We start from the raw sequence: 57,671 nt of genomic DNA, 5'->3' as shown, positions 1-57,671 counted from the left end.
ATTTTGCGCAATACCCGCACTTCCAGATGTCAGACTATGCACGCCTGTACCATAGGCCATATGATGCCATTGAACGAAGATGATTTGTCCCTTGCTACGTGCATCGGCCAATTGACGCTCTGCCCAGCGCCATTGCTCTGAACCAGGGTTAAAATCTGGCACCTGTGCATCATGACCATTGAGGCTTAAGTTTGTATCTTTGCTCGGATCTGTATCATCTCCATTTGAAGAATCGAGATGAATAAAGCTCACAGGACCATAGTCCACCCGATAATAACGTTCTTGATGGCGTGCATCACTGGCAGCATTGTCAGGCAACTCAAAATAGGTTTGCCATTTGTCATAAGCACGGCGTGCCGCAGCAGCACTATAACCGCTTTCACTTGGATGCCAATAATTTTCATGATTGCCTAACACCGGTAAAATTGGCGTGGTCGACGCCATGTGTCCCCATTCACCGGCCGCATGTCGCCAAAATTCATCCCAATCGAGCTGACGACCACCTTTTTCAACCAAGTCACCGGCAATTAACCATAACCGTGGCGCTAAACTGGCCGCATATTTTAAGTTATGTTGATAGCCTTGTGTTTGATCCACAATGTACTGGCGTTGATAGGTGCTTGGATCACTGGCCAGCTTCCATCCTCCTAGTGCCGTCGCATTGGCAGCCCAAGCCACAGTTTTTTGTGTGGATTCAGGTTCTGTTTCCATATCAGCCATAACCACAAAATTCACCGCAGTCGAGGTATTCGCTTGTGGGGCTGTGGTGAAATGGGACGTAAATGGCTGTTGCGGATCATGCGCCACACGATATTGATATTTAGTATTGGCCTTTAAGCCAGTAACACGTACACGATGTTGATAAGGCACTGCAGGTGCTTGATCTGCTGCTAAATCGCTAAAAATTTTTCCAAAGTTTTTTTCACCATGAATATAAGCCACTTCGCTGTCACTATAGTTCAGATGCGAAGCGAGCGTAGCCTCACTCTTAAATACGCCTACCCCCTCTACCGTCACGCTCACCGGACGATCATCCTCACTCAACCATAAAATGGTCATCGCATCACTGCTTGGATTTTGTAAATAAGGATAAACGCGATAGGGTGTCGCTGGCGCAATCTCGGCCGAAGGGGGCGTCACCGTCTTAGACTGCTCCTGATCATTACATCCCACTAAGCCACTCATGATGATCAATGTGACACTGCTCGACAAAATATTTTTCATCTTAAGCATGTTGCTGTTATTCCTTATTTATCAATGCCGCACACCCTAGCGTCGTGCAATGTCGATAGCATGACAAAACCATGACACTTTTATGAAGATTGCATCAAAATTTGGCATTCTTGGGCGGCTTCTGGAATCAGAGCCGATATTATTATTTAACAGCACTACACAAATTAAAATAAAGCTTAGATATATCCCCGGGGATATATCTAAGAAACAGCTCAAAAACCAAAAAGTTGATTAGATTTTCTAAACAATGAGTACTTAAATGCTAAAACTTAAAACTGCCACGTGGTCGCAACTTTTAAGGTTCGTGGTTGGCCTAAGAACAAATAATCATCGCCCATATAATCACCCACATCACGCCAATATTTTTCATTCAGTACATTATCAACTTGCATCCTCAACATCACAGGATAACGCTGCCACTTAAATACATAAGCTGCACTAAGATCTAACACTGTATACTCTGGCACCTTAACGGTGGCCGCTTTATTGGCAAATTTGCTGGCGCTATAACGCAAATCCGCTGCCAAGCTTAAGCCATAAATTTGCTCAACTTGATAGTTAGCTTGTACCACCGCAGCAAACTTTGGCACATTTTGCATCTGCTGACCAAAGCCCGTTACGCCTTTAACCTTACTTTGTAGCCATGTGGTGTTAGCAGTTAATTTTAAGGCTGGTGTGACTTGTGCCAACAGTGCTAATTCTAGACCCTGACTGTGTTGTTGACCTTCATTGACAAAACGAAAGCCGTCTAGGAGAGGCTTGGCATATTGATAGTCTTGACGCAGATCAAATACTGCAACATTCCAAGACCAATCTGGTAATTCTTGTTTAAAGCCAATTTCATATTGCCGAGATGCACGCGGTGCTAAACTGACCAAGGCATTTTCGGCATACCACGGCGCTACAGCCCCATCACTTAAACCTTCACGATAAGATACATAGGCTTGTGCATCTGGCAAGAGTTGGTACATCAGCGCCAATTGTGGCAAAAAATGCTGCGTTTGAGTATCACGCTGGCGTTGTCCATCGCTGCTATATGCTTGTTCATCTAAATGTAACCACTTGACTCCCAACAGTGCCGACCATTGTGGATGCCAACGGAGGTGATCTTGCAGATTAAGACTATGTTGCTGACTCTTTAAAGCAGTATAACGTGGCCCCAATTGTGCATCTGCCTGAGGGAATGGTACATTCGGTTGCGTGGCATTGCCTACCCCAACCCACGCATTGATAGCTTCGTGTTGCTGCTGACGTTTCTGTGTACTCTGCCAAGCCATATGGAGTTGATGCTCAACTTGATCCGTCTGTAATTGCCCAGATAAACTGGCGCCAAATTGCACAGTCCGCCGTGTATCATTTGGACTTTGAAAATCATATAAGTCGTAATTACCGTTTTGGTCAAACTGATTGCCTAAACCTTCAATTTGGCAAATCTCACTATAACAGCCCCATGGGAAGCTACTATAATCATCAATCACCACCTGACTAAAACTTGCAGTTAAAGCTGTTTGCCAATTGTGGGCAAGCTGCTGCTGATATTGAATTTGCGTACTCAGGCTGTCATTTTTGACCGGTTTAGACCAGGCTTGATGACCAAGTGCATGATCCCAATCAATGCCTTGAGGTAACGCGCCATTAAAGAGTTGATAGCCTGCAACAGAATACTGGCTTTGTCGTTGCCACTCCGTATCAAACTCGATACGTTGTTTGGGACTCAAATGATAATCTAAGGCCAGTGCCGCTAAATAACGCTCGCCCTCAGCCGATTGAATATACGGTTTTAATTTTTCGGTCACCAAATTGACCCGATAACCAAGATCTTGAGTTGCATTAAAGCCACCGACATCAAGATGTGCAGCTATTTGTCCATATTGATTGGCATTGAACGACAGTGCACGCACCTCTTCTGGGCGTTTACTGACATAGTTCAGTACACCACCCGGTGTTGCCATAGGACTATATAAAGCGGCCACACCTTTGAGCACTTCCACCTGTTGTTTATTTTCGAGCGCGATATTTTGTTCACCACGCACGGTTTGCCCATTGATTAAATAACTATTGCTACTGTCTAAAGCAAAACCGCGTGAGATCAGATTGCCATAATAACCAATCGGAATATACCCCTCGCCAAGGCTGGCATCCTGCGCAGCAATATCTGCTAAGCCGGTTAAACCTTGGCTCTCAATGTGCTCAGCATCAATTAAGCTCAGACTATAGGGTGTCTCAAGTGCATTTGCTGATAATGGATCAAGCTGGAGATGAGATGGAGTTTGGGCTTGGATCACCAAGGTATCGAGTTGTTGTACTTGCGCTGTGGCATAGCCGCTACAGATCAAAAGCATCGCCGTGGCCAATGGGGTATGTACTAGATGTGGAGAGAGCGTCATCAAAATACTATGCAGTCAATTGCGTTGACGGCATCATAGTCGGAAGTGTTTGAAAAGTTAATGACTTTTTTGGCTTTTCTTTAGTGCATTAAAAAGCCCAGCATATACTGGGCCCTTTTTTATTTAAGCTTAACCTTGTTGATCGCGGTTAGGCTGTTTTTGCTGCACATTTTGCTGATTGTTTTGACCGTTTTGTTGTTGCGGCTGTTGCTGCTGCTGGTCATGTTGATTTTGCTGCTGTTTCCACTGATCTTGCTGTTGTGGTTGCTGCTGTTGTTGATCTTGTTGCGGTAAGCGCGGATTATGTTGCTGATCACGCTGTTGCTGTTGTTGCTGTTGGTCATTTTGATGCTGTTGACCATTTTGTTGCTGCTGTTGCAGACGTTGATTCTGGTTCTGGCTGTTTTGATTGTGATTCATGATTGATTCCATCCATATTAAAATTGCATTAAATTTGAGACAAATCATTCAATGCTCAAATCATCGACACACTTACATCATGCCGGTGAAGATTACTTTACGCGCTTTTTTCCATTCTCCAATTGAGAACGTGTATCATTTTAATGCAACGTGAACAAAACCCACTTAAGCGACTGATATTCGATTTTTTCACTTACCTTTTTTACCTGATGGTCTATTTTTTTCACATAAGCCAACATAAGCTGCACAAAGCAGCTAAGGTCTTGTAGCTAAAAAACCGTTCTAATTAAAGTCCTTATAGCAATGATAAACAATAGGAATAACATATGTCAGAGATCCAAACGGTTAACCATTTTGATTTAACTCGCTATTTAGGCACGTGGTACGAAATTGCTCGCTTACCCATGAAGCATCAGCCCGAAGACAGTACCGATATTTCTGCCGTTTATTCACTTAATGATGATGGCAAAGTCCGTGTGCAAAACCGCTGTCTAGATGGCAAAGGTGAATTGGATGAATCTATTGGTGAAGCCACCATCATAGATGCTGAGCACGGCAAACTTGAAGTGAGTTTTTTACCTGAAGGTTTACGTTGGATTCCGTTTACCAAAGGCGATTATTGGGTATTAAAAATTGATGAGCACTATAGTACAGCTTTGGTGGGTGAGCCCGGTCAAAAATACTTATGGCTGTTACATCGTGATGTCGATTTAGATCCCAATGTAAAACAACAATATTTAGCGTATGCAGAAAGTCTCGGCTATGATCTGACTGATCTTATTCATACTGTACATACCGGACGCAAAACGCCACAGCTTTAAACCTCTAAAGCCCTCTCTAATAGAGGGCTTTTTTTATGGGAGCATTAAGACATGAGTCAACACTACCCAGCTTCACCTCCTGCTCAACATCAGGAACATCAACCAGGACAGCAACATCACATGCACCCTGAACCTGAGATCATTAAGCCGCAGCATCGAGGTAGTCAACAATTACAAAATAAAGTGGCGATCATTAGTGGAGGCGATAGTGGCATTGGCCGCTCAATTGCCGTGTTATTTGCGCGTGAAGGCGCAGATATTGCTATTGTTTATTTAGATGAAGATCAAGACGCGCAAGACACACAGAAATTCGTTGCCGCAGAAGGTCGAACCTGTCTGACGTTAAAAGCAAATCTTGCTGATCCACAGCAAGCACATTCTGTGGTGAGCCAAACTCTGCAAAAATTTGGCAAAGTTAACATTTTAATTAACAATGCAGCGGTGCAATATCCTCAAGCCAACTTAGAAGACATTAGCCCTGAGCAATTACAGCATACTTTCCAAAGCAATTTATTTTCAATGTATTACTTAACGCAAAGTGTATTACCACATTTGCACACAGGTGACAGTATTATCAATACCAGTAGTATCACCAGTTATCGTGGCCATGAGCAGTTAATCGATTACGCCAGCAGCAAAGGCGCAATTACCAGTTTTACTCGCAGTTTAGCCAGTCATTTGCTGAAACAAAGTCGAGGTATTCGTGTCAATGCGGTTGCACCTGGTCCTATTTGGACCCCCTTAATTCCGAGTAGCTTTGATGCTCAAACCGTGGCAGATTTTGGTAAAGACAGCCCAATGGGCAGAATGGGACAACCCAGTGAAGTTGCCCCTGCTTATCTGTTTTTGGCCTCAGATGCAGCAAGTTATATTGCAGGACAAGTGATCCATGTAAATGGTGGTGAGATTTTAAATACTTAAAGGCGATTGAGTCGTGTTCACCTTTTACTGAATACTATACCCACCATCAATGACATACTGCGCACCTGTCACAAACTGCGACTGCTTAGAGAGTAAAAAATAGACCAAATTGGCCACCTCTTCACTGGTGCCTAAACGCCCAGCTGGATGCTTGGCTACGAGTGACTGTAGATCTAAATGCGCAATGAGTGGGGTTTCAATATAGCCTGGATGAATGGAATTGACCCGAATCTGATGTTCAGCGCCATCTAAAGCAGCCGCTTTAGTTAAACCTGTCACGGCGTGTTTGGTCGCAACATAAGCTGCTCGATGTTTGGTTGCAATTAAACCTAACATGGAAGATGTATTCACAATGGAGCCCCCACATCCATGCTGTTTCATGAGTTGCATCTGATATTTTAGGCAGTAAAACACACTGTTTAAATTAACATTCATCATCTGCTGCCAAACATCGAGTTCTAATGCATCAATACTGGCCGCCGCTGATGTGATCCCCGCGTTATTGAATGCGCAATCGAGGCCTTGTCCATAATCGCCAATTTTTGCTAGCACGTCGGCAATAAATATCGCATCACTCACATCACCAACATACAGATAGACTTGAGTCTGCGTACTTAATTCAAGCTGTAACTGCTGTAGCGCCTCAGCGTTTACATCAAGTAAATGTAAAATATAGCCTTGTGTGGCCAGTTGCCTTGCCACAGCTTGACCAATGCCTGAGGCAGCGCCCGTGATCATTGCCACCTGTATTTTTTCGTTCATATTGTTCTCTGATTTAGTGACGATATAGCCCACCATTGACATGAAGAGTTTCCCCAGTCATGAAAGAAGCACCTTGACTACATAAAAATAAAACCACATCAGCGATCTCGCGAGGTTCACCTAAGCGTTTTAACGGGGTGGTTTCGGTCATGGCGCGGCGTTTTTCTTCAGTCATGCCTTGCATCATTGGGGTATTAATCAGTCCAGGGGAGATACAATTGACACGGGTTTTAGGTGCCAATTCAATCGCTAAACTTTTACTTAATGCAATCACTCCCCCTTTAGCTGTGGCATAAGCTGTATGTGCAATACTACCTTGATGCCCGGCAATCGAGGCGATATTCACAATGGCACTTTGTTCACTCAAAAGATCTTTAAAGCTTTTGACCAAATAATAATTGGCATTTAAGTTCAGCTGAATCTGCTGATTCCATGTCTCAACATCTAAATCATCTAAGTCAATATGTTGATAAACACCTGCCGCATGAATCAGAAAATCAATCTGACTAAATTGGCTGGCAATGTCCTGACGCAGCTGATTGAGGGTTGCGGTAATGGCAAGATCCACTTGAAAATACACCGCAGTACTTTTTAACTGATCTAAAAAGGCCTGATCTTTGGCTACTACATCAATTAAAATAAAGTGCACATCGTATGCATCAAAGGCTTGAATGGTGGCTCGACCAATTCCGCCCAATGCGCCCGTCAGTAAGACCGTTTTATGTTGTAATCCTTTCATGCCGACCTATTCTTATAGTTAATGTTGTCCTAGGGTCAAGTGATTGCGCACTTGACCCTAGTGTTGCTTTAAGCATGTTTTTGTTGATCTTCATGATCAACATCACGTAACGAACGACCACCGGTTTCTTTCAGTAAAATAATCGAGATCACCGAGATCGCAATCACAAATAAAATATAAAAGGTAATGGGTAACGTACTATCAAATTTTTTCCATAATAAGGTGGCAATCATTGGCGCAATTGAGCCAGCCAAGATAGAGGAAATTTGATAACAAAATGAGGATCCTGAGTAGCGCATCCGGGTTGGAAAAATTTCTGCCAATACCGCACCTTGTCCGGCATAGCACATACCTTGGAACAATAGACCCGTACACATTGCCAATAATACCCAAGCAAATTCACCGGTATTTAAACCAGCAAAGTAAAATGGAATCCAGGCAACCAAACCTGCATAGCCAATATACATGGTCAGTTTACGGCCAATTTTGTCGGATAGAGCCCCACAAGAAATCATTGAGAAAAACTGAAACGCATTGGCACACAGCAATAAGCTTAAAATCGTCGGATAGCTAAATTGCATTTGAATAGATAAATAGGCGATCGAAAACACCACAATAATGTAATAGGCTGAGTTTTCGCCAACACGCATGAGCATGCCGCAAATCGCTTGTTTTGGATAATGTTTGAGGACTTCTTTTAAACCTGCAGAGGCTTTTTGTTGTTGTTCTTGGCGCTCAATTGATTCCTTAAACACATCGGATTCTTCGACATTTTTACGAATATAATAACCAATAAATACAATCACGGCAGATAGCCAAAATGCAATACGCCAGCCCCAAGCCAAGAAATCTTCAGGAACAAGTAAAGCAGATAAACTGAGTAACACTAAACTGGCGAGGACATTACCCGCACATGCTGCAGCTTGTGGGAAACTGGTCCAAAAACCACGCTGATGTTCTGGACTATGCTCACCCACTAATAACATGGCACCGCCCCATTCCCCCCCTACAGCAAAGCCTTGAATAAAACGCAGTAGCACTAAGATGACTGGTGCGGCATAACCAATACTGGCGAAGGACGGAATACAGCCCATAAGAAAAGTCGCCACACCCACCAAAATTAAGCTAATTTGCAGTAATTTTTTACGTCCATATTTGTCACCATAGTGACCAAATACCAGCCCACCTAAAGGGCGTGCCATAAAACCCACCGCATAGGTGGCAAAAGCGGCAATAATGCCCATCAGAACGCCGCCGCTGCCCATCGCAGGGAAAAATATCTTTGAAAAAACCAAGGTACTGGCTATACCGTAAATAAAAAATTCATACCACTCTGCAATGGTACCTGCCATTGCTGCGCCAACCACTTTTTTGATCGAGGAGCGTTCCGCTGTCACCTCAATTTCTGGAGCTTTTGTTTGTGCAATTTCCATGTTCATTATCCTTTGAGCATTGCTTTATCGTTGTTGTTTTATGTTGTTATAGTTGAATATTGCCTAGACAGACATATTTCATTTCGAGGTATTCATCCATGCCGTATTTAGAGCCTTCACGGCCGATCCCTGATGCTTTTACGCCACCAAAAGGTGCAGCAGCATTAGAAATTAGACCGGTATTCACGCCCACCATGCCGCACTCTAAAGCACGTGACACACGTATAAATTGACTCATGTCTTGGGTAAAGACATAAGCTGCTAAGCCAAATTCAGTATCATTGGCCAGTTTGATCGCCTCCATTTCATGTTCAAATTTAAAAATAGGTGCCATTGGGCCAAAGGTTTCTTCACGGGCACAGAGCATGTCTTGGGTCACATCTTGCAGCAAGGTGGGGCTACACTGATTGCCTTGCTGTGATTCAATCTCACCTGTCACCAATTTTGCGCCTTTGCTTAATGCATCCTGAATGTGTTGCTGAACTTTCTCGACGGCTTTGGCATTAATCAGCGGGCCAATATCAGTTGTTTCATCTAGGCCATTGCCCACCTTAAGCATTTCAACTTTGGCTTTGAGCTTGGCAATAAATTCTGCATAGATGCCACTTTGCACATAAATACGATTGGCACAGACGCAGGTTTGTCCTGCATTACGAAACTTACTGTCCATCACCCCTTGTACCGCTTGATCAATGTGCGCGGAATTAAATACTAAAACCGGCGCATTACCGCCGAGTTCAAGCGATAGTTTTTTAATGGTTGCTGCACTTTGTGCCATCAGTTTGGCACCTACTTCAGTCGAACCAGTAAAGCTTAACTTTTTGACCAATGGGTGACGTGTGAGGACTGCACCAATTTCACTAGATGATCCTGTGACTACATTGAAAATGCCCTTTGGAAAACCCGCTTGTTCGGCAAGTTTGGCCAAAGCCAAAGCGGTTAATGGTGTTTCTGAAGCCGGTTTAACAATAATGCTACAACCTGCCGCTAAAGCAGGTGCCACTTTCCGCGTGATCATTGCCGCAGGAAAATTCCACGGCGTAATGGCAGCACAGACGCCCACCGCTTGCTTAAAGACCAAAATTTCACTGTTGCTTACTGTGGGAATAATATCGCCATAGCCGCGTTTGGCTTCTTCGCTAAACCATTCGATATAGCTTGCTGCATAAGCAATTTCCCCTTTGGCTTCTTTAAGCGGCTTGCCTTGCTCTAGGGTCATAATGCTGGCGAGCTCGTCTTGATGCGCTTGAATCAAATCAAACCATTGTCTTAATAAACGACTGCGTTCATTCGGGGCCACCTCACGCCATTTTTTTTGGGCAAGATCGGCATCTATAATCAGTTGTTCAATTAACGCTGCATTAAGTCGCGGCACTTCGCTAATCAAACTTTGATCATAGGGGTTATAAACCGCTATTTTGTCCTGTGTGGTGATCCATTCACCATTGATCCAGCATCGATTTTCAAAAGATGCAAATGTCTGAATATCCATATATGTATATCCTTATTCTTGTTGTTTAAAACGCGCTATTTTTTTCACTAAGGTGGATTGCTCAACCTGCAGGGCTTGCGCTGTGGCACGGGTAGAACCATGCACGGCCAAAGCCTCAATAATTAATTGCCGTTCATAAGTTAAAACTTGCGCTTTGAGTGATAATGGCTTGCTTGCAACGATAGGCTGTACTTGCAAGGGTTGGGGTAAATCCTGCATGTCAATATGATCTTGACGACTCATCACACATAAACGCTCAACCCAATTGACCAATTCACGAATATTGCCTGGCCAAGCATAATGAGTTAAAGCTTCTAATACTTCAGGACTCAACGACTTATGCTGCTGATATTTCTGATTCCACAGACTTAAATAGTGCTCAAGCAAAGGGATAATTTCCGCACGGCGCTCACGTAAGGGCGGTAAATTGAGCTCGACAACATTCAGCCGATAAAATAAGTCCTCACGAAATTGCCCTTGATCCAGCATGTCTTTTAAGTTGCGATGTGTGGCACTGATAATCCTTACATCAATTTGTTTAAATTCTGTACCACCGACGGCTAAAAACCGCTGTTCTTCAATGACTTTAAGTAATTTCACCTGTAAATGTAACGGCAAATCACCAATCTCATCTAAAAACAAAGTGCCTTGATGGGCAATTTCCAATAAACCTTTTTTGCCTTTACTAGAGGCGCCGGTAAAGGCACCTGCCACATAACCAAACAGTTCAATTTCTAATAAATTATCGGGTAGACCTGAACAATTCAGCTCTAGAAAAGCCTGTTCAGCACGTGGACTCATGTGATGAATATAGCGTGCCAGCTGACTTTTACCTGTCCCCGTTTCTCCACCAATCAGCACTTTACTGTCAAACTTAGCCACATGGGTCGCCAAATCAAATACGTCTTGTGTATGCTGCGAGACAATACAATCACTGGCATGACTGCTGAGTTTGTATTGTGCTTGACTACGGAATAAATTTTCCAGCTGTTCTTGTGCATGTTTGGCACGCAGGAGTTCAGTAATATCACGCACACAGGTCACTACACACAGGAGTTGCTGCTTGGCATCAAAGATAGGACTCCCTGTCACTAAAATTTTTTGATTGCCATGAATGCTTTGCACCAGAGTCACCACATCTTGGCGTTTAATGACTTCTAAAGAAACCGAATTGGATAAATAACCAAGTTTAACCAAATCACCCATATAGCGACCTAATAACAAACTACGGTTGAGGCCAGTAATCCGTTCATAAGCACTATTGACCGCCAACGTCACTGCCTCGGCATCAGTAATATAAATGCCATCTTGAATCGCTTCCATAAAGGAGCGAATCGGTTCAACATTAAAAATCGAGCGACCATCTTGGGTTTTTAGCGCAAAGCCTTGCACTTGATCTAAAAAGCTCAAATGCTGCTGGCGCGCATCAGCGACTGACATAGGCTTCTCGATAAATCGATTCAATTTCATGCACAGTGAATTGACGCGGATTATTTTTCAGCAAGCGCTCGACTTTTATCGCTTCTGCCGCAAGACCGGCCAAGTCTTCCTCCAAAATGCCAAAATGCTGTAAACCTGCGGGAATATTCAGTTGACGACAAAATTGATGCAAAAATTCCACTAATTTTTCGGCATTAAGCATATGGTGATTACCCTGGGCCAGATGTAAGCGTTTAGCAATCTCACTTAAGCGTTCTGCACAGCCCAAGACATTCCATTTTAAGACATAAGGCAACATAAGCGCATTACTCACCCCATGTGCCATTTTATATTTCCCGCCCAATGGATAAGCCAAGGCATGCACGGCACCCACTCCCGCATTACCAAACGCCAATCCAGCCATTAAGCTTGCCGTGGCCATTTTTTCTCGCGCGAGTAGATGATTCGGCAAAGCATAGGCTTGTGGTAAGTATTCAACAATCATTTCAATGGCTTGAATGGCCAAGGCATCGGTGACATCAGAACGATTCACTGAAATATACGCTTCAATAGCATGTACCAAGGCATCTACCCCACTGGCGGCAGTGACAGCAGGTGGGCAACTGACTGACATGACCGGTGAAACAATGGCCACATCAGGTAATAAGCAATCACTGACAATCCCTTGTTTCATTTGCTGGACGGTATCGGATAAAATCGCAATGTTGGTCACTTCCGAACCCGTACCCGCCGTGGTAGGAATCACAATCAGTGCAATATCGCGGCGTTGAATTTTATCTACCCCAATAAAATCCTCAACAGCGCCAGCTTGTCCTGCCAAAGCTGCCACACATTTGGCAATATCTAAGGCACTACCGCCACCTACCGCAATTACCCCATCACAGGCTTGTTGATGATAGCCATCAATCACCTCTTGCACTTGTGCTAACTCAGGTTCTGGTTTGACTTGGTCATAAATGGCGTAATCAATGTTTAAGCGACTGAGTACCTGTTGAATGGTACCTGACTGTACCACGCCTTGGTCAGTGACAATCAATGCCTTGTTCATGTTGAATTTTTCGATGGCGGTATTTAAATAATCCAGTGCATTCGGCCCAGTAATCAATTTATTGGCGGTTTTAAATGTTGCAAATGTCATATTATTGTTATCCTATTTAATATTATGTTTAATAAATTCACTGATCTTATCTAAGTATTGTTCTGCAATTGGTAATTTTCCTGCCAGGGTGAACATGCCATGCATCAAACCTTGCACATGGTGATATTCCACATTTAAGCCGGCTTGAATTGCCGCGCTTACATAGTCTAAAACCTCATCACGTAGTGGATCGTGCTCCACGGTCAGAATATAGAGTTTGCCATTTTCCCGTATAAACGGCTGATTTAATAGACAAATTGCATTGTGATCGTTTGGTTGTTGCATGAGCTGCTCAAAAAACCAATGCATGGTGCTTTGTACTAAGGGAAAGCCGCTTAAATAAGCTTGATAACTCGGACTCTCAGGAAAATACCCAATCACTGGGTAAAGTAGGAGTTGTGCTTTTAGCTCAATGTTAAATTGCTGATAAAAATTTTGTGCTAAATAAGCTGCTAAATTGGCGCCTGCACTATCCCCACAAAACACTAAGCGTGTGACATCAATTCCTAATTCGGTATGTTGTTGCATGATATACGCCAGTGCCTGCTGACAGTCTTGGTAAGGCACAGGAAATTTAAATTCAGGCGCCAGACGATAGTCAATTGCAATCACGCGTACATCAGCACTATAGGCCAGCTTACGACAAATCGAGTCATGTGAATCTAAATTACCAATTACCCAACCACCGCCGTGGATATAGATCACACATGGCCTGTGGGTTGCTTGTAAATCAACATCATAAATACGTAGGTGGATCGGCTGATCTTGCCATGTTTGCTCAATATCCTGCGTTTGCACATGATCTAAGCCTTGCATCGCAGCCAAAGCACAATTGTTGATATAGGTTTGGCGTAGTTCAGCAATACTGCCCATTTTTTCAAACGATTGTCCGCCTTTGGCTAAGAAGGCCTCAATAATCGGACGGGCATCCGGATGCAGTGCGTAAGTCATACCACTTGATCCTCCATCCCGACATGCGCGCTATAGTAGTCAGATGCTTGAAACTGTGCCGCCTGACGATAGGCTTCCACATCTAAGGGCCAGTTGTTAATGACTTTACCGGCTGCATTTTTATACCAACTTGAGCAATCGGAGGAAAAGGCTGAGTGAGCCATTTGCTGCTGGATTTTTTGGTTATACTCCTCAAATAATTCCGGCTTGACAGCTAAGGCCACATCATGCGCTAAAATGTGCTGTACCGCCTCTAAAATGTATTGATGCTGAATTTCTAGCATCGTCACAATGGAATTATGGTTTAAGTTGGTGTTAGGGCCGTAGACTAAAAATAAATTATTAAATTGAGGTATGCTTAAACCTAAATAGGCTTCTGCACCATCTGCCCACACTTGTGATAAAGACTCACCATTGTGTGCAACAATATTGAGCTTGCCATTAAAGTTTTGACTGGCAAATCCAGTTCCATAAATAATGACATCGGCTTCGATGTATTCTCCGGCACTGGTGACAACGCCATGCTCGCTGATTTCTGCAATCGCATCGGTCACCAAAGACACATTGTCACGATTAAGTGTTGGGTAATAATCATCGGTTCTTAAAATTCGTTTACAGCCAAACTCATAATCTGGAGTCAGTTTGGCACGTAGAATTGGATCTTGAATGCTGTTATATAGATGTTGCAGGGCTAAATGCTCGCCCTCTTTTTGCATGTTACTGCCATGCTGGGTGCGATGAAAACCATCTTCACGCATTTGATGAATATGCTGACGGCTGGCAAAAAATGCGGCAGGATTGTGCTCAAATTCATCCAACTCGGCTTGACTAAACACATACTGATCACGCGGCATAATCCAATTGGCACTGCGCTGAAAAATCGTGAGCTGTTTTGCCTGTTTCGCAACCTCAGGAATATATTGTACAGCGCTCGCAGCACTGCCAATACTCACCACTTTTTTATCTGTTAAATTGACTTCATATTGCCATGCAGCAGAGTGGAAACTTTGTCCTTGAAAACGCTCTGCACCCTTAAAGCTTGGGATGAGGGGTGTATTGAGTTGCCCCCAGGCTGGAATAAACACTTTGGCTTTGACCAAACCTAAATTTTGAATCTCTAAATCCCAAAGCTGCTGTTCTTGATTCCACATGGCTTGGGTAATTTCAGCGTTATAGCTGAGATGTGGATGTAAATCAAAGTGACTGGCTAAATCATTTAAATAGCCCAATAACTCTTCTTGACCGGCATACATACGACTGACGCGTAAATGCGGAAAATAGCTAAAGCAATAAATATGCGACTGAGTATCACAAGCAGCACCCGGATAAATGTTATCGCGCCAAACACCACCTAATGCATCTGCTTTTTCAAAAATTTTAAAATTTTCTATCCCATGTTGCTTGAGTACCGCAGCCATGCCTAAGCCACCATAGCCTGATCCTAAAATAGCCACATCTAAAATTTGCTGACTCATGTCCTTATCCTTATTATTTTTTCCTTGATGATGAAAAAAATCATCTAAATTATGTTATCAAAAATCATGCCAACTTATTCTTTTATTCTATATCTTTGATTTATCTAGACTTTAAAAAACCTCGTGTTTTTAATCGATGAATTTATTCCTAAATTGTATTAATTGTCATGATTTTTTTCTTTTATAACACACATGATTCAACCCCTGTCATACAAATATCGTAAAAATACATAGGTGTTTGCATGTAGCAAACTCAGCTGAAATTAACATAAGCCATACCCGACTATATACTTTCCCTTGTTAGGATAAAGCAACTTAATTTAAGTCTATGCACTTAAAATCACAACGACGAGGACTGTTTATGTCAGGGCATCCTGCTGTTGAGTTCACTGCTCAACAATCTGCCTTAGTGGAATTATTAAGCTATTTAAAACAACATCACTATCATTTCACCACCATTACCCCTTTATCTCATCAGCGTATTTTGACACGGCGTAAAGCACAAACTGCCAGCAGCTTAACCGATATCTTTGGCTGGAATTTACCTTTTGATGCGGATTTGCTGCCTTTAGATCTCTTTGCTCTGTTACAGGCGCATCAATATATTGAACGCTACAATGACCAGCAATGGTACAGCTGTATTCGTGTTTCTAGTCTAGATCAACATTTAGTGGTTCATTCCGGTTATCCCACACAAGATATTGATGCGGTTTTTTTTGGTCCGGATACGTATCGCTTTTATTTTCATGTGCAGCAGTATCTACAGCAACAACAGTTACAGCCTCTATCAGCTTTAGAAATAGGCTGTGGTACCGCAGCTGTGGCCATTGCACTCGCCAAACAGTTTAAAATTAAGCACATGACTGGTATTGATATCAATCCACAGGCTTTAAGCTTTAGCGCAGTCAATGCCAAGGCTGCCAAGGTGAATTTGGTCTTAGCGCAAAGTGATGTGTTGCAAGATATTGATCAAAAGTTTGATTTTATTTTTGCCAATCCACCGTATTTGGTCGATGACGAGCAACGTCAATATCGACATGGTGGACAATTAGATGGCGCAGAAATGGCCTTTGCTATTTTGCAACAGGCAATACATCAGTTAAGCCCACAAGGGCATTTATTTTTATATAGCGGTGCAGCAATTTCCCAAGACAACAATTTGCTTTACACCGCGATTAAAATTTTTATGCAAGATTATCCAACCTATGAGTGGCAGTATCAAGAAATTGATCCCGATGTATTTGGTGAGGAATTAGAACAAAGCCAATATCAACATATTGATCGCATTAGCCTCGCTTTAATCACTGTACAAGCGCCTTAAAATGAAGCCCACTATCGTGGGCTTTGTAAGCTTGGAGTTTAGAGATCTAACTCGCCTTCACGCCATACATCTTCATATTCGTCATGATCAATTAAAAAACGATAGCCCGTATCGAGTGCTAAAAATGGTAGTGCTTCAGGAAATACCTCTTCTAACTCTTTCACACTCATGGTTTGAAAAAAGTCATCTGCATCATCTAGTTCACCGCCATAGATAAACCATGCTATACCATCACTGTCAGGCAAATTGCGAATCCCAACAATGCTCTCTTCAGTTAAGGATTTGACTGCAATGGCAATCACATCTTGGTCATTTACCGCACGATAGGCAGAGCCATATTGTTCACACACCAATTTCTGTTCTTCAATGATATCTTTATGCATGCTAGATTTTCTAAATCATTTAATACAAATTGCAGTATAACGAAAAAAGCCCACCATCGTGGGCTTTTTCTTTGTCAAGATTTAAGCAGGAATACCTTCAGCAGCTGGCTCACGTGCCCAAATCCGATGCTGACGAATGCTCTCTTTAAAATCATCAGCAATCGTTTTAAAGTCATCTGCCTTAAATAGACCAGCATCTTCTTCTAAGCCCAGTAAGCCTATCAACTCTGCTTTATCACCTAAAAATACAATCGGTTTTAAATGCTTGTAGGTTTCTAGCAGATAATGTTTAGCGACACCATCTTTCTTCACCGCATCTAAATTATCGCCATCGACAATCACGACTGCATCATAAGCAATTGAAGGTTCACCTTTTTGCATACCATCTGAAGCAATTTCCTTGCCTTTATGATCTTTGACTGGAGCAGGTGTGGGAGTCAACACTTCTGCGACCGCATTTTCAGCTTTAGCCCAATCCTGAATGGCTTTAACTTGCGCTGCATTGGCACCATCATGCACCAAGACCGCAATTTTGCGTGCTTTGATATCGTCAGGAATAAAGGCCTGCATCGAAAGTTTGGCCGAGGTTTTATCAATCGTTTGACTTTGCGCTTTGGCATCCGCTTTTAAGGCAATACCCAATTGCTCTGCCACTTGACGGGCTAGGTCAATATCAATATTCGCTAACACCTCTTGTACCTCACGCTCACGAATATGTAAACGTTCGACTTTACCCAACTCAAAGACATAAGCATCTACCACATGCTTTTGCTCGTGCGCTGCTAAGCTTTGATAATACAAACGTGCCTGAGTAAAGTGGTCAGCAAACGATGGACTACGTTCACGAATCTTGCGGCCATCAATACGTTCTTGATAGCTCTCAAAACCACCTTGGCTGGCAGCAGGTGGGGTTTCAACTGGCCAATTGCCATCAATTGAATTGGGCTGATAGGCAGCTTGGCCTTTATGCACATGATGCTGATGTAAGGCATCACGTTGATTATTATGGAATGGACATACCGCTTTATTGATCGGAATTTGATGGAAGTTCGGGCCACCCAGACGGCTTAATTGAGTATCGGTATAGGAAAATAAACGTGCTTGTAATAAGGGATCATTGGTAAAGTCAATTCCAGGGACAATATGCCCTGGACAGAAGGCAACTTGCTCAGTTTCAGCAAAGAAATTATCAACATTGCGATTCAGGACAAACTTACCAATTGGAGTGACAGGCACAAGTTCTTCAGGAATGATTTTGGTCGGATCAAGCAGATCAAAGTCATATTTCATCTCATCTTGTTCTGGCACAATCTGTACGCCCAACTCCCATTCCGGATAAAAGCCCTTCTCAATCGCTTCATACAAATCACGGCGATGGAAATCGGGGTCTTTACCTGCTAATTTTTGTGCCTCATCCCAAACTAGCTGAGCCAAACCTTGCTTTGGTGTCCAATGGAATTTCACAAATACTGCTTCACCTTTGGCATTAATCAAGCGGAAAGTATGTACCCCAAAGCCTTGAATGGAACGTAAGTTACGTGGAATGGCACGATCTGACATGGCCCACATGACAGCATGCGCGGATTCAGGCACTAAAGACACAAAGTCCCAGAAGGTGTCATGTGCGGATGCACCCGTTGGAATCTCTGTATCTGGCTCTGGTTTTACTGCATGCACAAAATCGGGGAATTTAATGCCATCTTGAATGAAAAATACTGGCGCATTATTTCCCACTAAATCAAAATTACCTTCTTCGGTATAAAACTTAATCGCAAAACCACGAATATCACGCACAGTATCTGCCGAACCACGTGGGCCTTGCACCGTGGAAAAACGTACAAAAATTGGAGTTTGGATGCTGCTGTCTGTTAAAAAGCCAGCTTTGGTCCATTTGTCATTGCCCGGATAAGCTTCAAAAAAACCGTGCGCTGCTACACCACGTGCATGCACAATTCGTTCAGGGATACGTTCATGGTCAAAATGCGTGATTTTTTCACGTAAAATAAAGTCTTCGAGTAAAGTCGAGCCACGAGTACTGGACTTTAAACTATTTTGATTATCTGCAATTTTAACCCCATGATTGGTGGTTAAAGCCTGCTCGGTGGCATCACGACGATGGGCATCAAGTTGTTCTAGCTTTTTATTACTGTTTTGACGATCCGGGCGATCTTGTCCGCCCATCTGGCTCACGGTCTTCTTATTCATGATGTTCCTCATTTCGTTTTTATAGCAAAAGATAGACATGATGCTGGTAATATCATCCTGATTAACCATATCGCTAAATATGCCGATGTAATGTATAACTTCGATTAAATTTTCAGCATTTTATGTAATGGATTTTCAATTTATTTTTAAAACTCTAATTCCTAATACAAATAGATAGAGTCATGTAACTTTGATGCTAGTTAAAGCAAAGTGACTTGCATTTAATAGATTAGATTTCTTGACGATTATTTTGTACACTTCAATACATAATACTTCATACTTAATTTCCGATTATGTCGACAACAATGATTAAAAAACGCACCGGTGGTCGCAGTGCACGAGTACGTCAAGATGTACTCAAACATGCATTATTTGAACTGATTGAACAAGGCTATATGGGTTTCAATATTAGCCAAATTGCTGCACGTGCTAATGTGCACGAAACCACAATTTATCGGCGCTGGGCAACACGTGAAGCACTCATGATGGAAGCCATTAGTGAATTTGCTCAAAACCAGCTTGTCCCAGTTCATACAGGTAATCTTGCCCAAGATTTACGCCATAGCTTGGGTTTAATTTGTAATTTCTTACAAAGTCAAATTGGTAAAACTCTGATCATGTTAGCATTTAATCCTGAGCTAGAGCCTAAACTACAACACATGACATTGGCACTCTGGCAAGAGAGAATGCAGATCGGGCAAAAGATTTTTACCCATGCAATTGAACGTGGTGAGTGGCCTCGAGATTATGATCCCCATTTAGTCTTCAATGAAATGATTGGTCCACTGTTAAGTCATTATTTCTTACTGAAACAACCCATCACTGAACAGATGTTAAATCAGCGTGTCGATTTCATCTTAAATAACCGTCACACTTTTGGCTTTAAAGGGTTAAATTCTGTACCAAAACCTGAGCAAATCAGTCAGTTTTAAGCATTTCCCTGGTGATCTGTTATAGTTTTTTTGCTTTTTTCTGTATCTAATATTTAAAAAAGCGCTTTTGCATAATACAGTTATTCCTTTGATTTAAATGTGAGAATCAAAAATGCAAGAGCGCCCTTCAAAACCAGCACCCAAATATGCCGATAGCTCGATTTCAGATAAAGCCTTTAAACGTATGCTGCTTTGGTTTTTTATTTACTGTAGTTTATTTTGTATTGGCGTGGTGTTTGCGATTAATGCCGATATGGGTCTTTAAATCAACAAGCTGCAACACTCAGCCTGCTGAGTCAAATTAAAGTGGATTAGGCATGTATAAAGCTGAACAACTGGCTCATAACATTCGAGTTTTAATTGAAAACCAGTCTTTTAGTGCCCATCAAAAACTTCCGTCCTTGCGTGATCAGGCTGCAGATAGCGGTTTAAGCTTAATGACGGTCATGAATGCCTATCAAAGTTTAGAAGCACAAGGCCTGATTTATGCCAAGGAGAAGTCAGGCTATTTTGTTAGCCCGCAACAACAGCATCTCGCTGTGCCCCCAGCCCGTGTAGCCCTTCATCAAGATGTATCGATCAACTCCTTAGTGTTTAAGTATTTAAAATCGATACAATCCGCTGAGATTGTTCCTTTAGGATCTGCTTTTCCTGAAGATAGCTTAGTGATGAGCAAAAAGTTGATTCAAATCATGGCGCAATTGGCACGTGAGCCGAGTAGCTATACCCTTCATGAGAGTCTACCACCGGGTAAGCTGGCATTACGTCAATTGATTGCACAGCGTTACAACATGCATGGCGTTGCCACTCATGCCGACGATATTGTGATTACTTCGGGCTGTTTAGATGCCTTAAATTTGGCTCTGCAAGCCATTACCCATGCTGGCGACTATATTATTTTACAGCAACATATTTTCTACGGGGCTTGGCAAGCAGCTGAACGTTTGGGTTTAAAAGTGATTACGCTGCCCGAACATCCTATTTATGGCTTTGATTTACAAGCTTTTGAGCAAATTTTACAACAATATCCAATTAAAGTCTGTTGGTTAATGCTCAACAGCCATAATCCGATTGGCTTTAATGTGAGTAATGAAATTAAAGCCAAAATTGCTGCCTTGATTGACGAATATCAAGTGTATTTAATAGAAGATGATGTCTATGAGGAGCTCTATTTTTCTAATACCCGTCCTTTACCGATGAAGTACTTTGATCATGCCAATTGGGTATTACACTGTTCTTCGTTTTCTAAAACCTTGGGGGCAAGTTTTCGTCTAGGCTGGGTACATGCAGGTGCTTTCTCTGCCAAGATCCAACACTTACAACTCATGAGTACAATCTCTGCCAACAGCCTATTACAACACGCTTTGGTTGAGTTTATTAGCAAACATCATTATGAAAAGCATTTACGTCAACTACGTAAAAATCTCGAAAAGCAAAAAAAACTATTCTTTAAATTTTTGGAGCAGCACTTACCTAAAGGCTGTGAAATTTATTATTACCATAGTGGCTATTTCCTATGGATTAAACTGCCGCCTGGCATTGCCAGTATGAGTATTTATGAAACATTACTTGAGCGCAATATTGCTATTGCACCCAGTTCTTTATTTTGTGTTTTTTCTGAACAACGCCAAGGCTTACGCTTAAACTGCTCTTTTGCTTGGAATGATCACATGCAATCTGTATTAACCCAGCTTATTCGCGTCATTGAACAGCAAATACAGGCGATTTAACCACAACTGGCTTTAAGCACTGTGTTGCTATCATCGGTGACCACTGTCACACGCTCACTGCGGTAATCCAAAGTGACCGGTTGATTAGGTTTGACTATACGTACTTCACCCGATTGAGTCATGATTTTAATATCATCTTCGCTTAAGTTTTTTTGCCCAACCAATTTGGCAGCATACTGAGCTTGGCATTGATCTTTTTGACTGCGCAATAAGCTCCACTCTTCAACGACACGCCCATCTGGCAAATGACAATCACTCACTTGACCTTGCGCAGTATTACGCGTCACGCTTTGACCGCCCTGTTGCTGACAGTAAACACTAGCAGGGTTGGCCATGCCCACAACCTGATGACTCGTGGATGGAGTATGACTGCTACAGGCACTCAGTACCAAGCCTGTAGTAAACAACAAGATCATTTTATACATTTTTTCCTCATTATTTTAGCTGTTAAGTCTTGATCTTACCTGAGGTCTTGGGATTCCGCTGCGAAATTTTTAATTTTTTAATAGGGACAGATTGGATTGAATGCTATAACGATAACCCTCTTGTTCTGGGATCTGTTGCATGTGTAATGCAATTTCACCTGATTTTTTATTTCCTGTGATGGATAAATCATAGTGATAAGACTGTATTTGACTGTGGTCTAAATAGAACTGAACATTTTCAATATGATAATCTTCGATTTGACCATATTCATCTTGAATATTTTGATCATGTAAAATTACCGATTCAACTCGCTTGTGATTGATATGTGCACGACTATATTGGTAAGCCGTTAAACTCAATATACACACACCAGCCAACGCTAGGAATGTATTACGTTTATTCAGTAAGATCGCCATAACACTATTTAAATAAACAAATTGAGAGATTAGATTACCTTAATCTGCACTTAAGTGCATAAGTTTAGGTGATTTTTTAAGCAAACAGTATTGGTCATCTGCATGCTTAAAAAACCGAAATTTTTTCTCTGTCGCAGGTCTGTGCTTTTCAGCCAAGCGTGGTTTTATTTAAACTTCCAGGTGTAGTCAATATTAACACGTTGTTCTTTGGCGGTTTTAAAAGTGGCTTTAGGGCCAAAGTCATTTTTATAATCCTCGTGACGTAGGCGGATATTTAAACCTTTTAAGGCAGTTGTTTGTAACTGATAAGACAGCTCTATACCAAACTTACGCTCTTTAAGTTCACGATCGTCACCCACCAAATTCACCAATTCAATCTCATCGCCTTTGGTATAACGTGTCATTAAACGTAAACCAGGAATGTGATCTTTAAAGTCATAATCATAACGTACTGACCATGCTTTTTCATTAGGGTTTAAGAAGTCAGTTGACCAAGCATCCAAATAGGTATTGGCTTCGCCGCCACTTAAATAAGGAAAACCTGTTTCACCTGAGTTATGAATATAACCTAAACTAAACTTATGTTGATCCTTATGTAAAGCAATGACCATGTTGCCATGATGGTTATCAATTTCACCAGCTAAACTATCGCCTGAATCAACGGTTCTAAAATAACGAAAGTCATTATATAAACTCCATTGATCATTCAATTGATAAGTATTACGTGCCCAAAAGGTGTATTGATCATAGACTTCATGTAAATTGGCATGATACAAAGCAAACGTCGTTTCAGGACGCAAGTAGTAGTACCCACCAATATAGTGTAAACCTGAAGTTTCCACCCCTGTATACTTCATATTGGCCGCAGAGAGACGAATTTTTTCGTAGTTGGTCGAGTCACGATGATTCACTCGATCGACATAACCTGCCTCAATTTTGACTTTGTCTAATTCTTTCGATTCAAGTGCAATACCACGATAAGTCTGTGGTAATAAACGCGCAGGTGAGCCCACCAAAACTGGATTTAAAGGAAATAATGTTCCTGCTTTGATTTCAGTTTCACTGATTTTAGCCTTCGCCGTTAGCCCAATTTCGCCGTAGCTGTCTGTAGGTTCTAGGCTGGGTCTATTTACAGGCAATAAACCCGTGCCCAAAGAATGCTCTTGATCAGCCCACAGTTTAATCCCTGTACCAGCATACACATCTAGACCGAGGCCAACTGGACCTTCAGTAAAACCAGACTTGGCATTCAGGATAAAACCTTGTGCCCACTCTTTGGCCGCAGGTTGCGTCACATCTGGGGCGGTAAAATTACGATCTAAATAAAAATTACGTGCAGTCAACGTGACTTGACTGTCTTGAATAAAATCAGCAAATGTTGAACTGCTGATTAACCCTAAAAATATGCATCCATATATTTTTGTAGTCATTGTCTGTTTCCTTAAGACAAGAATATGCCTTTCATAGCCACAAATGCGCTATAAAATAAATTAAAAAGTCAGGGATTGAAGATGTGGCGGTGATTACCACCACATCTGCTCTGCATTAGATCACAGTAAAAACCGCTGCAACTTTTGCCACTTGTTTACCGTCTTGCCATGCAATCGCTTCAAGATTGGAAATCTTGCGACCACGGCGCACAAAGTACACCTCTACATCGACTTGTTTAAGCTGAGTAGGACGTAAGAAGTTCACAGTCATATTGACCGTGGCAGCAGGCTGAGCGTCATGACCGATAAATGCAAATAAACCCATCGCATCATCAAGCATTGCGCTTAACATCCCGCCTTGTAACATACCCATCGGATTGGCAAACTCAGCTCGAGATTGATAACTCACGCGCATCAACGTCTGCTCAGCATCGAAATGCTCAATCTTTCCACCCAAAAAGGTATGGATTGGAGGCGCGACTAAATCATTAATGATTGCTTGATAGTCAACAGACATCTCTCACTCCTTAGTCAATAAAATAGTCATTGCTAAAATCAGTCACGACGCTACCAGCATGTTGAACGCTGTGCGCTAAACCATAAATTTCAGCTAATACCATGGTGTGATAGAAACGTGCAGTTTGGACTTTAGCTTTTAAGAAGTTGGCATTGCCTTGGGCCTGTGCCAATAATTCAGCGGCTTTGACTGCGCTCTTGGCATGTTGCCAAGCACCCACGACAATACCGGTTAGCATTAAATACGGTACAGAAACTGATAATGCATCCTTAGTTGATTGCATAAATTGCTGTGCAATCAGTTGGCTATGGCTTTCTAATAGTTCAATTGCGTTGCCAAACTCAGTTGCAATATCAGCAAGCTCTGCCTTGGCTTGTACTTCAGCTAAGGTTTCTTTCATCAAGCCCAGCAACACGCCTAAGTTTTTGCCTTGGTCTTTGACAATCTTACGACCGACTAAGTCAGCCGCTTGAATGGCTGTCGTACCTTCGTAAATCACGCTGATGACAGCATCACGTAAATATTGTGCCACACCCGTTTCTTCAATAAAGCCTAAACCGCCGTGTACTTGAATACCTGTGGTGGTGGTTTTGAGTGCAGTTTCAGTGGCCCATGCTTTAAATACAGGAATCAGTAAATCAACTAAGCCTTGGTTATAGGCACGCACTTCAGCATCTGGATGACGTAAGCTAATATCTTGAGCTTGGGCAATAAACAATGAAATCGCACGCATGGCTTCTACGTTAGATTTCATGCTGAGTAACTGACGACGCACATCGGCATGTTCAATAATGGCCACTGGCTGACCCGTCGCCACGTCCGCGCCTTGTACACGTTCACGTGCATAATCAAGTGCTGCTTGGTAAGAACGTTCCGTTAATGCTACACCTTCCATACCCACGGTTAAGCGTGCCATGTTCATCATTACGAACATTGCTGCTAAACCTTTGTTTTTCTCACCCACGAGGTAACCTAAAGCTCCTTCGTCATCGCCATAGGCCATAACACAGGTTGGGCTGGCATGAATCCCGAGTTTATGTTCAATGGATACGCAGCGTACATCGTTGCGCTCGCCCAATGAACCATCGTCATTGACCAAGAATTTAGGCACTAAGAACAGTGAAATACCGCGTACACCTGCTGGCGCATCTGGAAGACGTGCCAATACCAAGTGAATAATATTCTCAGTTAAGTCATGCTCACCAAAGGTGATAAAGATTTTTTGACCATGAATACGGTAGCTGCCATCCGCTTGCTCAATGGCTTTGGTTTTTAACGCACCCACATCTGAACCTGCACCTGGTTCAGTCAGGTTCATAGTACCGCCCCATTCACCTGATACCAGTTTTGGTAAATATTTGTGTTTGAGTTCATCGCTTGCTGCGTGGCTAATCGCTTCAATGGCACCAATGGTGAGTCCCGAACACATCACAAAGGATTTATTGGCACCCATCATAATTTCATTGACTGCAGTCGATAAAATATAGGGTAAACCTTGACCGCCAAATTCTGGCTCAAGTGAAATATTGTTCCAACCGGCTTGGGTATATTGTTGATAGGCTTCTTTAAAGCCTTTTGGTGTAGTCACCACACCATCAGCAATTTTTAAGCCTTCGCGGTCACCGCTGGCATTAATCGGATCAAGGACATTGCTGGCAAATTTACCTGCTTCTTCAAGTACAGATTCATATAGTTCTACACCTAAATCTTCAAGACCTGGCAACTCGGCCAATTGTTTTTGATCTAACAGATGATTAAAGATAAAGCTGAGATCATTTAAAGGGGCTTTGTAGCTGTTCATGCGCTGAGTTCCTTGTCTTGTAGTAAACGCCAGTTGATTTTTCCGCTTGCAGTTTTTGGGAGTTCATCCACAAATTCTACAAATTTCGGCACTTTATAAGCCGACATATTGGCGCGGCACCAATCTTTAAATTCTTGTTCTGTCATGCTTGTATTTGGCTTTAACACCACGACAGCTTTGACACTTTCACCACGATCAGTTTTGTGGCATGGAATAATGCAGTTTTCAAATACGTTGTGGTTTTTATATAAGATGCTTTCCACTTCAGATGGCCATACTTTATAGCCAGAGACATTAATCATGCGTTTGAGACGATCTGCCATAAAGAAGTAACCTTCTTCATCGAAATAACCGACGTCACCAGTTTTAAAGAACGTATGTCCATCATGTTCAATTAAGGCATCTTTAGTGGCTTGCGGGTTTTTCCAATAACCACTAAACATACAGGGACTGCGTGAGATAATTTCACCAGTTTGACGTACACCCAGTTCTAAACCAGTGTCTGGATCAATTACCCGGCTATCCACTTCAAATAACGGCACCCCTAAACATTGACGTTTGCCACGACCATAGGGATTAAGATGTACCCCTGCAGTCATTTCGGTCATACCCCAACCTTCAATAAACTCAATTCCTGTTAAGGTTTCAAAATCTTGAGCAATGGCATGTGGCATCCCTGTACCACCACCATAAACGCAGATGAGTGAGCGGAAATTATATTGATTGACATTTGGCATCGCCAAAAGATCGACCACCATAGTGGGAATACAGCACCAATGGGTGAGGCCATGTAGATCCACCACTTGAGCTGCACAGACACGATCCCAACGGGTCATTAAATAGGTGGTTGCACCAAGATATATCGGCAGACACATGGCATTAATCATGCCTGTGACATGGAAGAATGGCGTCACCGATAACACTTTGGCGGTGTTATTCCACGGGCTCCAGTTGATCTGCGTACTGATTTGCGCAACCAAAGCACGGTGGCTGAGCATACAACCTTTAGGATGTGCTGTTGTACCCGAAGTATATAAAATCACCGCAAGGTCTTCGCCTTGGCGCTGTGCGTTATAGGTGATCGCTGTATGTTGTAACGCCGTTTGGAAATTAATCACCTGTTGGCTTTCGGTAATCGCAGGTGCATTTTTTACCGTTTCTGGAATCACAAATTTGGTATCGGCAAAAATATCATCACCATAACGTGCGGCAATAATACGCTCGAGTACAGTTTCACCCAGCAGCGGACTAAACTCTGCCAGCATTTCTGAACCCACAATCGCTACACGGCTTTCGGTGTCAGTGATGTACCATTCGAGTTCCAAAGTTTTGTTCATTGGATTGACAGGTACCACAACAGCATCACAACGTAAGATGGCATAGTAAGCCACCATAAATGCCACGCTGTTTTGCATGCACAGCACCACACGATCACCGGGCTGCACAGCCAATTTTTCAGTTAAATAGCCAGCAAAACGTTCCACACGGGTATTTAAGGTGTGGTAATCCACTTGGCTGCCATAGTAATTGACTGCAATTTTATGAGGATAACGTTTTGCATTGGTACTTAAATGTTCGTAGACACCTGTTTGCGGATAAGACAAACCATGTGATAAATGACGTGGCCAATGTTGTAAATGTAATGTACTCATGATTTTACCCTCGAGCGTCGCCCGTAACCGTTCCTGTCACAGGCGTAAAGCTTGAATTTTTATAAAAAGTGCTGAAGTTAAGCGCTAAGCTTTTGGCTTAAAATATTAGGGAGTTGCCAAAAACTTGCGTCGCCCACTGCATCTTGTGCAAATGTGTTCACTTGCTGTTGAAATTGATTCAGGTTTTGTCCAACAAAGAACATTGGGCCACCGCGCCAGCGTGGGAAGCCATAACCGGCTAGATACACCACATCAATATCTGATTCACGTAAGGCAATGCCTTCTTCTAATAAGCGATAACCTTCTAAAGCCAGTGCACTAATACAACGCGCGACAATTTCAGCATCGCTAAATTGCTGTGGCGTAATGCCTTGTTGTTGACGATACGCATCAATTAAAGCCAATACGTCCTGATCGACCTCACCACGGCGATTACCCGTGCTGTAGTCATACCAACCTTTTTGGGTCTTTTGACCGAAGCGTTGTTGTTCACACAGTAAATCCGCAATCCCTGAGAATTTTTTATTTGGATTGGCTTTTAACTGTTGTTTACGAATCAAGTAACCAATATCGTTGCCTGCCATGTCACACATCCGAAATGGCCCCATCGCCATACCAAAGTTTTCTAAAGCTTGGTCAATTTGATACGGTGATGCACCCGCATCAATCAATAAACCCGCAATACGTAAATATTCATTCAGCATACGGTTACCAATGAAACCGTCACAGACGCCTGCCACCACAGCCACTTTGCCTAAACGCTTACCTAAATCCAAAGCCGTCAATAAAGTTTGATCATCGGTATGTGTCGTACGTACCACTTCAAGTAATGGCATCACTTGCGCAGGACTAAAGAAATGTAGACCCACCACCGCTTCAGGACGTTTGGTCACTTGCGCCAATTGATTTAAATCAAGTGTGGATGTATTGCTGGCTAAAATCGCACCTTGTGGCAGGTATTGATCCATCTTTTGTAATACTGAAGTTTTGACATCCCAATCTTCAAATACAGCTTCAATTGCCAATTCAACATGGGCAAGATCTGCATAATCTAAAGAGGTCTTTAATTGCGTTTGAATAGCTGCAGCTTTGTCTGCGCTTAAACGCCCTTTTTCAATTTGTTGGCTAAAGTATTTGCCAATTAGGCCTAAACCACGGTCTAAACCTGCTTGCTGGGTTTCAATTAAAGTGACGTTAAAGCCTGCTTTTAAGAAACAAATCGCAATCCCGCTGCCCATGGTTCCTGCACCAATCACGGCAACATTTTGAATATGTTGAGCACGCATCGTGCTATCTAAACCGGGTACATTTTTCACCATACGTTCTGCAAAGAAGGCATGACGTAAGCTTTTTGAAATATCCGTTGCAGTTAAGGCTTGAAATAAAGCCTGTTCTTTGGCAAAGCCTTGGGCAAAGTCATGCTCTGTTGCCGCTTGAATGGCATCTAAAATCGCAGTTTGCACAATCGCAGGGCCTTGGCTACCCAATTTCGCGCGTGCTGCTGCCAATACGTGAGCTTCTGCATTTGCCACTTGAGTGTGTTTAATATGCACTACAGGCTGCGGATTGGCCTCTGCCCAAGCCAATGCATCTTGTTGCACTTGACCTTGGCTTAAACTAACAAACAATTGCGTCTGCGTGAGGTCAGCTAATTTCAACGCTTTACCTGTGCTAATGGCATTGAGTGCTGCACTTACCCCAATATAACGAGGTAGCAATTGTGTGCCTGCTGCGCCCGGCAATAAACCTAAATGCACTTCAGGCAACGCCAATTTCGCTTTGGCATCAATCACACGTACATGACATGCTAAAGCCAGTTCTAAACCACCACCTAGCGTTTGACCCGCGACAGCTGCCACAATGGTCTTTGGTGCGTCTGAAATTAAATTGACCAAATCATGTAAAGAAGGGAATTTTAAGTGTGTGCCTTGGGCAAACTCACTAATGTCTGCACCGGCGCTAAAAGCTTTCTCACCACCATATAACACCAAGCTGTTTACGCTTTCATTGTTTAAGGCATTTGTGATCGCCGCATACAGTGCTTCACGCAATGGATGCGATAATACATTTAATTTATCTGTTGCAAACTCAATGCAAGCCACTGAACCAAACTGTTGTTGCTGTATGTTCATGTTTATTCCCTTCTTTGCTTGACTGATAATTTATGCTGCGCGTTTTTGCAACATATTGAGTAAAATTAAAATAAGCAGTGCTGCAATGATGATGCCCGGAATAGATGCCATAATTACACCTGTAGCACCACTGCCCATCACCAATACTTGACCTGCCACCACAGGGCCCGCCATCGCACCAAAACGCCCGACTGTCATGGCTGTACCTACACCTGTGCCACGCATTTGTGTTGGATACACTTGGCTGCCTAAGGCATACAGCACCATTTGTCCACCAATGGTGAAACAACCCACCAATGCGCCAGCAAAGTACATTGCGTAAACGCTTTCAAAGGTATTGAGTGCAATTAAACCCAGTACAATGCCGCTATACATCAGCACAATCACGTTCTTCATTTGCCAACGGTCAACTAAAATCCCAAGACCAATCGTGCCAATGAATGCACCCACCGAGAAGAACATCTGCACCAAAGTAGCTTGCTGTTTTTGGAAGCCTAAATCCATCAACAGAGATGGCAGCCAATTCAGTAGCATATACACCACCATCATGGTGAAGAAATAGCCAACCCATAGCAGTAAGGTCGGTGCACGAAAATGTTGATTCCAAAGTTCGCTAAATACAGTTTGCTGGGTATTATTTTGCTTGGCTGCCAAAAATGCTTTAGATTCAGGTAAGAACCACCACATCATTGGAAGCACCAACAGCGGTAATACTCCACCTACATAGAAAATCACTTTCCAATCTGTGGCAATCGCAGTACTGGCAAGTAATGACACTGCAATACCACCAATCGGCATACCGCAGTACATCAGTGAGATTGCACGGCCACGGGCTTTTTCACTTACCGCTTCAGAAGCCAGTGCCACAAGGTTGGGCAATGCTGCACCTAAACCCACACCCGTCATAAAACGCGCAAAAAGCAAGCCATTAAAGCTGGTCACCCATGCGGTTAAAATTGAAAATAGGCCAAATAAAGCCACGGCGATCATTAAGATTTTTTTACGACCCATGCGGTCGCCTAAACGTCCACCAATCAGCCCGCCTGGTAACAGACCTAAAATAGCGGCACTAAAAAATAAACCTAAACTTTGCGTATCTAGACCAAAATGTTCACGTACACCTGCCGCGGCAACACCGGCAGATTGCAAATCAATTCCCTCAATAAAGGCGATGAGGAAACAGATCACGATGGTCATTAACGCATTACGCCCTGATTCATGTTGTGCTTTTGTCATCTTGCTGTCCTTAAATTTTAAAAGTTGCATTCCTCGCCAACCCCAAACCAATTGTCAAGCAAGCTTGACAATTGTCCTATTAGCAAAAAGTCGTAACACTGCATGGAGAAAAAAATAAGATTGTTATAGAATAAACCGTCACTTTAAGACTTAATAACTATTATGAAATCTCTACGCTTCTTATTACGTAGCCGGCTTGAATGGATTGAAGAAACCCTGATGAAACACGCGGAAAAAAATGGTTATGGTTATATCTCACCGTCCACAGCACGTTTATATAGTTATTTAGGTCCTGAACCTGTGGCGATGTCTGATCTTGCACGACAGCTTAAAGTGTCGCGTCAGGCTGTACATCAATTGGTGACAGAGGGAGTAAATGCAGGTTTTTTAGAGCTTTGTGATAATCCTCAAGATAAGCGAGTCAAATTAGTTCAATTTACTGTTCAAGGTCGTAAGATGTCTGCCGTGGCGCAACGTGAGTTACAACAGATCGAGCAACAACTTGCCCAACATTTAGGTGCTGAACAAGTGGCAACTTTAAGAAAAATTTTAGAATCGTCTTGGCCAAATGATGTCAACTAAGATCTAATTCAAATAAAAATATGACCTTTTTCACATATGATGCTGCTTTAGACTGCGGATAAAAAATATTTTTTTGGCATAAAAAAACCCAAAGTAACTTACTTTGGGTCAAATCTGGTGAATCTTAACGTTGTTTATGCATGCTATCTTGCTAATCACGAGGATGTTGGGGCAGTTTAGTACGCATTTGTGGCTGTTGCTGCTGTTGTTCTAGTTGTTGCAATTCAAGGGCCTGCTGTACTTCATGTTGCTGTTGCTGGCGTTGTTTGGTTCGACTTTTTTGACGTCTTAGCATAGTGTTTCCCTATAGCACTGGATTAAAGACTTTACTAATGTAACGAGTTTTTAAACGCGCAAAACCTAACACCTGTATCAGTTTACGTCATTGTAATTTAAATCCCGCTAAGGTATTGATGTCTTCGGATTCACTTTACATCACTTACACAACATCTTTACATCTTTACCTAGTGTTACCTGTCAAGTCACATAATTGTCATGTTAGTTGCTTATATTGAGTTCAAGCCTAAATAAACTTAAGGCTGTAATAACAACAATGTAACGACGACTCACCTGCGCTTTGCAGGTTTTTTCTTTTGTAAGAGTTTTTTATTTTTCTTCTGAACATATGCCCTCTTGAGATGAATGATAAGCAACAGATGTAAGCTTGATTTGTATGTATAACAGCATAACCTGCATTCAAAAAAAATAAGTTATTGAATTATATTCAAAAATAATTTGGCATGGATTTTGGAATAGCTATAGAGAAAATTATTCTTATATGCAGGTTATTCTATGAGCAAACGTCAAATTAAGCTTGGGGCTTTTATTCCAACCACCTCGCAACATGTTGCTGGCTGGCGTCATCCTGAATCTCGGCCACATGATCATTTAAATATAAGTTACGCAATAGAATTAGCCAAAACTGCTGAGCGTGGCTTATTTGATGCCTACTTCTTAGCTGATGGTTTATCTGTACGTTGGGGTTCAGCAGCAGAAGCTGCTTTAGGTGCAGGAGATAAAGGGGTAGGTTTTGAGCCGGTGACTTTATTTGCGGCTTTATCCGCTGTCACAAAAAATATTGGATTTATTGCAACAGCATCTACCACCTATGAAGACCCTTATATTTTAGCGCGTAAGTTTGCCTCGCTAGACCATATTAGCCAAGGCCGCGCAGCTTGGAATGTAGTAACCACAGCAGCTCCTGATACTGCACGTAATTTTGGTTTACAACACCACCCTAAAGCCGATGAACGCTATGCCCGTGCAGATGAGTTTATTGAAGTGACGCAAAAGCTTTGGGATTCTTGGGAAGATGATGCGTTTATCTATGATAAACACGCCGGTCAATTCTTTGATCCTGAAAAGCTGCACGAACCAAAGCACCAGGGTCAATATTTTAAAGTTGAAGGTGCCCTTAACGTCTCTCGCCCCCCACAAGGTTATCCTGTCATTGTCCAAGCTGGACAGTCAGAAGATGGACGTGAATTAGCAGGTAAATATGCTGAAGTTATCTTTACAGCCCAGCAAAACCTTGCTGATGCCCAGGAGTTTTATCGCGATGTAAAAAGTCGTCTGCTTAAATATGGCCGCCAACCGGACGACCTTAAAATTATGCCTGGGGTTTCAATTTTTGTGGCTCAAACCGAACAAGAAGCGCAAGAAAAATATGAATTGCTCAACAGCTTGATTCGTCCTGAAGTAGGTTTAAGCCTATTATCAGGCTTATCTGGTGGGGTTGACTTAAGCAAATATGATCTAGATGCGCCTTTCCCACAATTAAAAGATAGCGAAATTAACTTCTCTAGCCGTCAGCAAATGATGATTGATATTGCACGTAAACATCAGTTTAGCATTCGTGAGCTGTATCAATATATTGCCTCAGCACGTGGTCATTGGACTTTAATTGGTACCCCTGCACAAGTGGTCGATCAATTACAACAATGGTTTGAAAATGAAGCAGCGGATGGCTTTAACATATTACCCCCAACGACACCAGCGGGCTTAGATGATTTTGTCAATTTCATTGTGCCAGAGCTGCAACGCCGTGGTTTATTCCGTACGCAATACGAGGGCAGCACTTTGCGAGAGAATCTAGGTCTAAAACGCCCTGAAAATCAATACATTTTGCAAAACCAACAAAATATTGCCTCTTAGGTCAAACAAGCCTCTCAATCGAGAGGCTTTTTTACCCATCATCATCTTGTATTTTAAATGATGGGCTGAACTGAGCTATTGTTTGTGATCCTAAGCCCGAACATAGCTGCTTGAAGGGTATGACAAGCGAGTGACTTAAAACTCGGCTTAGCCATGATTCGGGTTAATTTAAGATTTTAACAATATGAACGATTGATCGTTTATTCATTTAATTGTCATTTTTTATTTTTATGATCAGATATTTTAATTATGATGCATTAAAAAATGAAAAAAATACCAATTACTTTATTGACTTCGATGATTTTATTAACAGCATGTACTGACGATGGGGATAAGGGTCAAAATGGATTAAATAGTTTGATTCAACAGACGCCTTTAGCACTTGGAAATAATGATTGTTGGAGTGCTGGAACACGTATTGAAAGCGGTTTGGATAAAAATAAAAACGGTGAGTTGGATACGAATGAAGTGCAACAAAGTTCAGTCCAATGTGGTCCAAACTTATTTGCTCAAGGTGTTACCTTGCCTTATCAAAATTTAACAGGCTTTAAGGCAAATGGTACAACCATCGCAAGTGCATTTACACTTCGACAAGGTGGCTTTGGATCTGATGTTGCTGCACATCCTACGAACAATAAACAATTTTATGCAATCACAGATCGTGGCCCAAATGCCGACTATAATGATGGCGTGAATGGTGCTGGTAAGATTTTCCCAATGCCAGACTATGTACCCAAAATTGGGTTGTTTGAGGTGCAAGAAGATGGCTCAATCAAACTCATTAAAACGATTTTATTAAAAGATCATGATGGAAATCATATTACTGGATTGCCGAATACTGCTGCATTCGGTGGTACAGGCGAAATACCTTATGATATCAATGGCAAGGTCATTGCTGAAGATGCATCAAAGCCTTATGACCCAATAACCAATCCAATCAAACTTGATAATTACGGTCTCGATTCTGAAGGTTTGGCAGCATTAAAAGATGGTACTTTTTGGATAAGTGATGAATATGGCCCTCACATTGTGCATTATGATGCCCATGGTAAGGAAATTGGTCGTATTAATCCTTTTTTGAAGGATATACGTAATACATTCACTTTACCTCAAGAATTTGGTTATCGTCGTGCCAATCGTGGTATGGAAGGTTTAACCATTACACCTGACCAAAAAACATTGGTTGGAATTATGCAATCGACCATGGATTTGCCAACTAAGGCTGTTAATAAATCCACCTTAACTCGTATTGTGACGATCAATCTTGAAACAGGCAAAGTTGCTCAATATCTCTATCGTCAAGAAATTGATGCTAACTCAAATTCAGCTATTATTGCGCTGAATAATCACGAATTTTTAGTTCTAGAACGTGATGGCAAATTTCTTAAAGACGATCCGAATATCATGAAACATGTTTATCGTATTGATCTGAAAAATGCGACCAATTTGGAGGAGATCGCAACTCAGGGAGATCTAGTTCAAGATCCTCAATTTGGTTTAACTATTGCAGGTAAAACCTTAGAACAATATTTCATCAATAACGATAAAAAATGGGAAGCATTACAAGCACTAAATATTCACCCAGCAAGCAAGACACTGGTATTGGATATGGGCAAACGTGTAAGTTATGCACACGACAAAATGGAAGGTTTATGGTTGATTAATCAACAAACTCTTGGAATCGTGAATGATGATGATATGGGGCTTTGGACAACTCACGGTTTAGAGCAGAAGTATTTAGATAATGTGCGCATGCGTGTTGATACACCTACCTTATATATTGCCGATAAACTAAATCTTTTCAACCCATAACAATAAATAAAGCCCAAAAGCTAAAACTTTTGGGCTTTTTAAATTTAATTTTGATTAAGAGGAAATAAATCAATTCATTTTGATGTCTTTTTTAGCCACAATCATACTATCATCACTAATTTATGCAGCTTCCAAAGTCACCTCTCTTGAATATAAAGTCCTATTGGAGCGCATTCGTTTTAATTATGGCAATGAAGCAAGTAATATAAATATCCCAAATTATACATAAGCCCATTTTCATCTCATTACAATTTGTTATTTTTATTACTTTATTACCAAGCAAATTTAAAATCGTTAAATTTACTTTTCTTATTTTGACCTATATCAATAATATCATCACTAAAGTCGAGCAAAATATCATTTTTTAGATTAATTAAACGAACATCCTCACGTTTACGCGGATGTGGAACTTTAATATCTACAACGCGTTTGATTCGACCTGGATGGGGTTGCATGACCACCACTCGATCGGCCAAGTAAACTGCCTCTTTAACATCATGAGTGACCATAATCATGGTAATTTTTTCATGCTGCCAAATACGTTGGATTTCGTCTTGTAGTTTGTGTCGAGTCAGTGCATCAAGTGCACCAAAGGGTTCATCCAGGAGTAGAATTTCTGGACGATTTACTAGACTTCGGGCAATCGCAACCCGTTGGTTCATACCACCTGAAAGCTGTGAGGGATAAGCCTCTTTAAATTTGCTTAAGCGCACCAGATCAAGGTGTTCAGCAATTAGCTCGTCTTCTTGTTTACGGCTCAACTGACTGTTATGTAAAGCCACTCGAACATTTTCTTGTACACTTAACCAAGGAAATAAACGATGGTCTTGAAAGACAATACCCCGTTTTAAGCTGGTGCCCTGAATGGCTTGTCCATCAACTTGGATTTGGCCTTGATATTCAGCTTCCAAACCCACCAACAAGCGCAGCAATGTTGATTTACCACAACCACTACTGCCTACAATACTAATAAATTCGCCTGCTTGAATGTTGAGATTAATCTGCTCTAAAACCTTCAGCTGACCTTTGGCATGTTGCGAATAACTTTTGTGCAGCGCCTGAATTAAAACGCTACCTCGAGGTTCACTCATATTAGGCCTCCTCGATTAAACGCTAGTACTGAGTTTTGCTAAAGAGACTTCAGTGGATTTAATCAGTACCACCACTTCAGAGCCGACTTCTAAAGCAAGATCTGCAACTGAACGTGTACTAATAATTGAAGTAAAAATACCTGCTTTGGTTTCAACATTAATTTCTGACACCACAGGTCCCTCAACAATTTCATTTACAACACCTTTAAACTGGTTACGTACATTAACAGATGTAATTGTCATTTATTTTCTCTTATGGTTTATTGGACTTAATCAATATACTCAATTTTTATCATTCAAGTTATCTCGATTTTTTATTTAGTTATATAGCAGACATTTATCTTATTTTAAGATAAGTATTGATGTTTTTATTTTATCTCACATGCTCATAATCTCTTCTTGATATATTATTTTAATTTTGTTGATTTTTCATTGATCATAATGCCAATTTAACAATTACAAGTGATAACAATATGTCAATATATACGCACCCTTTAAGCCAAACGAAGCAAAATGTCCGCGCCCGTGCTAATATTTTTGTCGATCCTTTATCACAAGCCTTGCTGTCTCGAATACAACAAATTGCTCCAAGCGATGCCAATGCACTCATTATTGGGGAGACAGGTACCGGTAAAGAACTGGTGGCACGACAAATTCACGCCTTAAGCCATCGCTGTGATGGGCCTTTTATTGCAGTCAACTGCGGTGCTTTAACCGAAAGCCTAGCTGAAAGTGAACTCTTCGGTCACGAAAAAGGCGCTTTTACTGGCGCAGTTAACAGTCGTATGGGTTGGTTTGAAGCTGCACATAATGGCACTTTATTTTTAGACGAAATTGGCGATTTGTCCTTGAGTATGCAAGTGAAATTACTGCGTATTTTACAAGAACGTGAAATTGTCCGTGTTGGTTCTTTAAAACCAATTCCAATCAATCTACGTATTATTGCAGCAACGCATGTGGATTTAGAGCAAGCCGTGCGCGAAGGACGCTTCCGCGAAGATCTGTTCTACCGCTTATACGTGGCATTACTCAATATTCCAAAATTGGCTGATCGTCGCCAAGATATCTTACCTTTGGCTAAGTTTTTTGTAGAACGTTACCAAACTGACCCACATGCGACGCCGTTAAAGATTAGTGATTTAGCAGCTAAGAAACTGCTACAACATCGTTGGCCGGGAAATATCCGTGAACTTGAAAATACGATTCATCATGCGGTACTGGTCAGTGAAAATGGTTGGATTGAACCCGAAAATATTAGCTTTTCTAGCCTCTCTCAAAGCAAAGTGCCGAGCTTAACTGCATCTAAATTGGCCACTGATATTCAAAGCTCTAGCCAAGCTGAAGCTTTATTACAAAACACTTTTCAGCAATTATTTGAAGCAGCCAATCAATTAGATACCAATATTAATGATTTACTAGAGGGACAGTTTATCCGTTCAGCTTATCAACACTGCCAATACAACCAAGTACATACGGCTCGTTTATTAGGTGTGACTCGCAATGTTGTTCGCACTCGTTTAATTAAATATGGTTTACTTTAATTAAATAACGCTTGAACTTGCACCTGAAATAACTCATCTAAGTTGACCGGTTGTTCAGGTGCAAGTATGCCGTTATGAATCATTCCCATCCAAATAGGTGCCAAAATCAAAAGTGTCAGTTGTTGGGCAGATTGAGTTGCCTTTAGCTCACCACGTGTCATGGCCAGCTGCAGCAATTTTTCAATTTCTAAACAACTCGGCAAATAAACTTTCTGATAGTACAATTGCTGAATATCTTGAAAATTACCCCCCTCTTTTAAAATTAAGCGCGCAATATCGGCCCGTCCTGCGGACTCTAAAGTGGCCAATGCTGGTAAAATTTCCTGCAAAATAAATGATTGAACTGAAATATCTTCTGGAATTTCATGGCTTTGAATGGGGTGATAGGTCTCCTGAATTAAATAGTCAATCACCCCCTCAAATAAAGCATTTTTAGTCTGAAAATAAGAATAAATTGTCCCTTTACCCACCCCTGCGAATAGGGCTATATCTGCGATTTTACTCGCCGCAAAACCGTATACTTTAAACTGCTGTAATGCAGCAAGAATGATTTTTTGTCGTGTTGCATTGGTTTTTGCCAGAGAAGGACGTCGCTTTTTCATTAATACCTGTTACCTCAATAAAATTGACCACCGATTCACTTTTACTTAAAATCGACCCAATATTCATTTTTAAGTACTATTATGCAGGATTCACCTAATATTGTGGAATACCTAGTTTTGGCACTTTGCCTCTGCCTAGGTGCTTTAAGTACTGCCCTTGCCAGCCCCCTTTATGCTCTTTATGTAACAGATTGGCATATTAGCACCAGTGAAATTGGCTATGCCTTTATTACCTATATGTTTGGTGTGGTGTTCACTTTGCTCTTCTTAAATGGTTGGATTGGCCGCTATGGCTATAAAGCCACAGTATTGCGCGGATTATTGATCAGCATTTTAGGTTTAGTATTTTCTGCCTACGCAGCAGATATCTGGCAATTATGTATGGCACGCTTCTTTATTGGGATTTCATCTGGTCTTCTGTGTACAGCAACTGTGATTGGTTTAGCCCATAAGTATCCTTTTGCTAAACCTCATCAGGCAGGTAAGTTATCTTCTTTAATCACAGTTTTAGGTTTTGGCTTGGGACCAATTTTAGGTGGGCTCATGGCAGATCACTTGATTGAACCCTTGATCACACCTTATTTAGTGATTGCTGGGCTATCCACTTTAGTTTTTATAGCCTGTTGTTTCATTAAAGCTCCGCTGCCAACACCCGCATTGACTAAAATACGCCTCTGGAGTACTCCAATTGATACAAAGGATCGACGTTTATTTTGGATCTGCGCAATCATCGCAGCCTGCTGTTTTGCCGCCTTTAGTTTATATGCTGCTCTAGCGGGTACTTTTTTAAAAGAATTACCTCTTCAATCTTCAGCCACCTTGACTGGCGCTGCCATCTCTTTAATTTTATTGGTGTCGTTTTTAGCACAGCTCTCGACGAAATTGTTAGATGAAATCAAATGCTTGGTCTTAGGTGGCTGCTTTCTAGTACTGGGTTGCTTGACACTATTTCTAGCCCAATGGACACATCAGTTCATTTTTTTGGCCTTGAGTGTGTTATTTGTGGGCCTTGGTCATGGCTATAGTTTAAATCCAGCTTATTTTTTTGTGACTAAACTGGTGGAAAAACAACATAGTGGTGTCTTATCTAGCTTTTTATTAATCGCCTATCAAGGCAGTATTTGGCCCATTTTGTTGTCGAGTATCATCATCGACTACTTTAATGTTTTAACTTCTCTTGTGGTGTTTAGTTTACTGATTTTGATCTGCATAGCATGGGTTTTTATCCAATTAGCTTATATTCAACGCCATCAAAAAAAGCCGATCTTATGATCGGCTTTTTAAGTGATGTTATTTTTAATTTATTCCACAGGATTTTTCTTCCAAGCGGTAAAATGTTTTTCAATGGCCAATAAACCATAGTTAAATCCTAAGCCCACGAGGGTCATCACGAGAATACCTACGAACATTTCTGGAATCTCAAAACTAAATTGTGAGTACATAATTAAATAGCCCAAACCTGCTTTAGCACCAAACATTTCAACTGCAACCAATGCCAATACTGAAATAGCCCCTGCTAATCGAATCCCAACAAAAATCGTCGGTACAGCGGCAGGTAAAATGACCTTACGAAATAACTGATATGGCTTTAAACCCATGGTACGTGCTGATTTAATGAAGAGAGGATCGACATTTTGTACACCAGAGATGGTGTTGAGTAGAATTGGCCATGTGCAAGCATAAACCAGTAAACTAATTTTAGACACTTCACCAATGCCTAAAAATAAAATGAAGACTGGCATTAGGGCCAAAGCGGTTGTATTACGAAACAATTCGAGTAAAGGGTTTAAAGTTTCCGCCACCAATTTATACCAACCCAAAATTAAACCCAGCGGGATTGCGATGAGTAATGCCAGCACAAAGCCAATTAAAGAACGGGTTAGACTGACTGAAATATGGGTTCTTAACTGGCCATTGATGTATAAGTCCCAGGTGGTGTGTAATACAGTCGAAATAGGCGGTAAAAATGCGGCACTCACTACGCCAATACGCGGTAAAATTTCCCACAACAAAAAGAACAATAATAGAGCAATTGAACGTTTAAACACGGTATTTAACCAAGTGACTTGGAAACGTGCTGGAGGTTGAGCATAGGGCTTGGGATAAGCCAATGTATTTTGATCTAAATTTGACATGAAATTTCCTCTTAATTTTTTATGCATTAGGCATGTTGTAATTGTTTATTTTTTTCAAAGGCTTGTGCTTTTATCACTTCTTCACTCAATTGCGTCCAAATATGATGCCGAATGTGTCCATATTCTGGTGTTGAGCGAACATCTTGACCTTTGCCCTGTAGGAGTTTTGGAATCTCAATGACTTGCTTTACACGACCTGGTCGTGAGGTCAAAATTGCCACGCGCTGACTTAAGTAGATCGCCTCATCAATACTATGAGTAATAAAAATGATGGTGCTACCAGATTTTTTCCAAATATTGATCAATTCTTCTTGTAAGGTTTCGCGCGTTTGTGCATCTAGTGCTGCAAATGGTTCATCCATCAATAAAATTTCAGGCTCATAGGCCAAACTACGTGCAATAGCGACACGTTGTTTCATCCCACCTGATAATTCATTTGGATAATGCTGTTCAAAACCTGCTAGACCCACCAATTTTAAATAATATTCAGCTTTTTCACGGCGTGTTTTTTTATCTACCCCTTTGGCCTCTAAGCCAAATTCAATATTTTGTAGCGCATTGAGCCATGGGTACAGCGCATATTGTTGAAATACAATGCCACGATCGAGTCCTGGTCCAGTAATGGTCTTGCCATTGAGTAATATCTGTCCATGGGTAGGCTTCGTTAAACCTGCGACTAAATCAAGTAAGGTAGATTTACCACAGCCTGATGGCCCAACAATGGAAACAAATTCGCCTTGATGAATATCTAAACTAATATTTTCAACCGCCACAAATGCTTGAGCATTTTTAGCTGGAAACTCTTTACGAACATGGTCAAGTTTAAGTGCAATCGTCATTGTTGTTATTCCTGTTTAATTTGATGGCTGAGCATAAGGATTGCCGACATTACTAAAAATGTTTTCTGCTTGAATTTGTTGAGGTTTTAATTTACCTGCTGCCTGCATTTGTGCGATCCATGGGGCAAAATCTTGTGCTTTTTGTACCCCACCTATTTCATCCACACCATAACCAACAAAGTAGGGAATTAAGGCTTGGTTTTCATTGCGTCCACGTTCTTGAATAATACGACTAAAACGTGCCTGTACTTCCTCAACTGGTGTGGTCTGTAACCAACGATGCGCTCTGGCCACACCTGACACAAAGACCTGATATGCTTCCGGTTGGGTTTCAATGAAATCTTTACGCATTGAATAACTACCTGCGGTGAAACCGCCATATAAATCAATATCCGCAAAGATTTTACGTACTCCCCCATTTTTCAAAGCGCGTTTCTCTAAAATATTCGACAAAACTGCCACATCAATTTGTCCATTGCGTAGGGCTTGCTCTGAACTAATGGGCGGCAAAAGAATCATTTCAACTTGTGCGATTTCTTGTTGGCTTAAACCTGATTTTTGTAAGTAATCACGTAATACAAAGTCGTAATGTGCACCAAAGGCATTCATGGCGACTTTTTTACCAATAAAATCTCGTGGTGAGCGAATCGGACTGTCTTCTAAAACATAAAAACCCACAGATTGCGCTTGGTTACTGCCATAGGAAGCCACCACTGGCACCACATCTAAGCCTGCCGCAACCACCTTCACCACAGCACCATTAAAAGCCGAAGCAAAATCAACATCACCGGCTACCAGAGTGAGTAAATCTTGTGGGCCGCCCTGTACTGTGCCGACATAATTGAGTTTTAAATCACCTAAGTAACCAAGATCCTGTGCCAGTTCAGCTAAATTGACTAGACCTGCTGCGCTCTGATAACGCAGCTCAGTCACTTTGTCTGTGCTAGCTTGACGGTCGTTGACACAGCCCACACTCCCAAGAGCAGCCAAGATGCTTAAACTTAAGGCAGCGATTATTTTTTTCATATGCTTTACCTCACTCGCCACGCCAGTACACGGCGTTCAATTGCGACTAAAATTTGATTAAATACAATACCTAAACCACCAATAGCCAGCATCCCTACTATGATGAGCGCCACATTAAATTGCTCACGTCCACGAATTACCAAGTTGCCAATACCCACCCCATAATTGGCCAATAGAAATTCAGAGCCTACTGTTGCGAGCCAAGCAAAGATTAAACCCAACTGTAAACCCACGAAAATCTGCGGTGCTGCACCTGGTAAAATCAGCTTTTGATAACGATAAGCCCAAGGAAATTGATAGACTGCTGCCACTTCACGATGTTTGTGCGAGATACTGCGAATGCCTTCTAAGCTATGCAGGGCCACCGGATAAAACACCGATAAAATAATAAATAGAATTTTGGCGCTATTTCCTGTACCTAAAAAGCTCGATAAAATGGGCAGCCAAGCAAATAAAGAAATTTGACGCAACATATGAAAGCTAGGTGCAAAAAACCAATTGGCAATTTTAGAACTACCAATGATTAAAGCGAACAACACTCCCAAACTAGCACCCACCAGATAACCTGTTAAATTACGCGCTAAGCTAGCTGCCACACCTTGCCAAAAAGTGGGATGATTTAGAGTTGCAATTAAAGTTTTAAGCACTTGTGCAGGCGAAGGCACGATCTTAGTGTCAACCCAACCACTTGTGCATGCCATACTCCACAATAAAATGAGCGCAAAAGGAAAAATAAGTGCTTGACCTACACGTATGCTACGACGTTGCCAAAGTTTTTGTGCTGGCAAGGCGGGCTGTGTTGTATTAGAAACAATGCTAGTCATCTTTTAATTCCTCACCCGTGTTGCATAATAACGACTATATTTTTCAATCTGTCCCAACACACTATCTAAGATAAAACCGGTTAACCCAATGAGTACAATGGCCATAAATACAATGTCCATCTGCATGAGTTGACGGCCCCATACCATTAAAAAGCCAATACCTTCACTACTTGCCAACAGCTCTACAAACACTAAAGCCAACCATGCTTGCATAACGCCTTGGCGCAAACCGCTCATTAAGCTTGGTAAGCTACTGGGTAAAATGACCTTATAAAAGGTTTGTGCTTGTGAAAATTGATACACTTTTGAGACTTCAAGTACCTGCTGGGACACGTTTTGGATGCCTTTGATGGTGGCAACCAATACAGGAGTCAACACCGCAAAGGAAATCGCGACAATTTTTAAAGCTTCATCAATCCCTAAAAAAATCATCAGTAGTGGAATCCAACCAATAATCGGAAATTGCGCCACCAAATTAACAGTAGGCAATACATACCGTGTTGCTGTTTTTGATAAGGCGAACCAAATCCCTAAAGCAAAGGCAAGACTACTACCGAGCAACACGCTATAAAAAATTCGTTTTGCACTTATGCTAAAATTTGTTTGTAAATCACCGCTTTGCCATAATTCTATGGTGGTCAACCATACCCATTCTGGCGCAGGTAAAATTTGTTCAGGTAACCACTGGCGTTCAAAAGCCACCCACCATAAACACAGTACTAGCATCGGTAAAACTAAAGCACACAGCAGTGCAAAAATGGTTTTTAAGCTTTTAGAAAATAACTGCCTCTGCCAAGTGACCGACGCAGCCTGTTGAATATAGCTCATGGTTCTTGCCTCTGTAATTTTGAATGTTGTTCCGTTTGTAAAAATTGTTGAAAACTTGAGCTTTTAAAAATAAAGATGGTCATCAATAAAAATGCTAAGCCAATTGGTGCAAATAAGTTTTGTAAGCCAATCGAATGTCCCAAAGCTGCGCCCGCTAAGCCACCGAGCAAACCACCCGCAGGCCCCACCAAGGCCAGTAAAGGTGAAATTTGATGCATAGAGGTTTGTTCTCCCACCTTGGCAAACGACATAAAGTTAGCAATATGTAACATGCCTAAACCTAGGCCTAAGCTTAGGCTGGCTGGCCAGAGCCAAAATGCACTTTGGGTAAAACTTAAAATCAATAAGCCCAGGCTGATAAGCAGCAAACTGATTAAATAAAATTTGTAATAACCCATAATTTCGGCCAAAGCGCCTAGGCTAAATAAACTGCCGACAAACACCAAACCTTGTACCGTCAGCAGCATCACGGCCAGCGGTGCTTCAAACCCAAAGTTTTGAATGGCGATCACCACAATAAAAAAACCAAAGTAACTGTTGGCGCTGTTACTTAAAAATTCCAAACTGCAAATAGTGCGTAACTGAGGCTGCGTTTTGATTAACTGTAAGGGTGCAAGCAAATCACGCCATACAAATGCCGGTTGTAGTGCTTTGGGCTGGGCTTCTTTAAAGCACAGTGGCGCTAAGCTAATGGCTGCTACAAATAAAATTGCTACTGCAAAAAATGCCCATTCATATCCTAAGATTTGTAAAATCCATGCACCTAAACTCGGTGCAATCAAGAAAAATCCCAACATATGTGAACCGCGGAACCATCCCGCCTTAGCAGGCCCTAAAGCACGCAAATGACTTAAAAATACAGTATGAATAGAGACAAAACGCATAGGTAGTACAAAACTGACCAAGGTTGTAATCAGCAACAGATACCATGCATTGTTCAGCCATGGCTGTAAGCTATATAACAATGCAGCAAGTAGGCTGCCTAAACTAAAAATCTTTAAGCTCCCAAAGCGCTGTACCAATACCCCTACAGGCAAAGCCATCAGCAATAAACCTATACTTTGTGCTGCAGCAATTAAACCCAGTTGCAGTTCCGTGGCTTGAATATGCACTGCATACAGCGAGGTGACCACACGTGCCACCCCCACTGCCAGACCTGCTAAAATGGTCAACCCAATAAAGCTACTGGTAAATTGAAGGCTTAAAGGCATTGTTTCAGCAGAGTCTAAAGCTTTCATCATACCTCCTTATTTGGCTTGGCCTTTGGCATTAAATTGCGACCAATAATTTTGTAAATTCAGGTCTTTTAAAGCATGATTGAGGTACTTCGGCTCATACCAGGTTGCAGTATCTACATCACGGCGAATTAAACGTGCATTTTTGGCTATACGCACTGCATCATTGATTTGTGAACGATGAAACTCATCCAATAAAGGCGTCATGCGATCTTTAATTGCACCACCAGCCCAGTCTTTTTGGTAATCTAAGAATGGAATCCCACTTTGTGACCATAGTTTATATTGCGCAGTACGGTTAGCCTCTTGTGAGCTCCAGTGTGCTTGTTTAATTAACGTGGTCACCACACGTTGTACAGTTTCAGGGTATTGTTTTTCAAAGCTTTCTGTCACCCAAAAACTAGACAAAGGTGACACTGTACGATCATTAATCGTGGTTAAACGTTTGGCTACACCCCGTGCCTCTAGACTCCAAGGAGAAGTGATAGTTGCATCAATATCTTTAGTGGCTAAAGCAGCACGCGCTGAATAACCATCTTGACTAATCACACGTAAATCTTTTTCTGACAAACCATGGCGTGCCAGAACACGGTTTAGGGTGATTTGACCATTGGTACCTTTAAAGTTAGAGAATTTCTTGCCTTTTAAATCTGCCACTGTTTTAGCAGTTGAATCGGCAGGAACAACCACATGGACTGGACCAAAACGACCTGAGCTGAAGAGAATTTTGGTTTTTAAGCCAGTCGAACGTCCCACGATTGATGGTAAATCACCTTGTAAAGCAAAATCGACTTTACCATTGGCCAATGCTTCGTTGGTTGCAGGGCCTGCACCTGGAAAAAATAGCCACTTCACCTGAACGCCATCTTTTTTAAATTCTTGTTCTAAAACACCGCGTAAATGTGCGGTTGCTACAAAACTACTACCTACCTTAGGCTTACCCCCTTCACCTGCACTCGATACCGAGATGCGAATTTCTTTGGGAGTGGCAGCATATACGCTAAAACTTAAGCCTAAAGCGGATAATGCCCATAATGTTGCAGTCAAACGTTGAGAAATTTTCATAATAAAGTCCTGATTTAAAATATCATTAGAAGGTGTACTGGAATTGTGCGAGTACTTCGCTGTTATCTTTTTGGGTAGCTGTTTCAAGCGCGTACAGATATTGATTGAGTTGCAGTTGTAACTTAGTGGTTTGAGCAAAAAACAGGTTTAAACCCAATGAATGAATATCGTATTCACCGATACGACCACTGACTGGATCTTGATAATCTTTGAGTTGAGTATTGGGGTTAAAGCGGTCAAATCGGTAGTAACCTTGTATAGACTTAGGCCAGAAATCATCAAATTTGGCATTAGATTTAATACTGTTATAGAACTGATCACCCAGGGTATAAAATGCAGTAAAGGTATGCCCTTCAGACTTAGCATGCTGAAAACCTGTTTGGGTTATATAATCAGTTTTACCTTGAATATATTCGTACGTTGCACCAAATGGCGCATGGTTGTAATACACATCAAAGCCGAGTCGATCGCGTTGTGCCTCATCTGTACTAAAACCAAAATTGGTTAAACGTGCCTCACCTTTTAAATAGCTGGCACCCAATTTAAGCTCACGTAACCAGCTGTTATAGTCCACAGGCAGGGTAAATGAAGCTCTAGCAATTAAATCTTTGCTGTCATTATCATCCGTCTTATTGCTGCCATTGCCATTGGTGATGCCTAGGGCATATTCCAACAATGGCGCACGATAATTCGCACCATAATCTACAAACGGTTTCACATCACCACGCACTACGAGACCATTTTGACGGGTAAATAAACCTAAATTGGTGGCTGCGGATGCATAAGTAATGGTTGGGCGTAAATCTTCAGGCGATTGCACATCTAGACCAAATGGCAACAGTTGCTGACCTAAGGTGGCATTCAGCTTCGGGGTTTCTAAACCAGCGTTGGTTGAGAAAACGTGATAACGTAAGAAAGCTTCCAGTAAATTAAAATTACTATTATTGCTGCCATCATTGCGTTTGGAGTAGCCATAAGACAGTTGATAATCGAGATTCTTACCTTCGTTATAATCTTTATACAAGTTACCCCGCACCCCAATTAACGCAGTGGCAATATCGAAGGTTGATTTGGATTGATGAGGTGAGTTTTTATGATCTTGTGCTTGGGCACGGACTTGTACTGTTCCATACAAGCTTGTGTCACGTGCTGATTTGACCGTTTGACGTTCATACTGACGTGACTGATCATATTTATAATTTTCTAACTCACTACGTACCCCTTGAATATCATCTGAAGTGGCAAGCTGTACTGCTGTCTCTTCAATGGCCTCATCATCTAAAGCAACTTGGGTTGCATTTAAGGTGTCAGTTGGCTCTGGCGGTGCCGTTGTATATCGTTCTAATTGTGCAATACGTTGCTGTAGACCTGCTAAATGCTGTTTTAGACTGCTTAATTCTTGCTGTACTTCATTTGCAAATACTGAACTGCTACTTAAAATCGTACCAATTGCCAAAACAAGCGTTTTTTGTGTTAATGTTTTCACAGACCAATTTCCTAAGGCAAAGCTGATCCTCACCAAATAAGTAGTGTGGAGTGAGGAAAAAATTAAAAAATGTGCAGCGCAAGATTGCGCCTTAAATTAATGTGACATTGCGTCACAACACATCAGCAGCCTGCTTTGCAAAGTCACGCGGCATATAACAAAGTGAGGGTAAATCATGACGTTCCCATTTTTTCTTAAGTGAATGCCAAGCTATATATCAATAAGCATGCCAACAATATAAGTTTTTGATTTTTATATTCTTTAAAAAAATATTCAATTTAGTATGTTGTTTTACAACCTTTTTATTGTTGATAATCTAACAGTTGAGCATTTGCCCTTATTATTTTTTTAAAGCCACTTAGCAGTTTATCCACTATATATGAAGCATCTAACTTAGCCTATATCTGAGTCATTCGCGCATATTTTAAAAGACCGCACAGATTTGTGTTCAAACAAAGTTATGTTATGTTGTTGTTACAAATATAAGATTTTTAACTTTTTGGTTAGTTATGCTAAATGTAGATCACCTTGCTTTGTTGCAAGAACATTTAATCGCCCTCACGCGTCCTCATACCTTGGTTGTACTTTCGGCGCTCTCTGATCAAGCCTTAACGGTTGAACAATTAAGCGCTCAATTGAACTTAAGTGGTACTGCGCTCAATCAAGCTTTAATGGCATTACGTAAAGCACGTATGATTACTTTGATTAAACAAGATACGGATTTTGTTTACGTCATGAGCAATGAAAAAGTCAAACAATTATTTATTCAGATCCATCAAATTTATCAGTAGATCAGTAAGCTGCAGCATATATTTTTATCCACTTGTGTGCTGCGCAGCTATTTTCTGTTGTAACGCTATATGAAATGCAGTCAATTGATGTGGAGAGATGAAGATACTTTCATGAAAACCATGAACATTATAAATAATTTCTAAGCGTTGCACAGATGAAACTCACACAAGGTTGTATACTTTGAATTTGATTCAACTCGATACGCCAGCTAAACCACATACTTCTTATGCTTAAATGATCTTCATGCAACTGATAACGTGTGTTGCATAGTGGTAGCCATAGGCAATAAAAAATGCTGATATATAGCCCAAGCATGAGCACACGACTTAGCCCAGATGCTGTTAAAAGCATAAAGTCATACAACTGATATAATAAAAATAAGCTGATTGATGCCAAAAGCAATAGTAACCAAATATCAATTTTTGAACGATAGCTATGCATCATGATCGTGTGTCCTTAAGGTCAAGTCGTATCATTCATCTCTAGATTGTATAGCGTGAGATTCAACTTAAGCAATGTTGATATTAAGATTAAATTGAGCCTGAATCTCGACATCTATCCTAGCCTGCGCACAGTTTTTTATAGCCATGTGCTCTCTGCTTTAGGTATGATGAATCTATAAGAAAACTTAAATAATATCCATCATTCTGTAGATGAGGTGTAGTCGCATGCCAAATCAACAACACTCTTTCGCCTCAAACTATATCACTGATTTTATTCCTCAGAATCAGCTCAAATCCGCTATTGGCACAGCGCATTACGCAGCAGAAGCTGATTGCGTAGCGCAGCTAATGAAAGCTTGCCACATCCCTCAATCAACCCAACAGCAGATTGATGCTTTGGCCTTAACACTCAGTACAGCCTTACGTAATGACCAAACAACACAACGAGGACATGTACACAGCTTATTACAGCAGTTTTCTTTATCTTCGCAAGAAGGTATAGCCTTAATGTGTTTGGCTGAAGCTTTACTGCGCATCCCAGATGCAAGCACGCGTGATTTACTCATTGAAGATAAAATTTCACATGGTGATTGGCACGCACATATCGGGAAAAGCCCTTCATTGTTCGTCAATGCTGCAGCTTGGGGGTTGTTGCTCACAGGTCGCTTACTCCAACACGCTGATCCTGATCATTTATCAAGTTTGCTACGGCAATTATTTGCCAAAAGCAGTCGTGGTTTAATTCGCCATATGTTGGACTATGCTATGCGTATGATGGGTGAACAATTTGTCATGGCACAAAGCATCGACAAAGCGCTTCAACGTGCACATGCCTTACAACAACGTGGTTTTCGTTATTCTTACGATATGCTCGGTGAAGCAGCGCTAACAGCCTCTGAGGCTGAACGCTATTACCAAGACTATCTGGCTGCAATTCATGCCATTGGTAGATCAGCACAAGCCCAGGGGGTGTATGATAGCCCAGGAATTTCGATCAAACTCTCAGCCCTACATCCACGCTATCAACGTGCGCAGCTTCAGCGTGTAGAGGCTGAGCTATATCCTCAATTATTGCATTTGGCCACATGGGCCAAACATTATCAGTTGGGTCTCAATATTGATGCTGAGGAAAGCGAACGTTTAGCCTTGTCATTCCATCTATTAGAACGCTTATGTTTTGAACCAGAATTAGCTGACTGGGATGGGTTGGGTTTTGTGATTCAAGCCTATCAAAAGCGTGCTTGCGCCGTGGTGGATGAGGCCATTGATTTAGCCAAACGCAGTCAACATCGTCTGATGATTCGCTTGGTGAAGGGTGCCTATTGGGATCGTGAAATCAAAAAAGCGCAACAAGAGGGCATGCCTGACTATCCTGTATTTACTCGTAAAGCACATACAGACCTTGCCTATTTAAATTGTGCACAAAAGTTGCTCACGGCGATTGACTATGTTTATCCGCAATTTGCAACACATAATGCGCAAACCTTCGCCAGCATTTATGTGTTGGCACAATCTGCTGCACCACACCCCCACCCTTATGAGTTTCAATGTTTGCATGGCATGGGCGAAGCGCTATATCAGCAGGTGGTTGGCACAATGGCAGATGGAAAATTGGGGATAACGTGTCGCATTTATGCTCCTATTGGCAAACATGATACTTTATTGGCTTATTTAGTGAGGCGTTTGCTTGAAAACGGCGCCAATACTTCATTTGTACATCGGATCAGCGATGCAAGTTTAAGTCTTGAAGACTTGATCGAATCTCCCCAACACAGCATATTGAAATATAGCCGCAGCCAAAGCATCGGCTCTGCGCATCCTGCCCTGCCACACCCGCTGCATTTGTATGGCAATTCACGTTTAAATTCAATGGGATTAGATTTAAATGACGATCTGTGCTTAACCATACTTAATCAAAATGCATATCAATTTAAAGATCAATGTTATCAAGCCATGCCTTTAGAACAACCTATAGGTTTAAGTGAGCCCATCCTTAATCCTGCCAATCCACAAGATGTTGTTGGACACGTATGGCAGGCCAGTGCAACTCAGATTGAATCGGCTTTACAACATGCTGTGGCGCAGCAACATCGTTGGCAAAACACCCCCAAAGCTACACGTGCTACCTGTTTACAACGTTGTGCGGATTTAATGCAACAGCATTGCCAAGAATTAATGCTGTTATTAGTACGTGAAAGTGGAAAAAGCTATGCCAATGCACTCGCTGAAGTACGAGAGGCTATTGATTTTTTACGCTATTATGCCGCTCAAATCCTTGCCCTAGCTCAAGAGACGCAGATGCAAGCTTTAGGTGCACTAGTATGTATTAGTCCATGGAATTTCCCACTGGCCATTTTTACAGGTCAAGTGGCGGCGGCTTTGGTCACGGGCAATAGCGTATTGGCTAAACCTGCCGAACAAATGCCATTAATTGCAGCTTATGCAGTTAAACTGTTTTGGCAAGCTGGTGTACCCAAAACCATATTACAACTGCTGCCCGGTACAGGTGAGCAAGTCGGTGCAGCGTTGGTCCAAGATCAACGGGTGCAAGGGGTGTTATTCACAGGCTCTACTCAAGTGGCCAAGCTTATACAACACACTCTGGCCAAACGGGTTGACCAGTACGGGCAAAGCGTCACCTTGATTGCAGAAACTGGTGGACAAAATGCAATGTTGGTGGATTCATCCGCGCTGTGTCAACAAGTGGTCACAGATGTTTTAAGCTCAGCATTTGACAGTGCCGGTCAACGCTGTTCAGCACTGCGCCTGTTATGTGTGCAACAAGAGGTTTACCCTGTGATACGCGATATGCTGATTGGCGCGATGCAACAGCTCCAAATCGGCAATCCTAAACATTTAGCCACAGATGTAGGACCCGTCATTGACCACACAGCACAACGAAACATCCTACAACATATTGAGAAAATGCGTGCTAAAGGCTATGCCGTTCATCAAACTGTCATGCCTGCCACGACCAGACTTGAGCAGGGTTATTTTATTGCACCTACCTTAATTGAATTGCCTGATTTAAATGATTTACAACAAGAAATATTTGGGCCTGTTTTACATTTGATCAGTTATCAGCAGCAACAACTCAATGCACTTATAGACACGATTAATGCCAAAGGTTATGGCCTGACCATGGGCTTACAGACCCGATTAGATCAGCGTATGCACCAAGGGATGGCACAAGCCAAAGTAGGGAATTTATATATTAATCGCAATATGGTTGGTGCGGTGGTTGGGGTTCAACCTTTTGGGGGTGAAGGTTTATCAGGTACAGGACCCAAAGCTGGTGGTCCTTTATATTTGTATCGTTTAATGCACAGTTGTCATCCTAAACCTCTAACTCCATGTTTTGCTACTCAGCCGACCCTAAGCCCATCACCACCTCAGGCCTATCTTAGCTTCAGCAAGTGGTGTCAACAGCATGCGCCTCACCTTACATTTACCTGGCCGCAGTTGCCCCTGGATCAGAGACTACGCCTTGTTGGTCCAACAGGTGAACAAAATGATTATGTCTTATTGCCTCAGCCGCGTATTTTAAGCATTGCCAGTGAGCGCGATGCTTATTTACAGCAATGGGGCGCAATTTTATCGATTGGCAGCCAAGTTGTGCTTTGCTCAAATTCAACCGTGGCGATGGAGCTTTTACAAGAGTTCCCTGCTGATTTACAGCAACAATTTAGTCTAACGGATAACATCCACCAAGCTGACTTTAATCGGGTCTTATATCATGGTAAAACCCCAGCTTTTATTGAATTGCAGCAGATGATTGCTCAGCATCAAGAGCAGATTATCAGCCTGCAGAATGTGAGCCATAGTGAGATTACAATTGAGCGCTTACTCCTCGAACGTGCGGTGAGTATCAATACCACGGCTGCAGGCGGTAATGCGAGTCTAATGAGCCTTGATTGAAGCCACTCATTCGCTGCTATTTGGAACAACCTAGCAGCGAATCGCTACCACTAACGGTAAACCATACCACCGTCAATCATCACTGATTGACCGGTCATATAATTGGCATCTTCACTGGCTAAAAATGCCACGAACCCAGCCACATCTTCAGGCGTTTCTGCGCGACCTAAGGCAATACCTGCGACATATTTCTGATAGGTTTCTCCAATTTCAGTGCCGCTTAGCTCCGCAAAGCGTCGGTCAATTTCAACCCACATCTCTGTGCCGACGACCCCTGGGCAATACGCATTCACGTTAATACCATATGGCGCATATTCTTTCGCTGCGGCTTGGGTCAATGCGCGTACCGCAAATTTAGTGGCAGAATACACTCCCAACATAGCAAAACCTTCATGGGCTGCAATCGACGCAGCATTAATGATCTTACCTTTATGCCTGCGCTGCATAAATTTTTGCGCTGCGGCTTGAATCCCCCACAATATCCCACCTATATTAATATCGACAATGTGGCGAAATTCTTCTGGTGTCACATCCTGAATGGCTTGCACTTGTGCAATGCCCGGATTATTGATCATGATATCAAAGCCACCTAAACATGCTTCTGCATGTGTGATGGCTTGTTGGATGTGGCTTAATTCAGCAACATTAGCGACATAATGTGTGGTCTTGACTCCATATTGCGCAAGCTGCTGTTCAGCAAGTGCTAATTTTTCTGCTGAGCGATCTACCAAGGCAAGGTGTACCCCTTCTTGGGCTAAACGAGTGGCAATGCCTAAGCCAATGCCTTGTGCCGCCCCCGTAATTAAAGCAACTTTGCCGCGTAATCCTTGTGGCATGCTGTTCTCCCGTTAAATATGAATCGCGCGTTGCAAAGTCGCTAAAATGGATTCATGCAACGCTTCTGAATAAGTAGAATGTGGAAAAATAACGTCTGCCAATGCATCAGTCGTGGCCTCTAAACCTTGTGCCACAGCAAATGGTGATATCTGCTCCTTTATATCTGCACCCACTAGATGAGCACCTAAAATTTCACCGCTATCGAGATCCACTACAGTTTAAAAAAACTTGTGTTTTTGCATTCAGTCAACTGCTGTTATGCTGTGCTGCTTTGAACTTGTCATAAGGCTGTAGCTAAAAATTTAGCGTGTCCATAAAACAGCTGCATCCGAATTTTTTGCAGTAAGTATGCAATACCACTCACAGTTATTACGAGACTTGACGGCTATGTGCGACCAAAACTTTTAAATCAAATAAGGGTTCTCGAATAGCAAAAAGCAGTGCTGCCCGAATGGCGGCCATATAGCCGCCCGGACCCGCACCCACCGCAATCACATCAAACTGCTGTGTGCTCATGTGATCTGCTTAGAGTAAAATCAACGCAGGTTGTTCAACAAAGCGTTTGAGCTGTTGTAGAAACTTCGCTCCTAATGCCCCATCCACCACACGATGGTCACAAGATAAAGTCGCTGTCATTAAGCGTGCAGCAATAAGCTGTTCACTTTGAACGATTGGCCGACTCTCTACAGCACCTAAGGCTAAAATCGCCACTTGTGGGGGATTAATAATGGCATCAAAGCGCGATACTCCAAGCATGCCTAAATTAGAGATGCTAAAACTGCCACCTTCAAACTCCTCATTCTTCAACTGACCAGTTTTAGCCCGTGTCGCCAAGTCACGAACTTCATTGGAAATTTGTACCAAGGATTTTTGATTAGCGGCTTTAATAATTGGCGTAATTACGCCCTCATCTAAGGCCACTGCAATGGCAATATCTGCATCTTGAAAGGCAATCATCTCTTGTTTAGTCGCATCATATTGCACATTGACCTCAGGCACGCGCATTAATGCGGCAGCTGTTGCCTTGACCAATAGATCATTGATCGAGAGTTTAACTTCAGGCGTAGATTGATTAATTTCAAGACGAAGCTGCTCGAGTGCCTGCATATTCAAATCACAGCTTAAGCGGAAATGCGGTGCATCTTGTTTCGCGCGCTGTAAACGCGTGGCAATGGCTTTACGCATGCCACTCATGGCTTGACGAGTAGGTGTTGCGACTGCTGATACTGTGCTGATATCGTTGCTATTGCCTTGTTCAAGTGCACGTCGTGCTTCAACATCAGCTTTACATACGCGACCACGGCTCCCCGAGGCACGGCAATCATGCAAATTAATGCCCCATTTTTTCGCCAAACGCCGTGCCAAAGGGGTAGCCAAAACCGCACTATCATCAGCTTTGGATTTTTTTAGTGTATCAGCGACCTGTGTTGCACGCGGCTCTGACCATTGCCCACCTGCCGCCTGTATCGCTTGGCTTAAATCTACCACACTAATTCGACCGGCACGGCCACTGCCTTGCACTTGGCTTAAATTAACATTATGTAAAGCTGCCAAACGTTTGGCATGTGGTGTGGTTAAACCAGCATAATGCGCATCATAGCCTTGTAATGCAGCCGGAATAACAAAAGCGCTATCCGCCTGTGTTTTGGATGCTTGTGGCACTGTTTCAGGTGTTGCCTGCTGGGTTGCTGCTGTAACGGGTTCAGTGACCTGTGCTTGTGCACTGATCACGGGCTGCTCTTGTGTAGCTGTAGCACTTGAATTGTTGTCTTGTAAAAAAGCCGCGACTTCTTCAGCACTTAATGCCTCATCACTACACAGTGCAATCGGTTTACCCACCGCTAAAGTATCGCCTACCTCTGCCAAAATTTTTTGTAAGGTGCCATCAAAAGGCGCTTCTAATACATTAACAATTTTAGTGGTTTCAATTTCACACAGCTCTTGACCTTTTTTAAAGCACTCACCTTCCTGAATCAACCACTGTACGATGGTGCCTTCTTCCATCGATAAACCCCATTTTGGGATTTCTAGGCTTTGAATATCCGCCATGGTTAGCCCTCCAAGGTTTGACGCACAGCGCGTTCAATACGTTCTACACTCGGTAGCCATGCTTGTTCTAACACAGGCGAAAATGGCACGGGTGTGTGTGGTGGGGTGACGATTTCAATCGGTGCTTTAAGCGCATAAAAGGCTTTTTGTGCGATCAGTGCCGCAACATCATGCGCAAAACCGCAACGCGCTGCAGACTCATCCACAATTACCACGCGTCCTGTATTAGCAACAGACTCTAAAATACCTTCTTCATCTAAAGGCGAGATGGTACGTGGATCCACCACTTCAACAGAAATGCCTTCTTTGGCCAATTGATCGGCCACTTCGTTGGCAAGATGCACCATTAAACTTAAGGCAATAATGGTTACATCGGTACCTTCACGGGTGTAATTGGCGACACCAAAAGGAATGCTGTAATCCCCGTCTGGAACTTCACCCGTAATGTCATAGAGTAATTTATGCTCACAGAACACTACTGGATCATCATCACGAATGGCTTGCATGAGTAAGCCTTTAACATCATACGGACTTGAGGGCACCACCACTTTTAAACCCGGCACCGAGGCAAACACATGATAGGGTGATTGTGAATGCTGTGCTGCAGCTGAAAATCCTGCGCCAATCATACCGCGCACTACCATAGGTGCTTTGGCTTTGCCCCCAAACATATAGCGGAATTTGGCCGCTTGGTTATACAGCATGTCATGACACACGCCATAAAAATCCTTGACATCCTCACCGCCCTAAAGGACGGGGATTCCTACTGCTAGATGCTTATGCCCAAGCGCAAGAATGTTTAGAGCTGAGTTTTTATCTCTGTCGTGAGCCGTACCACAGCTCACGCACTCCCATTCTCTTATTCCAAGACCTGTCCTACCTTTCGGACTACTTGCGGTGATCTCACCACAGCACGAACAAGTTTGGGAGGTATAGGCTTCATTGACTTCCTCAAACAATACCCCTGCGTTCTCGCATTTATACTTGAGCATTGTTTTTAGTGCTGAAAATCCTGTATT

At 42.1% G+C, this 57,671-nt stretch carries 51 protein-coding genes and 2 pseudogenes (1 of these 53 running past the window's edge); 13 read left to right on the top strand and 40 right to left on the bottom strand.

The features are described 5' to 3' along the window. From AC5YCI_RS09460 to AC5YCI_RS09450, 3 genes are all read right to left on the bottom strand, one after another. Nucleotides 1-1,233 carry the 5' portion of a purple acid phosphatase family protein gene (locus tag AC5YCI_RS09460; protein WP_496175475.1) on the bottom strand. The gene continues 462 nt to the left of window position 1, outside the view, so the window shows 1,233 of its 1,695 coding nt (coding positions 1-1,233); it begins with the start codon at nucleotides 1,231-1,233; the stop codon falls past the left edge of the window. Nucleotides 1,234-1,502: 269 nt separating this feature from the next. Next, nucleotides 1,503-3,620 carry a TonB-dependent siderophore receptor gene (locus AC5YCI_RS09455; RefSeq protein ID WP_496175474.1) on the bottom strand — a complete coding sequence of 706 codons (2,118 nt, stop codon included), beginning with the start codon at nucleotides 3,618-3,620 and terminating at the stop codon, nucleotides 1,503-1,505. A gap of 129 nt (nucleotides 3,621-3,749) precedes the next feature. Then, a complete protein-coding gene (locus AC5YCI_RS09450) occupies nucleotides 3,750-4,040 on the bottom strand; it encodes a hypothetical protein (protein ID WP_496175473.1) in 291 nt (96 codons plus the stop codon). A gap of 326 nt (nucleotides 4,041-4,366) precedes the next feature. Here AC5YCI_RS09450 and AC5YCI_RS09445 point away from each other — a divergent pair, with 326 nt between their 5' ends. Next, on the top strand, nucleotides 4,367-4,861 hold the full coding sequence (locus AC5YCI_RS09445; RefSeq protein WP_496129525.1) for a lipocalin family protein: 495 nt from the start codon (nucleotides 4,367-4,369) through the stop codon (nucleotides 4,859-4,861). A gap of 51 nt (nucleotides 4,862-4,912) precedes the next feature. Then, complete coding sequence (locus tag AC5YCI_RS09440; RefSeq protein WP_496175472.1) at nucleotides 4,913-5,782, top strand: SDR family oxidoreductase; 870 nt, start codon at nucleotides 4,913-4,915, stop codon at nucleotides 5,780-5,782. A 24-nt stretch (nucleotides 5,783-5,806) separates the two neighbouring features. Here the strand turns inward: AC5YCI_RS09440 and AC5YCI_RS09435 are convergent, their stop codons facing one another. From AC5YCI_RS09435 to AC5YCI_RS09400, 8 genes are all read right to left on the bottom strand, one after another. Next, on the bottom strand, nucleotides 5,807-6,586 hold the full coding sequence (locus AC5YCI_RS09435) for an SDR family NAD(P)-dependent oxidoreductase (protein WP_496175471.1): 780 nt from the start codon (nucleotides 6,584-6,586) through the stop codon (nucleotides 5,807-5,809). Continuing rightward, nucleotides 6,558-7,283, bottom strand: a complete 726-nt coding sequence (locus AC5YCI_RS09430; protein WP_496129528.1) for an SDR family NAD(P)-dependent oxidoreductase — start codon at nucleotides 7,281-7,283, stop codon at nucleotides 6,558-6,560. The genes AC5YCI_RS09435 and AC5YCI_RS09430 overlap by 29 nt, the downstream gene beginning before the upstream one ends. Before the next feature lie 68 nt (nucleotides 7,284-7,351). After that, on the bottom strand, nucleotides 7,352-8,716 hold the full coding sequence (locus tag AC5YCI_RS09425; protein WP_496129529.1) for an MFS transporter: 1,365 nt from the start codon (nucleotides 8,714-8,716) through the stop codon (nucleotides 7,352-7,354). A 46-nt stretch (nucleotides 8,717-8,762) separates the two neighbouring features. Continuing rightward, a complete protein-coding gene (locus tag AC5YCI_RS09420; RefSeq protein WP_496175470.1) occupies nucleotides 8,763-10,208 on the bottom strand; it encodes an NAD-dependent succinate-semialdehyde dehydrogenase in 1,446 nt (481 codons plus the stop codon). 12 nt (nucleotides 10,209-10,220) lie between these two features. After that, nucleotides 10,221-11,648: a sigma-54 interaction domain-containing protein gene (locus AC5YCI_RS09415; protein ID WP_496175469.1), complete on the bottom strand. Its 1,428-nt coding sequence runs from the start codon at nucleotides 11,646-11,648 to the stop codon at nucleotides 10,221-10,223. Beyond that, nucleotides 11,635-12,786, bottom strand: coding sequence for an iron-containing alcohol dehydrogenase (locus AC5YCI_RS09410; RefSeq protein ID WP_496175468.1), 1,152 nt, complete (start codon nucleotides 12,784-12,786; stop codon nucleotides 11,635-11,637). Before AC5YCI_RS09410 ends, AC5YCI_RS09415 begins: the two co-directional genes overlap by 14 nt. Nucleotides 12,787-12,798: 12 nt before the next feature. Further along, nucleotides 12,799-13,737, bottom strand: coding sequence for an alpha/beta hydrolase (locus AC5YCI_RS09405; RefSeq protein ID WP_496175467.1), 939 nt, complete (start codon nucleotides 13,735-13,737; stop codon nucleotides 12,799-12,801). Then, nucleotides 13,734-15,212, bottom strand: a complete 1,479-nt coding sequence (locus AC5YCI_RS09400; RefSeq protein ID WP_496175466.1) for a flavin-containing monooxygenase — start codon at nucleotides 15,210-15,212, stop codon at nucleotides 13,734-13,736. The genes AC5YCI_RS09405 and AC5YCI_RS09400 overlap by 4 nt, the downstream gene beginning before the upstream one ends. A gap of 361 nt (nucleotides 15,213-15,573) precedes the next feature. On the opposite strand from AC5YCI_RS09400, the gene AC5YCI_RS09395 reads away from it, so the two are divergent. Next, on the top strand, nucleotides 15,574-16,533 hold the full coding sequence (locus tag AC5YCI_RS09395; RefSeq protein ID WP_496175465.1) for a methyltransferase: 960 nt from the start codon (nucleotides 15,574-15,576) through the stop codon (nucleotides 16,531-16,533). 38 nt (nucleotides 16,534-16,571) lie between these two features. Here AC5YCI_RS09395 and AC5YCI_RS09390 read toward each other — a convergent pair whose 3' ends face one another. Together AC5YCI_RS09390 and katE are read right to left on the bottom strand one after the other, a co-directional pair. Further along, entirely contained in the window at nucleotides 16,572-16,916 is a 345-nt protein-coding gene (locus tag AC5YCI_RS09390) for an immunity protein Imm33 domain-containing protein (protein WP_496130767.1), read from the bottom strand. Between the two features lie 81 nt (nucleotides 16,917-16,997). Next, on the bottom strand, nucleotides 16,998-19,097 hold the full coding sequence (gene katE, locus AC5YCI_RS09385) for a catalase HPII (protein WP_496130769.1): 2,100 nt from the start codon (nucleotides 19,095-19,097) through the stop codon (nucleotides 16,998-17,000). A gap of 329 nt (nucleotides 19,098-19,426) precedes the next feature. Between katE and AC5YCI_RS09380 the strand changes: the two genes are divergently transcribed. From AC5YCI_RS09380 to AC5YCI_RS09370, 3 genes are all read left to right on the top strand, one after another. Next, on the top strand, nucleotides 19,427-20,053 hold the full coding sequence (locus tag AC5YCI_RS09380; RefSeq protein ID WP_496175464.1) for a TetR/AcrR family transcriptional regulator: 627 nt from the start codon (nucleotides 19,427-19,429) through the stop codon (nucleotides 20,051-20,053). A gap of 112 nt (nucleotides 20,054-20,165) precedes the next feature. Further along, nucleotides 20,166-20,318 carry a hypothetical protein gene (locus AC5YCI_RS09375; RefSeq protein ID WP_496130765.1) on the top strand — a complete coding sequence of 51 codons (153 nt, stop codon included), beginning with the start codon at nucleotides 20,166-20,168 and terminating at the stop codon, nucleotides 20,316-20,318. A 52-nt stretch (nucleotides 20,319-20,370) separates the two neighbouring features. Continuing rightward, entirely contained in the window at nucleotides 20,371-21,783 is a 1,413-nt protein-coding gene (locus AC5YCI_RS09370) for an aminotransferase-like domain-containing protein (protein ID WP_496130764.1), read from the top strand. On the opposite strand, the gene AC5YCI_RS09365 is transcribed toward AC5YCI_RS09370, so the two are convergent. From AC5YCI_RS09365 to mhpT, 8 genes are all read right to left on the bottom strand, one after another. Beyond that, nucleotides 21,780-22,208, bottom strand: a complete 429-nt coding sequence (locus AC5YCI_RS09365; protein WP_496130763.1) for an I78 family peptidase inhibitor — start codon at nucleotides 22,206-22,208, stop codon at nucleotides 21,780-21,782. The genes AC5YCI_RS09370 and AC5YCI_RS09365 overlap by 4 nt on opposite strands. Nucleotides 22,209-22,277: 69 nt before the next feature. Further along, nucleotides 22,278-22,625, bottom strand: a complete 348-nt coding sequence (locus tag AC5YCI_RS09360; protein ID WP_496130762.1) for a hypothetical protein — start codon at nucleotides 22,623-22,625, stop codon at nucleotides 22,278-22,280. 164 nt (nucleotides 22,626-22,789) lie between these two features. Next, complete coding sequence (locus AC5YCI_RS09355) at nucleotides 22,790-24,055, bottom strand: OprD family outer membrane porin (RefSeq protein ID WP_496175463.1); 1,266 nt, start codon at nucleotides 24,053-24,055, stop codon at nucleotides 22,790-22,792. A 115-nt stretch (nucleotides 24,056-24,170) separates the two neighbouring features. Then, a complete protein-coding gene (locus AC5YCI_RS09350; protein WP_496130760.1) occupies nucleotides 24,171-24,572 on the bottom strand; it encodes a PaaI family thioesterase in 402 nt (133 codons plus the stop codon). 10 nt (nucleotides 24,573-24,582) lie between these two features. Further along, nucleotides 24,583-26,373, bottom strand: a complete 1,791-nt coding sequence (locus AC5YCI_RS09345) for an acyl-CoA dehydrogenase (protein WP_496130759.1) — start codon at nucleotides 26,371-26,373, stop codon at nucleotides 24,583-24,585. Then, nucleotides 26,370-28,025, bottom strand: coding sequence for a long-chain-fatty-acid--CoA ligase (locus AC5YCI_RS09340; protein WP_496130758.1), 1,656 nt, complete (start codon nucleotides 28,023-28,025; stop codon nucleotides 26,370-26,372). The genes AC5YCI_RS09345 and AC5YCI_RS09340 overlap by 4 nt, the downstream gene beginning before the upstream one ends. 77 nt (nucleotides 28,026-28,102) lie before the next feature. Then, the gene (locus tag AC5YCI_RS09335) at nucleotides 28,103-30,157 is read right to left on the bottom strand and encodes a 3-hydroxyacyl-CoA dehydrogenase NAD-binding domain-containing protein (protein WP_496175462.1); all 2,055 of its coding nucleotides are present in this window, start codon (nucleotides 30,155-30,157) and stop codon (nucleotides 28,103-28,105) included. A gap of 30 nt (nucleotides 30,158-30,187) precedes the next feature. Continuing rightward, nucleotides 30,188-31,393, bottom strand: coding sequence for a 3-(3-hydroxy-phenyl)propionate transporter MhpT (gene mhpT, locus AC5YCI_RS09330; RefSeq protein ID WP_496175461.1), 1,206 nt, complete (start codon nucleotides 31,391-31,393; stop codon nucleotides 30,188-30,190). Nucleotides 31,394-31,555: 162 nt separating this feature from the next. Between mhpT and AC5YCI_RS09325 the strand changes: the two genes are divergently transcribed. Further along, nucleotides 31,556-31,975 carry a MarR family winged helix-turn-helix transcriptional regulator gene (locus AC5YCI_RS09325; protein WP_496130755.1) on the top strand — a complete coding sequence of 140 codons (420 nt, stop codon included), beginning with the start codon at nucleotides 31,556-31,558 and terminating at the stop codon, nucleotides 31,973-31,975. A 151-nt stretch (nucleotides 31,976-32,126) separates the two neighbouring features. On the opposite strand, the gene AC5YCI_RS09320 is transcribed toward AC5YCI_RS09325, so the two are convergent. Further along, entirely contained in the window at nucleotides 32,127-32,270 is a 144-nt protein-coding gene (locus AC5YCI_RS09320) for a hypothetical protein (protein WP_496175460.1), read from the bottom strand. 497 nt (nucleotides 32,271-32,767) lie between these two features. On the opposite strand from AC5YCI_RS09320, the gene AC5YCI_RS09315 reads away from it, so the two are divergent. Further along, complete coding sequence (locus AC5YCI_RS09315; RefSeq protein WP_496175459.1) at nucleotides 32,768-34,129, top strand: LLM class flavin-dependent oxidoreductase; 1,362 nt, start codon at nucleotides 32,768-32,770, stop codon at nucleotides 34,127-34,129. Nucleotides 34,130-34,393: 264 nt separating this feature from the next. Beyond that, entirely contained in the window at nucleotides 34,394-35,941 is a 1,548-nt protein-coding gene (locus AC5YCI_RS09310) for an esterase-like activity of phytase family protein (protein WP_496175458.1), read from the top strand. Between the two features lie 272 nt (nucleotides 35,942-36,213). Here the strand turns inward: AC5YCI_RS09310 and AC5YCI_RS09305 are convergent, their stop codons facing one another. Then, complete coding sequence (locus tag AC5YCI_RS09305; RefSeq protein ID WP_496175457.1) at nucleotides 36,214-37,032, bottom strand: ABC transporter ATP-binding protein; 819 nt, start codon at nucleotides 37,030-37,032, stop codon at nucleotides 36,214-36,216. Between the two features lie 15 nt (nucleotides 37,033-37,047). Then, complete coding sequence (locus tag AC5YCI_RS09300) at nucleotides 37,048-37,275, bottom strand: TOBE domain-containing protein (RefSeq protein WP_496129912.1); 228 nt, start codon at nucleotides 37,273-37,275, stop codon at nucleotides 37,048-37,050. A gap of 230 nt (nucleotides 37,276-37,505) precedes the next feature. Between AC5YCI_RS09300 and AC5YCI_RS09295 the strand changes: the two genes are divergently transcribed. Next, nucleotides 37,506-38,573 carry a sigma-54 interaction domain-containing protein gene (locus tag AC5YCI_RS09295; protein ID WP_496175456.1) on the top strand — a complete coding sequence of 356 codons (1,068 nt, stop codon included), beginning with the start codon at nucleotides 37,506-37,508 and terminating at the stop codon, nucleotides 38,571-38,573. Here AC5YCI_RS09295 and AC5YCI_RS09290 read toward each other — a convergent pair. Then, nucleotides 38,570-39,175: a TetR/AcrR family transcriptional regulator gene (locus tag AC5YCI_RS09290; protein WP_496129910.1), complete on the bottom strand. Its 606-nt coding sequence runs from the start codon at nucleotides 39,173-39,175 to the stop codon at nucleotides 38,570-38,572. The genes AC5YCI_RS09295 and AC5YCI_RS09290 overlap by 4 nt on opposite strands. Before the next feature lie 81 nt (nucleotides 39,176-39,256). On the opposite strand from AC5YCI_RS09290, the gene AC5YCI_RS09285 reads away from it, so the two are divergent. Then, nucleotides 39,257-40,447 (top strand): MFS transporter, encoded by a 1,191-nt coding sequence (locus AC5YCI_RS09285; protein ID WP_496129909.1) that lies wholly within the window; start codon nucleotides 39,257-39,259, stop codon nucleotides 40,445-40,447. 29 nt (nucleotides 40,448-40,476) lie between these two features. On the opposite strand, the gene AC5YCI_RS09280 is transcribed toward AC5YCI_RS09285, so the two are convergent. Genes AC5YCI_RS09280 through AC5YCI_RS09245 form a run of 8 tightly spaced genes read right to left on the bottom strand, consistent with a single transcriptional unit; the run spans nucleotide 40,477 to nucleotide 48,613 of the window. Then, nucleotides 40,477-41,310, bottom strand: coding sequence for an ABC transporter permease (locus AC5YCI_RS09280; protein ID WP_496175455.1), 834 nt, complete (start codon nucleotides 41,308-41,310; stop codon nucleotides 40,477-40,479). Nucleotides 41,311-41,336: 26 nt separating this feature from the next. Next, nucleotides 41,337-42,149 carry an ABC transporter ATP-binding protein gene (locus AC5YCI_RS09275; RefSeq protein ID WP_496129907.1) on the bottom strand — a complete coding sequence of 271 codons (813 nt, stop codon included), beginning with the start codon at nucleotides 42,147-42,149 and terminating at the stop codon, nucleotides 41,337-41,339. Between the two features lie 15 nt (nucleotides 42,150-42,164). Then, complete coding sequence (locus tag AC5YCI_RS09270; protein ID WP_496175454.1) at nucleotides 42,165-43,175, bottom strand: ABC transporter substrate-binding protein; 1,011 nt, start codon at nucleotides 43,173-43,175, stop codon at nucleotides 42,165-42,167. A gap of 5 nt (nucleotides 43,176-43,180) precedes the next feature. Then, nucleotides 43,181-43,999 carry an ABC transporter permease gene (locus AC5YCI_RS09265; RefSeq protein WP_496175453.1) on the bottom strand — a complete coding sequence of 273 codons (819 nt, stop codon included), beginning with the start codon at nucleotides 43,997-43,999 and terminating at the stop codon, nucleotides 43,181-43,183. 3 nt (nucleotides 44,000-44,002) lie between these two features. Next, on the bottom strand, nucleotides 44,003-44,827 hold the full coding sequence (locus tag AC5YCI_RS09260) for an ABC transporter permease (RefSeq protein ID WP_496175452.1): 825 nt from the start codon (nucleotides 44,825-44,827) through the stop codon (nucleotides 44,003-44,005). After that, nucleotides 44,824-46,065 (bottom strand): MFS transporter, encoded by a 1,242-nt coding sequence (locus AC5YCI_RS09255; RefSeq protein ID WP_496129903.1) that lies wholly within the window; start codon nucleotides 46,063-46,065, stop codon nucleotides 44,824-44,826. Before AC5YCI_RS09255 ends, AC5YCI_RS09260 begins: the two co-directional genes overlap by 4 nt. A gap of 9 nt (nucleotides 46,066-46,074) precedes the next feature. Beyond that, entirely contained in the window at nucleotides 46,075-47,127 is a 1,053-nt protein-coding gene (locus tag AC5YCI_RS09250) for an ABC transporter substrate-binding protein (protein ID WP_496175451.1), read from the bottom strand. Between the two features lie 25 nt (nucleotides 47,128-47,152). Continuing rightward, nucleotides 47,153-48,613 (bottom strand): putative porin, encoded by a 1,461-nt coding sequence (locus AC5YCI_RS09245; protein ID WP_496175450.1) that lies wholly within the window; start codon nucleotides 48,611-48,613, stop codon nucleotides 47,153-47,155. A 509-nt stretch (nucleotides 48,614-49,122) separates the two neighbouring features. Here AC5YCI_RS09245 and AC5YCI_RS09240 point away from each other — a divergent pair. Next, complete coding sequence (locus AC5YCI_RS09240) at nucleotides 49,123-49,404, top strand: helix-turn-helix domain-containing protein (RefSeq protein WP_496129900.1); 282 nt, start codon at nucleotides 49,123-49,125, stop codon at nucleotides 49,402-49,404. Nucleotides 49,405-49,531: 127 nt separating this feature from the next. Here the strand turns inward: AC5YCI_RS09240 and AC5YCI_RS09235 are convergent, their stop codons facing one another. Continuing rightward, the gene (locus AC5YCI_RS09235; protein WP_496175496.1) at nucleotides 49,532-49,720 is read right to left on the bottom strand and encodes a PH domain-containing protein; all 189 of its coding nucleotides are present in this window, start codon (nucleotides 49,718-49,720) and stop codon (nucleotides 49,532-49,534) included. A gap of 338 nt (nucleotides 49,721-50,058) precedes the next feature. Between AC5YCI_RS09235 and putA the strand changes: the two genes are divergently transcribed. Then, on the top strand, nucleotides 50,059-53,766 hold the full coding sequence (putA, locus tag AC5YCI_RS09230) for a bifunctional proline dehydrogenase/L-glutamate gamma-semialdehyde dehydrogenase PutA (RefSeq protein WP_496175449.1): 3,708 nt from the start codon (nucleotides 50,059-50,061) through the stop codon (nucleotides 53,764-53,766). A 50-nt stretch (nucleotides 53,767-53,816) separates the two neighbouring features. Here putA and AC5YCI_RS09225 read toward each other — a convergent pair whose 3' ends face one another. From AC5YCI_RS09225 to AC5YCI_RS09200, 6 genes and pseudogenes are all read right to left on the bottom strand, one after another. Then, the gene (locus AC5YCI_RS09225) at nucleotides 53,817-54,602 is read right to left on the bottom strand and encodes an acetoin reductase (protein ID WP_496175448.1); all 786 of its coding nucleotides are present in this window, start codon (nucleotides 54,600-54,602) and stop codon (nucleotides 53,817-53,819) included. A gap of 12 nt (nucleotides 54,603-54,614) precedes the next feature. Further along, nucleotides 54,615-54,821: pseudogene (locus AC5YCI_RS09220) on the bottom strand (oxidoreductase dimerization domain-containing protein); the annotation flags it as partial. Nucleotides 54,822-54,972: 151 nt separating this feature from the next. Next, the gene (locus AC5YCI_RS09215; RefSeq protein WP_496129896.1) at nucleotides 54,973-55,119 is read right to left on the bottom strand and encodes a hypothetical protein; all 147 of its coding nucleotides are present in this window, start codon (nucleotides 55,117-55,119) and stop codon (nucleotides 54,973-54,975) included. Between the two features lie 9 nt (nucleotides 55,120-55,128). Next, nucleotides 55,129-56,652 carry a dihydrolipoamide acetyltransferase family protein gene (locus AC5YCI_RS09210; protein ID WP_496175447.1) on the bottom strand — a complete coding sequence of 508 codons (1,524 nt, stop codon included), beginning with the start codon at nucleotides 56,650-56,652 and terminating at the stop codon, nucleotides 55,129-55,131. Between the two features lie 2 nt (nucleotides 56,653-56,654). Next, nucleotides 56,655-57,380, bottom strand: a pseudogene (locus AC5YCI_RS09205) (alpha-ketoacid dehydrogenase subunit beta); the annotation flags it as partial. 18 nt (nucleotides 57,381-57,398) lie between these two features. Beyond that, a partial coding sequence (locus AC5YCI_RS09200) for a zinc ribbon domain-containing protein (RefSeq protein WP_496175446.1) occupies nucleotides 57,399-57,671 on the bottom strand: 273 nt, incomplete at its 5' end.

It is taken from the genome of Acinetobacter sp. CY17 (assembly GCF_059515825.1).
Note: the sequence above shows the minus strand (reverse complement) of the source record. Positions and strands in the feature narration are given on the sequence as shown.

Coding starts and splice junctions, on each gene's coding strand:
- AC5YCI_RS09455 (WP_496175474.1), bottom strand. CDS start 3,620: ATGACGCTCTCTCCACATCTAGTACATACCCCATTGGCCACGGCGATG.
- AC5YCI_RS09450 (WP_496175473.1), bottom strand. CDS start 4,040: ATGAATCACAATCAAAACAGCCAGAACCAGAATCAACGTCTGCAACAG.
- AC5YCI_RS09445 (WP_496129525.1), top strand. CDS start 4,367: ATGTCAGAGATCCAAACGGTTAACCATTTTGATTTAACTCGCTATTTA.
- AC5YCI_RS09440 (WP_496175472.1), top strand. CDS start 4,913: ATGAGTCAACACTACCCAGCTTCACCTCCTGCTCAACATCAGGAACAT.
- AC5YCI_RS09435 (WP_496175471.1), bottom strand. CDS start 6,586: ATGTCAATGGTGGGCTATATCGTCACTAAATCAGAGAACAATATGAAC.
- AC5YCI_RS09430 (WP_496129528.1), bottom strand. CDS start 7,283: ATGAAAGGATTACAACATAAAACGGTCTTACTGACGGGCGCATTGGGC.
- AC5YCI_RS09425 (WP_496129529.1), bottom strand. CDS start 8,716: ATGGAAATTGCACAAACAAAAGCTCCAGAAATTGAGGTGACAGCGGAA.
- AC5YCI_RS09420 (WP_496175470.1), bottom strand. CDS start 10,208: ATGGATATTCAGACATTTGCATCTTTTGAAAATCGATGCTGGATCAAT.
- AC5YCI_RS09415 (WP_496175469.1), bottom strand. CDS start 11,648: ATGTCAGTCGCTGATGCGCGCCAGCAGCATTTGAGCTTTTTAGATCAA.
- AC5YCI_RS09410 (WP_496175468.1), bottom strand. CDS start 12,786: ATGACATTTGCAACATTTAAAACCGCCAATAAATTGATTACTGGGCCG.
- AC5YCI_RS09405 (WP_496175467.1), bottom strand. CDS start 13,737: ATGACTTACGCACTGCATCCGGATGCCCGTCCGATTATTGAGGCCTTC.
- AC5YCI_RS09400 (WP_496175466.1), bottom strand. CDS start 15,212: ATGAGTCAGCAAATTTTAGATGTGGCTATTTTAGGATCAGGCTATGGT.
- AC5YCI_RS09395 (WP_496175465.1), top strand. CDS start 15,574: ATGTCAGGGCATCCTGCTGTTGAGTTCACTGCTCAACAATCTGCCTTA.
- AC5YCI_RS09390 (WP_496130767.1), bottom strand. CDS start 16,916: ATGCATAAAGATATCATTGAAGAACAGAAATTGGTGTGTGAACAATAT.
- katE (WP_496130769.1), bottom strand. CDS start 19,097: ATGGGCGGACAAGATCGCCCGGATCGTCAAAACAGTAATAAAAAGCTA.
- AC5YCI_RS09380 (WP_496175464.1), top strand. CDS start 19,427: ATGATTAAAAAACGCACCGGTGGTCGCAGTGCACGAGTACGTCAAGAT.
- AC5YCI_RS09375 (WP_496130765.1), top strand. CDS start 20,166: ATGCAAGAGCGCCCTTCAAAACCAGCACCCAAATATGCCGATAGCTCG.
- AC5YCI_RS09370 (WP_496130764.1), top strand. CDS start 20,371: ATGTATAAAGCTGAACAACTGGCTCATAACATTCGAGTTTTAATTGAA.
- AC5YCI_RS09365 (WP_496130763.1), bottom strand. CDS start 22,208: ATGTATAAAATGATCTTGTTGTTTACTACAGGCTTGGTACTGAGTGCC.
- AC5YCI_RS09360 (WP_496130762.1), bottom strand. CDS start 22,625: ATGGCGATCTTACTGAATAAACGTAATACATTCCTAGCGTTGGCTGGT.
- AC5YCI_RS09355 (WP_496175463.1), bottom strand. CDS start 24,055: ATGACTACAAAAATATATGGATGCATATTTTTAGGGTTAATCAGCAGT.
- AC5YCI_RS09350 (WP_496130760.1), bottom strand. CDS start 24,572: ATGTCTGTTGACTATCAAGCAATCATTAATGATTTAGTCGCGCCTCCA.
- AC5YCI_RS09345 (WP_496130759.1), bottom strand. CDS start 26,373: ATGAACAGCTACAAAGCCCCTTTAAATGATCTCAGCTTTATCTTTAAT.
- AC5YCI_RS09340 (WP_496130758.1), bottom strand. CDS start 28,025: ATGAGTACATTACATTTACAACATTGGCCACGTCATTTATCACATGGT.
- AC5YCI_RS09335 (WP_496175462.1), bottom strand. CDS start 30,157: ATGAACATACAGCAACAACAGTTTGGTTCAGTGGCTTGCATTGAGTTT.
- mhpT (WP_496175461.1), bottom strand. CDS start 31,393: ATGACAAAAGCACAACATGAATCAGGGCGTAATGCGTTAATGACCATC.
- AC5YCI_RS09325 (WP_496130755.1), top strand. CDS start 31,556: ATGAAATCTCTACGCTTCTTATTACGTAGCCGGCTTGAATGGATTGAA.
- AC5YCI_RS09320 (WP_496175460.1), bottom strand. CDS start 32,270: ATGCTAAGACGTCAAAAAAGTCGAACCAAACAACGCCAGCAACAGCAA.
- AC5YCI_RS09315 (WP_496175459.1), top strand. CDS start 32,768: ATGAGCAAACGTCAAATTAAGCTTGGGGCTTTTATTCCAACCACCTCG.
- AC5YCI_RS09310 (WP_496175458.1), top strand. CDS start 34,394: ATGAAAAAAATACCAATTACTTTATTGACTTCGATGATTTTATTAACA.
- AC5YCI_RS09305 (WP_496175457.1), bottom strand. CDS start 37,032: ATGAGTGAACCTCGAGGTAGCGTTTTAATTCAGGCGCTGCACAAAAGT.
- AC5YCI_RS09300 (WP_496129912.1), bottom strand. CDS start 37,275: ATGACAATTACATCTGTTAATGTACGTAACCAGTTTAAAGGTGTTGTA.
- AC5YCI_RS09295 (WP_496175456.1), top strand. CDS start 37,506: ATGTCAATATATACGCACCCTTTAAGCCAAACGAAGCAAAATGTCCGC.
- AC5YCI_RS09290 (WP_496129910.1), bottom strand. CDS start 39,175: ATGAAAAAGCGACGTCCTTCTCTGGCAAAAACCAATGCAACACGACAA.
- AC5YCI_RS09285 (WP_496129909.1), top strand. CDS start 39,257: ATGCAGGATTCACCTAATATTGTGGAATACCTAGTTTTGGCACTTTGC.
- AC5YCI_RS09280 (WP_496175455.1), bottom strand. CDS start 41,310: ATGTCAAATTTAGATCAAAATACATTGGCTTATCCCAAGCCCTATGCT.
- AC5YCI_RS09275 (WP_496129907.1), bottom strand. CDS start 42,149: ATGACGATTGCACTTAAACTTGACCATGTTCGTAAAGAGTTTCCAGCT.
- AC5YCI_RS09270 (WP_496175454.1), bottom strand. CDS start 43,175: ATGAAAAAAATAATCGCTGCCTTAAGTTTAAGCATCTTGGCTGCTCTT.
- AC5YCI_RS09265 (WP_496175453.1), bottom strand. CDS start 43,999: ATGACTAGCATTGTTTCTAATACAACACAGCCCGCCTTGCCAGCACAA.
- AC5YCI_RS09260 (WP_496175452.1), bottom strand. CDS start 44,827: ATGAGCTATATTCAACAGGCTGCGTCGGTCACTTGGCAGAGGCAGTTA.
- AC5YCI_RS09255 (WP_496129903.1), bottom strand. CDS start 46,065: ATGAAAGCTTTAGACTCTGCTGAAACAATGCCTTTAAGCCTTCAATTT.
- AC5YCI_RS09250 (WP_496175451.1), bottom strand. CDS start 47,127: ATGAAAATTTCTCAACGTTTGACTGCAACATTATGGGCATTATCCGCT.
- AC5YCI_RS09240 (WP_496129900.1), top strand. CDS start 49,123: ATGCTAAATGTAGATCACCTTGCTTTGTTGCAAGAACATTTAATCGCC.
- AC5YCI_RS09235 (WP_496175496.1), bottom strand. CDS start 49,720: ATGCTTGGGCTATATATCAGCATTTTTTATTGCCTATGGCTACCACTA.
- putA (WP_496175449.1), top strand. CDS start 50,059: ATGAGGTGTAGTCGCATGCCAAATCAACAACACTCTTTCGCCTCAAAC.
- AC5YCI_RS09225 (WP_496175448.1), bottom strand. CDS start 54,602: ATGCCACAAGGATTACGCGGCAAAGTTGCTTTAATTACGGGGGCGGCA.
- AC5YCI_RS09215 (WP_496129896.1), bottom strand. CDS start 55,119: ATGAGCACACAGCAGTTTGATGTGATTGCGGTGGGTGCGGGTCCGGGC.
- AC5YCI_RS09210 (WP_496175447.1), bottom strand. CDS start 56,652: ATGGCGGATATTCAAAGCCTAGAAATCCCAAAATGGGGTTTATCGATG.